Origin of the sequence: Sphaerisporangium perillae, from assembly GCF_023276435.1 — a bacterium.
Lineage (GTDB): Bacteria > Actinomycetota > Actinomycetes > Streptosporangiales > Streptosporangiaceae > Sphaerisporangium > Sphaerisporangium perillae.
The window spans coordinates 1-56,558 of the sequence record NZ_JALLPO010000038.1 but is presented as its reverse complement, the minus strand read 5'-3'; the positions used below and the strand labels follow the sequence as shown (position 1 = coordinate 56,558).

Below are 56,558 nucleotides of genomic sequence, written 5' to 3'. Positions count from 1 at the left end.
AACGGCGTACGGCTGGTGACGGCGCTCCAGCGCATCATGTCGACGAGCGAGCGGCTCGCGGCAGCGGTGGCGGCCGGCGTGTGCGTGCCGAAGGGCATGCTGCTGCGGCTGCGCGGGGTGACGTTCGCCTACGGCCCGGGCGCCGATCCGGTGATCCGCGACCTCGGCCTGGCCGTCCGGGACGGCGACCATCTCGCGGTCGTCGGGCCGAGCGGGATCGGCAAGTCCACGGTGGCGGCGCTGGTGGCCGGCCTGCTGCGGCCGGACGCGGGCCGGATCCTCATCGGCGGCGTCCCGATCGAGGAGCTGGACCGCGCCGCCATGTGCCGCGCCCGGGTGCTGATCCCGCAGGAGGCGTACGTCTTCCGCGGCACGCTCGGCGACAACCTGACCTACCTGGCGGGCGGTCGCTCGCGGGCGGACCTGGACAAGGCGGTCGACGCGGTCGGCCTGACGGACCTGGTCCGCAGGCTCGGCGGCTACGAGGCCGAGGTGGATCCCTCGGAGCTGTCGTCGGGAGAGCGCCAGCTCGTCGCCCTCACCCGGGCCTACCTGTCGCCGGCGCGGCTGGTCCTGCTGGACGAGGCGACCTGCCATCTGGACCCGGCGGCCGAGGCGCGGGCGGAGGAGGCGTTCGCGGCGCGGGACGGGACGCTCATCGTGATCGCCCATCGCCTCACCTCGGCGCTGCGGGCGCGGCGGGTGCTGGTCATGGACGGCACGCGCGCGCTGGTGGGGACGCACGAGGAGATGGTCGCGGCGTCGGGGCTCTACCGGGACTTAATGGGACGCTGGGAGGCGCCGGTCGGCGCGGATACCTGATCCCGCCTGACACGGTCATCAACCTCCTAAAATTAGGACATTCGGTATAAAATAGTCATATATCCCCCCTTCGGGGGTACGTGCATACTTACGCCGGTTGTGCCTTCCTATTCGGCGACGCAGGCCGATCCTGCTGGAACGGAGGCGACAAGGTGAGCACACAGATGAACCAGACGAAGAGCCAGGCGTCCGACGTCACCACCACCCGGACGACGCCGCACCGAGGGGCCGCCGAACTCGTCAGCGAGCACGGCAGGACGACGATCGCCGACACCGTGGTGGCCAAGATCGCCGGAATGGCGGCCCGGGAGGTGTCCGGGGTGTACGCGCTCGGCGCGGGGATGTCGCGAGCCCTCGGGGCGGTACGCGAGCGCCTGACCGGAGGAGCCGGCACGGCCAGCACGCAGGGCGTCGAGGTCGAGGTGGGCGAGCGCCAAGCGGCGGCCGACCTGGACGTGATCGTCGAGTACGGGGTATCGATCCCCGACCTCGCGGCCGGCGTCCGCCGCAACGTGATCGACGCCGTGGAGAACATGTGCGGCCTGGAGGTCACCGAGGTGAACATCAGCGTCGACGACCTCCACCTGCCCGGCGAGGAGGCCGCCGAGCCGCAGGAGGCCCGGGTCCGATGACCCCTCCCGCGGGCACCCGGGAGCGGCCCGAGGTGGAGCAGCTGGTCGACCGCATCGCCCAGGCGGTCGAGCACTGCCCGGATGTCGTCTCCCTGGCCAAGGGACCGGTGGCCACCTACCTCTCCGGCCGCACGGTGCCAGGGGTCGCCGTACGGGACACCGAGGTGGAGGTGGCCGTGGTCGCCCGGTACGGCCGGCCGCTGGCCGGGGTCGCCGCCGAAGTGCGGGCCGCGGTCGAACCTCTGGTACCCGGGCTGCCGATCCACGTCCGCATCGAGGACATCGCGCTGCCCGGAAACGAGACGGAAGGTGAGCGAAATGGATGAATCCCGTTGGTGGCCGGCGGTCGGCCTGCTGTTCGGGGCCGCGCTCGGATTCGCCGTGGTGGTCGGTGGCCTCACCGCGTTCCTCATCGTGCTGGTCCTCGGCATCCTGGGGTTCCTGGTCGGCCGGGCGCTGACCGGCGAGCTCGACATGAGCGGGCTGATGGGCGGCCGGAGGCGGACGTGAACACCGGTACGGCCGCGCCCGCTCCGGGCGGGCCCGGCACGGAGCCGGCGACCCCACGCGGCGCCGGGACGACCACGCCGTCCCAGCGCACCGCCGGGCCGCCGGAGACCCGCGGGCACACCGGCATCTCCGACCGGGTGCTGGAGCAGATCGCCGCCCGCGCGGTGAGCGAGGTGGAGCAGGTCGGCGGCGTCGCGCCCCGGGTGCTGGGCGTACCGCTCGGGCGCGACACCGAGCAGACCGCTCCCCGGGTGAGCGGACACGTGGACGGCCACCTGGCGATCCTGAAGGTGACGCTGTCGGTGGTCTACCCGGCGCCGATCCGGCAGGTCGTCCACCGGGTGCGCGACCACGTCGTGGCCCGCGTCAGGGAGCTGACCGGCCTGGAGGCGCGGCAGGTGGACATCGACGTCACCCGCCTGATCCACCCGGCCGAGGAGGGGAGGCGCGTACAGTGACCGCGACCGAACCCGGCCCCGGCGGCGAGGACCGCGCGACCGAACCCGAACCCGTCGCAGAGGACCGCGGAACCGGTCCCGGGCCGCACGCCGGCGGCAGGGCACAGCGGCGGGCGGCCGCCCGCGCGTTCCGGTCCCACCGGACCCTCCCGGCCACCCTGGCCGCGCTGCTGCTGGCCGCCGCCGCCATGGTGACCATGGTCGGCGCGGTGGCGATGGCCACCCGCGCGCAGACGCACCTGCCCACGGTGGCCTGGCTCGCGCCGCTCGGACGCGCCCGCTGGGACGATCCGGCGGCGCTCACCACCGCGGCCGTCATCTGCGTGATCGGCCTCGCGATGCTCGTGGCGGCGCTGACCCCGGGACGCGCCCGGGTGATCCCGCTGACCTCCGAGGATCCACAGATGGTCACCGGCATCACCCGCACCGGGCTGCGCCGCCACCTCACCGCCGTCGCGACGGCCGTGGACGGCGTCTCGCGGGCGCGGGTGCGGCTGCGGCGGCGCGGCGCGCAGGTGACGGTCGCCACCCCGCTCCGCGACGTCGGAGAGCTGCCCGGCGAGGTCGGCCAGGCCGTGGAGGGCCGTCTCGAGGACCTGCGCCCGCTGAGGCCGATACCGGTGACCGTCACCGTGCGGCGGAGAGAGGAGTGAACGGTGAGCCACCGTAACGCGCGCGTCAACCGCACCGGCCTGGCGATCCTGGGCCTGATCCTGACCCTGGCGGGGGCCCTGGCACTGGCCAAGGGCCTCGGGCTGCTCGGGCCGCGCCACGTACCGGTGATCTCCCCACAGATCGCCGGCTTCGCCGCCCGTACCGCCTGGTTCTGGCCCGCCCTCGCCCTCGTCGCGCTCGTGGTCGAGCTGCTGGCCCTGCGCTGGCTGCTCCTGGAGGCGCGCAGGGACACCGTCCGCTACCTGAACCTGGAGGAGGCCGACCCCGGCCACGGCGCCACCCACCTGTCGGCCCGGGCCGCGGCCGGAGCGCTCGAGGACGACCTCGCGCACAGCATCCACGAGGAGCGGACGCCCGGCGGCGGAGCGGGCGTACACGGCCGAGGGGCCGCGCACGGTGAACGGGTCAGCGCGACCCTGACCGGCGCTCCCACCGCGCCGAGCCTCGCCCTGGCCGTCGTCCTGCCCGACGAGTCCGACCCCGCCGCCGCCAGAAAGGGCATCCAGCACGCGGTGGCCCGGCTCCGCCGGTCCCTGGAGACCGAGCGCCTGCCCGCCACGGTCCGGATGCACACCGTGCGCACCCACCACTGACCCCGCACCCGCCGGGCCGAGGACGGACACGGCGGGTGCGGCCGTGGCGGCCGGTCAGCCGGCGACCACGACCCACAGCAAGACCGACCGAGGAGGCGCCATGAGTGCGCACACGCGCGAAATGACCCGAACACCGCTGCAGACGGCCGCGCTCGTCGTCGGGATCATCTTCCTCGTGGTGGGCGTCCTGGGGTTCGTCCCCGGCATCACGACCAACTACGGCGCCATGACGTTCGCCGGACACCATTCGGGGGCCCACCTGCTGGGCATCTTCCAGGTGTCGATCCTGCACAACATCGTGCACCTGCTGTTCGGCATCGCGGGCGTCACGATGGCCCGCAGCTGGGCGGGGGCGCGCAACTTCCTGATCTGGGGCGGCGCCATCTACCTGGTCCTGTGGATCTACGGCCTGCTGGTGGGCCGTGAGAGCGCGGCGAACTTCATCCCGGTCAACTCGGCGGACAACTGGCTGCACTTCCTGCTGGGCATTGTCATGATCGGCCTCGGCGTCATGCTGTCGCGGCACGCGGCCGGCGCCCGCAAGGGGATGTTCCACACCTGACCGCCCCGCGGCGCACCGGCGCCGAGCCCGAGCGGAAGCCGTACGGGCTGACCGCCGAGTGCACCGACGACCAGGGGATCCGGTTCCACCTCCGCCGAGCTCGTCTGAGCCGGTGCCCCCGCGGGCGGCCCCGGATCTTCTCGGGGCCGCCCGCGATGACGGCCGGGGGAATTGTTTCCGGGTCTTTACCGGGATCTCTAACTGGAGTAAACCCGGAGTGATCGCTCGGAAATTCACGCCCCCGCGAGGTGGTCGCCGTGTACCAGCAAGTCCTCGATCCCGTCGCCCACTCTCTCGCCTGGAGCTCCCTGGTCGCCGCGCTGCCGCTGCTGCTGCTGTTCGTGCTGCTCGGCGTGCTGCGCGTCACCGCCTGGGTCGCCTCGCTGGTGTCCTTGGCCCTCGCCGTGCTGATCGCCATCGTGGTGTACGGCATGCCGGTCGGCCAGGCGCTGCTCGCGGGGACCGAGGGGGCGGCGTTCGGGTTCTTCCCGATCCTGTGGATCGTCATCAACGCGATCTGGGTCTTCCAGATGACGGTGGAGACCGGGCACTTCGACGTGCTGCGGCGCTCCTTCGCCCGTGTGAGCGACGACCAGCGCGTCCAGGCCATCATCATCGCCTTCTCCTTCGGCGCACTGATCGAGGCCCTCGCCGGGTTCGGCACGCCGGTGGCGGTGACCTCGGTCATGCTCATCGCCCTCGGCTTCAAGCCGCTGAAGGCCGCCGTGCTCGCGCTGACCGCCAACACCGCGCCGGTCGCCTTCGGCGCCATGGCGACCCCGATCATCACCCTCGGCAAGGTGACCGGCCTGCCCAGCGACACCCTCGGCGCGATGGTCGGGCGGCAGACGCCCATCCTGGCCGTGTTCGTGCCGCTCGCGCTCGTCGTGATCGTGGACGGGTGGCGCGGGCTGCGCGACACCTGGCCGGTGGCGCTGGCCTGCGGCGTCGTCTTCGCGCTGGCCCAGTACGCCACCTCGAACTTCATCTCGGTGCCGCTGGCCGACGTGGTCGCCTCGCTGCTGTCTGCCGCCGCCGTGGTCGCGCTGGTCCGCGCGCGCCGCCCGCGCGAGCCGCGCACCGCGATCGCGGGCGGCGCCGCCGACGAGCCGACCCCCGAGTTCGCCGAGCGGGTGGCCCGTCCCGACGCCCGCGCCGACGTCGTGCGGGCGTACGCGCCGTACGCGATCATCATCGTGGTGTTCGTGATCTGCCAGCTCCCGCCGGTGAAGAGCCTGCTGGACCGGGCGACGTACGCGGTGAAGTGGCCGGGCCTCGACCTGCGCAACGCCAAGGGCGCTCCGCTGTCGCTGCCGACGTTCACGCTGAACCTGCTCACCACGCCGGGCACCCAGATGCTCGTCGCGGGCCTGCTCACCATGGCCGCGCTGAAGCTCTCGGCCTCCCGGGCGCTGCGGGCCTACAGGGTGACGCTCCACCAGCTCCGCTGGGCCATCCTCACCGTGATGGCCGTGCTGGCGCTGGCGTTCGTGATGAACGCCTCCGGGCAGACGATCACACTCGGCACCTGGATGGCGGGAGCGGGCGCCGCGTTCGCGCTGCTGTCGCCGATCCTCGGCTGGCTCGGCGTGGCGGTCACCGGCTCCGACACCTCCTCCAACTCGCTGTTCGGCGCGCTGCAGGTCACGGCGGCGGGTCAGGCCGGACTGCCTGAGGTGCTGATGGCCGCCGCCAACAGCTCGGGCGGCGTGCTCGGCAAGATGATCTCGCCGCAGAACCTGGCCATCGCCGCGGCGGCGGTCGGCCTGAACGGCAAGGAAGGCGACATCTTCCGCCGCGTCATCGTCTGGAGCCTGGTCTTCCTGGTCGTGCTCTGCGCCCTGTCGGCACTCCAGGCCTCCCCGGTCCTGTCCTGGATGGTCACCTGAGAGCCGGACGGCCTTCGCGGGGGGGCGACTCCGTGCGGGCGGGAACAACCTTCCCGCTCCCGGGGTTACATCTATCGTGACCGGTGTGTCCGGTGTCCCCGGGCCTCACCTATTGCCTTCGCGGATTACCGTTCGGCTGGAGCCGCGTTGAGCCTTTCGCCGAGAGGCGACCCGCACACCGGTTCGCACACGTGAAGACCCCGTCAGGCATTCCCCTGGCGGGGTCTTCCGCGTTCACGCGGCCGCATGCGGGGTCCGATTCCCGCCGGGACTGCTCGTCCGAATCGCGCCGGGGCCCGGCGGCGCGGCGACGTTAGCTTCGACGTCACCGACAAGCGCCCGATCGGCGGGCGCGCGGCCCTCCCCCACCCGGCGGGCGGGCGGGGGACGATGACAAGGACCATCCAATGGATCTGAAGCTTTCCGGCCGCGTGGCGGTGGTCACCGGAGCCTCCAAGGGCATCGGGCTGGCGGTCACCCGCACCCTGCTCGAGGAGGGCGCGCGCGTCGTGGCCGCGTCCCGCAAGCCGAGCGCCGAACTGGACGCGCTGGCGGGCCCGGACCTCGTGCACGTCGCGGTCGATCTCATGGACCCCGCCGCGCCCGCGGAGGTGGTGGCTCGGGCGGTGGAGGCGTTCGGCCGGGTGGACATCCTGGTCAACAACGCCGGTGGGCCGCCGCCCGGGGTGACCCTCCCGCGCCGCTCGTTCCTGGACGCCACCGACGCCGAGTGGCGGGCGATGTTCGAGTTCAACCTGTTCTCCGCCGTCCGGGCCGTCCGGGCCGTCATCCCGGTGATGCTCGAACACGGTGGCGGCGCGATCGTCAACGTGTCCTCGGGCAACGCCCGGCAGCCGTCCCCCATCAACGTGGACTACGGGGCGGCGAAGGCCGCCATGAACAACCTCACCAAGGTGCTGTCGGCGGAGTTCGGCCCGCAGGGCATCCGGGTGAACACCGTGTCCCCGGGGCCCGTGCGGACGGCCTGGTGGACCGACGAGGGCGGCGTCGCCGACATGATCGCCGCGCAGGCGGGCACCGACCGCGACACCGTCATGGACAGCGTCGCGCCCGGCATGATGAACCTGACCACGGGCCGCCTGGTGGACCCGCAGGAGGTGGCCGACGCCGTCGCGCTCCTGGTCTCGCCGCGCTCGGCGAGCACGACCGGCGCGGAGTTCGCCGTCGACTCCGGGTTCCTCAAGGAGCTCTGACCGACCCCCGCGTGGTGGGACCCGCGGCGGGCTCCCACCACGCGGGCCGCCTCAGCGGCCCGCGGCGCTGGAGATGAGGGCGCGGGGGTCGGCGGCGCCGGCGAGCACGCCGTCCGGCCGCACGTCGATCAGGTGGGCGTGCCCGAAGGATCCCCCGTACGGCAACCCCTTCACGTCGTGCCCGCGCTCGCGCAGCCCTTCGGCCCAGGGGGCGCCCTCCTCGAGGTCCACGGAGGCCTCGTCCGGGTCGCTCCAGGCGTCGAAGCCGGTGAGCCCGGGGCCGAGCCGCCAGCGAGGCGCGGCGATGGCCTGCCCCGGCGACTCCCCCGCCACCAGCAGCCGGGCGAGCACCTGCAGCACGATCTGCGGCTGGGAGTCCCCTCCCATCGTTCCGAGCACCGTGCGCAGCGACCCGTCCGGCCGGGTGACCAGGGCCGGGGCGAGGGTGTGCGGCGGGCGGCGTCCCGGCCCGTACTCCGCCGGGTGGCCGGGCTCCAGCGAGAAGCCGATGCCCCGGTTGTGCAGGTTGATCCCGGTCGCCGGCTCGAACAGCATGCTGCCGAACCCCGCCGCGTTCGACTGGATGAGCGACACGCCCATCCCGTCGGCGTCCACCGCGCACAGGTAGGTGGTGTCGCCCGGCGCGACCAGATCGCGGAGCCTGGCCCTGCGCGACGGGTCGATCGCCGCCCGGCGCTCCGCCGCGGAGGCGAGCACGCCGTCCACCGAAGCCCCCTCGAACAGCACGTCGGGACGGTCGTGCCCGGCGGCCCTCGCGGCCTCGGCGAGCAGGTGAGCCCACAGCGGGTCCGCGGGATCGCGCGGCAGGTCGAGCCCGTCGGCGATGGCCGCCGCCAGCAGCACCAGGTAGCCCTGGGAGTTCGGCGGGATCGTCCACAGGTCGTGCCCGAAGGCGCGGGCGCGCAGCGGCTCCACCCAGTCGGCGTTCACGCGGGCCAGGTCCGCCTCGTCGTACTCGCCCTCCGCCGAGCCGCCCACCGTGCCGTCACGGCCGAGCGCGAGCAGGCCCCTGCCGAACTCCCCCAGGTAGAAGCCCTCACGGCCGCCGCCGACCAGCGCCCGCATCGCGCGGGCGACGCCCGGCCGCCGGATCAGGGTGCCCGGCTCCACCGGGGCGCCGACGCCGGGCAGCACCCCGGCCGCCGGGGCGAGCATCGGCGAGGCGGGAAACCCTTCGTCCGCGTACCGGATGGCGGGGGCGAGAAGCTCGTCGAGCGGCAGCCGCCCGTACCTGGCGTGCAGGGCCAGCCAGCCGTCCGCGCAGCCGGGCACCGGCACCGACCGGATGTCGCGCTGGAACGGCATCCGCCCGCGTCCCTCGGCGCGCAGCCGGTGTGGGTCGGCGCCGGACCCCGACCGCCCCGAGGCGTTCAACGCCCGCGGCGAGCCGGTGCCCGCGTGGACGAGCGCGAACAGGTCGCCGCCCAGGCCGCAGGCGTGCGGGGCGGTGACGGCCAGCACCGCGTTGGCGGCGATCACCGCGTCCGCCGCCGAGCCACCCCGGTCGAGCATGACCAACCCCGTCGCCGAGGCCAGATGATCGACGGTGCAGACCATGCCGGACGTAGCGAACCTCGTGCACTCCATGCCGAAACTGTACGGCTCCCCCAAACCGTGCTCCACCTCAGCTATCGCGAAAAGACTGGTCACGAGGGGGGGTCTCCGTCAAGAACCCACCATGACCGGCGCGATCGGCTTGCCTGGGGTGCCGCGCTCTGATGTCGTGATCGGGGGGTGCCATGCTACGGGTGATCGGTGCCGGTCTCGGCCGGACAGGGACGATGACGCTCAAGACCGCGCTGTGCAAGCTCGGTTTCGGGCCGTGCTATCACTTCACCGAGGTGTTCGCCCATCCCGAACACCTCCATCACTGGGCCGCGGCGGCGAACGGCGAACCCGGCGCGTGGCGCGGACCACTCGACGGATACCAGGCCACCACGGACTGGCCCGGCGTGGCGTTCTGGCGGGAGATGGTCCAGGCGTTTCCGGACGCCAAGGTGATCCTCACCACGCGGGACACCGGCGAGTGGTACGAGTCGATGCGGAACACGGTGTTCGCGGCCATCAACGGCAGATTCCCGGAGGCGGCCGCGCGGTTCCGCACGTTCGAGGCCGCCGAGCAGCTCGCCGAGTTCCGTCAGGCGGGGCTGATCGGCCGGTCCTTCCGGGGCCGCATCGACGACCGCGACCACGTGATCGCCTGTTTCGACGAGCACAACGAAGAGGTCCAGCGCACCGTGCCCGCGGAGCGCCTGCTCGTCTTCCGGGTGAACCAGGGCTGGGAGCCGCTCTGCGCCTTCCTCGGCGTGCCGGTGCCTGAAGAGCCGTTTCCGCACTCCAACGACCGCGAGTCCTTCCGCTCCACCGTGCTGCGGAACCCGGCCCTCTGAACGGCCCGCCCGCCGCCCGGCCTACCGGGCGGCGGCGGTGTCCGTGGCGGTGTCAGTGTCAGTGGCGGTGTCAGTGGCGGTGGGTGGCGTCGGCGTGGTGCGGGTCGGCCGGGTGCTCGAAGCCGTGGCGCAGGCGCACCTTCTCGGCGTACCGGCGTTCCAGCCACCCGGCGAAGGCCTGCTCGACGGCCACCGAGGTCAGCTCGGCCGCGATGGCCGCGCGGACCGTCTCGTACGGGCGGCGGCCGCCCGGCTCGACGCGGTCCACCCGCAGCGTCCAGGACCCGCCGGGACCTTCCACGGGGCCGGCGACCTCCCCCTCTCCGGCGGAGAAGACGGCGGTCTCCAGCGGTCCGGGCAGCTCACCGCGCCGCACCGGCCCGAGCGGCGCGGCGGACGCTCCGCGCAGCCGGCTGACGTGGCGCACCTCCGGGTCGGTGAAGCGGTCGAGGTTGCGCTCGTAGTACGCGCGGACCTCCTCCTCCGGCACCCGCACCCCGGCCGTGACCGTGTCGCGCAGGGTGCGGGCCAGCGGCATCGACGCCGTCACCGCCGCGACGACACCGCCGGTGCGGAGCGCGGCGGACAGCGTCAGCGGGGTGGCGGCACGCGCTCCATCAGCGGGCGCGACGAGCCCGAGGGCGGCGGCCTCCACCTCGACCAGGGCCTCGGTCACCAGCACCTGGACCAGCCAGCGGCGCAGGTTGCGGCCTTCGGCGCCGTGCGGGTGCGGCAGCCGCGCCGAGAGCGGCCCCGCCCGCAGCTCCGCCTCGCGGGCGTCGACCAGGGAGACCGGGATGACCCGTTCCCCCACCTCCGCGGCGACCGCGGCGACCGGGGCGAGGTGGCCGGTCACCGTGCTCGCCGCCGCACTCGCGTCCCGGCCGGCGTCGCGCCGATGGACCTCATCCCCGCACCTCGATCTCGATGGCCTCGGTGTAGTGGAGCCGGCCGGCGCAGGCGAGCTTGACCACCGCCCACCAGCGGCCCGGCCGGGTGCCAGGGGGCGCCTGGAGGTCGAAGCGGAGCCGGGCCTCGCCCTCGGCGGGGACGACCACTCCGGTGTTCCATTCGGGGATCAGCTCGAACGTGTGCCAGGGGCTGATGAGCTGCGCCTGGACGGACACCTCCGTGCGGGCCGGGGAGCGGAGCAGGACCTCCACCGCCCCCGAGGCGGCCGCGGTGTCGCCCGGGGCCAGCGGCACACGCGGGGTCTCCACCACGACGTCGAGGCCGGCTTCCTCGCCGTCGCCCACGTGCAGGCGGGCGACGTCCTCGTACGCCTGGCCGCCGTGGGACAGGCGTGCCCGCAGCCAGTACTCGCCGGGGGCCGCGCCGTCCGCGGGGGTCACCCTGACCGGGAAGGAGGCGTGCCCGCCGGGCGGCAGCGCGTACGGCCGCTCGGCCGGCTCGCACGTCCACCCGTCGGGGGCGAGCAGGGTGACCACGCCGGCCGCCTCCCCTTCGGTGAGCCCGGAGGCGACGGACACCCGCAGCTCGACGGCCCCGGAGACGGGCAGGCCGGCCGGCGAGAGGTGGACGGCGACGGGCATGTTGCCCACCGGGGCCGGCCCGGTGTTGTTCAGCCAGTAACGGGTGTAGACGGGCTGGTACGGCTCGCCCGCCGGCCCGAGCCCGGCCCCGGAGGCCTCCGAGGGGGAGGCGACCGCCGCCGTGACGGTGGCGATCTCCATGCCGGTCAGCTCGATCGCCTCGGGCGACAGCGGCGCGAGGGGCCGTTCGAGCAGGTCGGCGCGGCGGGTCTCGCCGAGCGGCAGGGCGGTGCGGACGGTGGCGGTGACCTGCTCGCCCGCCGCCTCGTACAGCCGCAGGGTGATGCCGTCGACCTCCCCGGCCTCGCGGCCGGTGGCGAGCGGGTTGCCCGTGGCCTTGAGCGCCGCGAGCACGACCTTGCCTGCGGGCTCGACCGACAGCAAGGAGGTCGTGGCGGCCAGCCGCCCCTCATGCGCGGGCGCCGCCACGGCGGACAGCGGGTGGTTGACATCGTGGCCGTGGTCCACGAGCCGGGCCTCGCGCCAGTCGCCGGCCCCGGTGACCAGGGAGTACTCGAAGGAGTGCGTCCAGTGCTGCAGCTGGAAGTTCGACCCGTCGGGGGCAGTGCGCCGGGGCGGGTCGATCCACACGCCGGACGGCCAGCCGGTGCAGGAGCGCAGCAGCGACAGGTGGAGCGCGCCGCTCGCGTCGACGGCGAAGCCCGGGATGCCCCGGTTGACCACGCCGACGGTGTAGTCGTCCAGCGCGGGCTCGGTGAGGGCGGCCAGCTCGGCGGGCTGGGTGACTTCGATGACGGCGTCGTCCAGGTCGGCGGCGAGCTCCTCGGTGGCGCCCTCCCCCGCGACGATCAGCACGGGGAGCGCGCGCGGCCCGGTGAGGTCGGCGCTCGGCACCCACACCTTCTCCAGGGGCTCGGCGGCGGGGACCCAGACGCGGGCCCGGCCGCCGGCCGCCAGGCGCGCGCGCAGCAGCGCGGCGTACGCGGGGTCGGCGGCCTCGAGCACCTGGGCCACGAACGGGTTCTCCTCGGGCGTGCCGAGCGCGACCCGGACGTCGGGCAGGTTGGAGTCGACGCTGAGGTCGCCGTACCGGGGGCCGGGGGCGCTGGAGCAGGTGGCGGTGACGCCCTTGCGGACGAGCGCCACGGCCAGCTCGCGCGGCTCGCCTCCGATGATCTCGGCGATGCCGATGGCCCGGGCGCCGATCGGCGTGCCGTCCTCGGCGGTCAGGGCGACCCGCGCGGTGGAGGAGAGCGCGAACCACGCGCCGGCGGGGTTGTCGAGCGTCCAGGGGTGCTCCCCGGAGTCGACGTCGATCAGGCCGAAGCCCCGGCCGACCACGGCGTCGCCGACCTCGCTGACCGGCAGGGCGCCGGGGACGCGGGCGGGCCAGCGCAGCCGGACGAGCTGGTCGGTCCCCTCGAACTCGTCGAGGTGGGTGACGCAGTCGACGCGGTCGAGGCCGTGCCACAGGGTGATCTGCTGGGTGTAGGAGGCCGGGCCGACGCGGCCGGTGACGGTGACGCGCTCGGCGAGGGCGCACGTCTCGGTGGTGACCGACGTGGCGGGCCGCTCGGCCGAGCCGGTGGTGGTGCCCTTGGGCACCAGGTGCCAGGGGCCCTCGTGGAACTCCGGGTGCGCGGAGTACTCGTCGTACACGACCAGCTCGTTGCCGACGCGGCCGGGCTGGAGCAGCTCGCGGTCGCGGGCGACGTCGTAGAACCGGGACACGCAGCCGCCGCGGGCCGGGTCGACCTCGACGAGGTGGGCGGCGGTGGAGATGGCGTGCCCGTCGCGGGCGGTCCAGCCGAGCGGGGCCGCCTCGGCGACCGGCTCGGCCCGCAGGGTGCGGCAGCCCAGGGACGGCACGTCCCGCGCGAGCACGACCACGTCGACGGCGGCGAGCCCGCCGTCCTCGTGGTGCTCGGGGTTCTCCAGCAGCACGGGCAGCTCGCCCGCCTCGGGGTCGCTGACGCGGACGCCGTACGCGCCGGGCGCGGGCAGCTCGAGCCGCACGCGGACCAGGTCGGTGCGCGCCCACGACGAGGGGTTCCACACGACCACGGCGGTGCCCTCGCCCCGGGTGTCGACGCGGGCGGTCAGCTCGCCGAGCGAGGCGGCGAGCACGCCCTGGCCGACGTCGTGGGCCTCGCGCCAGCCGGTGAGCAGATCGAGGTACACCTGGTCGGACTCCGAGCCGGTGATCGCGTCGTGGTGCGCGCCGTAGACCAGCTGCCGCCACGCCTTGTCCAGGGCGGCGTGCGGGTAGCGGGCGCCGGTGGTGACGGCGGCGAGGGTGGCGAACTTCTCGGCGTCGGCGACCAGCGACTCGGCGGACCGCTGGGCCTGCTTGGTGTCGATGAAGGAGACGTCCTTGCCGGTGTAGACCGGGTTCATGTCACGGGTCTGCGGCGAGGCCTCGGTGAGCGACTCGGCGAGCGAGGAGCGCACGGCCGCGAAGAACTCCTTGGGCAGCCCGATGACGAACCTCGGCGAGACGTAGCGGGCGTTCCAGTCGCGGTGGATCTCGGTGACCCACTTGTTCGGCGGCGAGTAGTCGGTGCCCATGGGCAGCAGCAGGTTGCGCGTGGCCGCGACCTTCTTGAGCTGGAGGAACAGCGCGTACACCGCCTCCTCGGCGGTGGCGAGGTCGGCGGAGGAGTCCAGCCACCATCCCGCGCTGTAATGGGCGGGCATGTAGTGGGTGAGCACCCCCTTGCCGGACGGCGACAGCCACTCGAACTCGGCGGGGAACTGCATGGTGGACGGGTCGCCCCAGCCGTCGCGTTCGCGGTCGCGCCCGGTGAGCATCGGGCCCCACTGGTGGTGCGGGCCGCGGGCCCAGGAGCTGGAGGTGAGCCCGGCCTCGGCGATCAGCCCGGGGAACTGCGGGTCGTGCCCGAAGACGTCGAGCTGCCAGGCCGTGGCGGGGTCGCCGCCCACTATGTCGCGCTGGAAGCCGACCCCGTAGACGATGTTGCGGATGGTCGACTCGGCCGAGGTGAGGTTGGTGTTGGGCTCGTTGTAGGTGCCGCCCATCAGCTCGACGCGGCCCTCGGCGAGCAGCCGGCGCAGGTGGTCGCGGTCCTCGGGGTGGGCGTCCCAGTAGGGCTTGAGGTAGTCGACCTCGGCGAGCACGAACTTGTAGTCGGGATCGCGCCGCGCGGTCTCCAGGTGCTCGCGCATCAGGTCGAACCCGGCGTTCTGCCGGTCGCCGCGGAACTCCTGGGCGACCGCGCCGGCGGCGTCCCAGGTGGTGGTGTAGGCGGCCTGGGTGTTCCACCAGACCGGGTCGTAGTGGAAGTGGGGCACCATCCACACCGTCCAGCCGGGCTCGGCCACCACCAGCTCGCCGGCCACGGCTTCCCCGGGGCCGTCCGCGCCGGAGACCGTCACCTCGATGGGGACGCGCGCGCCCGGGGCGGCGTCCGTGGACACTGCGACCTCCGCCGGGCGCCCGCCCGTGCGGGTCACGCCGGCCACGCCGGGGCCGGTGACGCGGACCTCGATCTCACCCGGAGGCCCTTCGACATGGACGCGGACGACCTGCCCGGCCTCGACGAAGAGCTCAGTGGATTCGACGCTGGTGATACGCAAGGGTCAACCCTTCACTGATCCGGCGAAGCTGAACGAACCGGCGAGGTATTTGTTCACGGCGACATAGAGCACCACGGCCGGGGCCGTGTAGATGACAGAGAAGGCGGCGAGCTCCCCGTAGGCGACCTGGCCGTACTGCGAGAAGAAGGTGTAGATGGTGACCGCCGCCGGCTGCTTCTCCGGCGTGTCCAGCAGGACGAAGGGGACGAAGAAGTTCCCCCACTGGCCGACGAACACGAAGATCGCGACGACGGCGATGCCGGGCGCCATGAGCGGCCCGACGACCCGCGCCAGCGACTGCACCCACCCGGCGCCGTCGACCCAGGCGGCCTCCTCCAGGCTGACCGGCACGCTGTCCATGAAGTTCTTCATCATCCAGATGGCGAACGGCAGCGAACTGGCCGTCAGGAACAGCACCATGGCGGGAATCGACCCGTACAGGTTGAACCGGAAGAACATGGAGTAGACCGGAACCATGATCGCCGTCACGGGGAGACCGGTGGTGAACAGCAGCGTCAGCATGAAGTGCCGCTTGAAGCGCAGCTTGTAGCGGGAGAGCGGGTAGGCCGCGAGACCGGAGACCACCACGGTGAGCAGCGCGGTGGCGCCGGAGATGACGATCGAGTTCAGGACCGGCCGGTAGATGATGTCCCAGGTCAGCACGGCGCCGAAGTTCCGCAGCGAGAACTCGAAGGTCGGCTTGGCCGTGAGGTTGGCGTCCGGCTGGAGCGAGGCGAGCAGCACCCAGAGGAACGGGCCGACGAAGGCGATGGTGATCACGGCGAGCGACACCAGCGCCGCCGTGCGGGCTGCCAGGCGGGTCATGGGCGCTCCTGCCGGGCTCGCGGGCGGGCGGGGACGGACACCGGGGCCATCACGCGTCCGCCTTGATCAGGCGCAGGTAGACCATGGAGAACAGGGCGCCGATGACGAGCATCACCAGTGCCATCGCGCTGCCGTACCCGATCTCGAAGTAGCGGAACGCCTGCTCGTACATGTACAGCGGCGTGGTCTGGCTGGCCGTGCCGGGCCCGCCACCGGTGAGGGCGTAGATCAGGCCGAAGCTCGCCAGCGTCTGGAGCGTGATCAGCATGAGGTTCGACATGATCGAGCGGCGGATGAGCGGGAGGGTGATGTGCACCAGCCGGCTCCAGCCGCTCGCGCCGTCCACCGACGCCGCCTCCAGCAGGTCGGCGGGGACGTCGGAGAGCGCCGCCGAGTAGACGAGCATCGAGAACGCGGTGCCGCGCCAGACGTTGGCGAGGATGATGGCGATCATCGGCGCGGAGTACAGCCAGTCCTGCGAGAATCCAAGGCCCGCGAGCACCTCGTTCAGCGTGCCCTCCTCGGCCAGGAACGAGTACCAGCACGCCGCCGCGACCACCTCGGGCACCACCCATGCCGCGATGACGACGCCGTTCACCACGCTCCGGACCGCCCGGGCGCGCCCGCGCTGGAGCAGCGCGATGACCAGGCCGAGCGTGTTCTGCCCGATGACCGCCGAGCCGATCACGAAGATGAACGTGAGCAGGAAAGAGTTGCGGAAGTCCTCGTCGCCGAACATCTTGACGAAGTTGCCCAGACCCACGAATCGCGAGTTCACCGACGCCGCGCCGGTCAGCGTCTCGTTGGTGAAGGCGATGTAGACGCTCCACAGGATGGGCCCGGCCATGAAGACCACCAGCAGGACCAGCGCGGGGAACAACGGCAGCAGCCGGCGCAGGGCCCCGCCGACCGGCCGGTCCGGCTCCCTCCGGTCGAGGGAACCGGCCGGCCGCGGCGACGTCACGGTGGCGGAGGTCATGAGCCGGCGAGCACCTTGTCCGGCCCGCCGACGACGCCGGGCAGCGCGTCGGCGTACTCCTTGGCCGCGGCGTCGGGGGCCTTGGACCCGGTGGTCATCGCCTCCATGGCCTTCTGCACTTCGGCCGACACCTTCGGGTACACCTCGTAGGCCGGGCGGTAGTGGGTGACCGAGGCCAGGTCGGTCCAGAACTTCACGCTCGGGTTGCCGGCGGTGTACTGGGGATCGGCCGCGACGTCCTTGCGGGGAGCGAGGTCGCCGCTCCCGAGCGAGTAGAGGAGCGTGTTCTCCTTGTTGGTGGCGATGGTGATGAAGTCGAACGCGTCCTTCTTGTCCTTGGCGTAGGAGCTCATCGCCATGACCCAGCCGCCGGACATGCTGACCGCACCCGGCGCCTCGCCGTTCTGGGTCGGCATCTTGGTCCAGCCCATCTTCTCGGTCCACTCCGGCCAGGGCTTGACGGCGGTGCCAGGCTTCCAGGAGGCGGAGGCCCACGCCCCGTCGAGGCCGATGCCGAGCTTCCCGGCGGCGAACCAGTTGCCGACCTTATCGCCGAGCTTGGGGTCGAACGCGTCGGCCGGCTTGGGTCCGAGGCCCTCGCGGTAGATGGTGTTGATGAAGGCGAGCGAGTCGGTGAAGGCCTTGCCGCCGGCGACCCACTTCTTCTGCGTCTCGTCGTACAGGGTGCCGCCGGAGGCGCCGTACAGGAGCATCTCGAAGCCCTGCATGGTGGCGGCCTCGCCGAGCGGTTTGGTGGAGTACATGTTGAACGGCTGGACGCCGGGGACCTTCTGCTTGATGGCGCGGGCGGCGGTCAGCACGTCGGCCCACGTCTTGGGCTCCCAGGGCACCTGGATGCCGGCCTTGGCGAAGACGTCCTTGTTGTACCAGAGACCACGGGTGTCGGTGCTGATCGGGACACCGTAGATCTTGCCGTCGGGGCCCTTGGCGGCTTGCTGGACCGCCTCGGAGTACTGCGAGCTCCAGTCGGGCCAGGTCTTCAGGTAGTCATCGAGCGGGGCCAGCTTGCCGGCGGCGACGTCGGCGTTGACCTGGAAGGTGTCGTGGAGGTACACGTCGGGGGCCGAGTCGGCGGAGCGGTTCAGCAGGGCCAGCTTGGTGTAGTAGACCTCGTTGCCGCCCTGCACCGCGGTCAGCTTGATGGTGACGCCCTTGTGCGCGGCCTCGTACTGCGTCTTGGCCTGCTTGAGCATCTTCTCCAGGTGCGGCCAGGTGGGCTCCACCTTGTACAGGACCTCGATCTCCTTGGCCCCGCTTGCACCCTTTTCGGCGCTGTCCCCACCACATGCGCCGGCTGCGGCCGCAACCGCGACCGCCAGTATCGAGGCAACCATCGCTCGTCTCATCGGACTCCTTCTCCGGCCGTGCGGCCGACCACAGGGACGCTGCGCCGGGCCCCGATCCCCGCACCGGAGCGGTCGGCCGACCGTGTTTCGGCCGTGTTTCCTTCGGTGACGAGAACTTAAGTCTTTTTGATTTACTAAGTCAACGGGCTATGCGATATTGCCTGAGGACATCGAGGACGCCGGGAGTCATACATGCGGATGGGCACAAACCTGCCGAAAGTAGGCAGCTACAACCGTGCCGTCGTCCTCGAGGCGATCCAGGTCTCGGACGGCATCAGCCGCGTCCAGATCGCCAAGCACGCCGGGCTCACCGCCCAGACCGTCTCGGTCATCGTCCGCAAGCTCCTGGAGGAAGGGCTGGTGGTCGAGGACGGATCGCTCCCCTCCAGCGGCGGCAAGCCCCGTACCATCCTGCGGGTCGACCCCGCCGCCGGATACGCCGTCGGCATCCACTTCGACCCCGGCGAGATCTCCTACGTCCTGGCCGACCTCGCGGGGCAACCGGTCACCGTGCTCCACACTGACGTACGCCCCGGCCTGTCGCCCGAGGAGGTCATCCGCCAGATGGCCCGCACGGCCCGCGACATGCTGAGGCATGCGGGCGTGCCCGACCACAAGGTCCTCGGCATCGGCCTGGCCTGCCCCGGCCCGCTCGACGCCGACGGCGTCATGAACTTCCCGCCGCGCCTCAGCGGATGGGACCAGGTGCCGATCAAGCGCCTGCTGGAGGAGCACACCGGCTTCCCGGTGACCTTCGACAACGACGCCGCGGCGGCGGCCATCGGCGAGCGGTGGGCCGGCCTCGCCCGCGCCACGGCCAGCTTCGCCTACCTGTACCTCGGCACCGGCATCGGCGGCGGCCTGTTCCTGGACAACCAGATCTACCGCGGCAGATCGCTCAACGCCGCCGAGTTCGGCCACATCACCGTGATGCCCGACGGGCCCGACTGCTACTGCGGCAACCGCGGCTGCGTCGAGGCGATCTGCTGCCCGAGCGCCATCGAGGCGGCCGTGCGCACCCGCCTCGCCGAGGGCGCCGGGAGCATGCTCGCCGCCGGCCCGGGGAACGGTCCCGAGAAGGACCCCGGCGCCGACCCGGCCGGCGGCCCTGGAGGTCCCGACCACGCCGCCATCTGCGCGGCCGCCGCCGAGGGCGATCCCCTCGCCCGCGAGGTGATCGACATGGTCGCCGCCCGGCTCGCCGACGCCGCCGTGAGCATCGTCAACATGCTCGACATCGACCTGCTGGTGCTCGGCGGGCCCGCCATGCACAAGGTCGGCCACATCTACCACCAGGTCATCGCCGAGGCCGTGGCGAGCCGTCCCCTGGCCCGCCGCCTGCACCAGGTGCACGTCGAGACCTCCCCCATCGCCGCCGACGCCGCCGCGATCGGCGCGGCGTCGCTGGTCTTCCACGCCACCTACGCTCCCCGTCTCGGCACCCTGCTCACCTCGTGACGCCCCCGACCTCAGGCACTGTGACGCGCTGTGACATCGTGTTGCCCCGACCCCGTGGCGCCGGTCCCCCGGCGTCGCGAGCCCCGATCTCCCTCCCCCGTGCAACGAGGAGCCCATGTCTTCGCACGTGCTCGCCGCCGACATCGGTGGCACCAAGCTGGCCGCCGCCCTGATCGGCAAGGACGGCTCGGTGCTGCGCCGCCGCGAGGTCCCCACCCCGGCCGCACCGCCGGGCCGGCCGGGCATCGTGAGCGACGCCCTGACCGGCCTGCTCCGGGAGGTGGCCGGCGACGCCCCGCCGCTGGCGGTCGGCGTGGCCTCCGCCGGGCCGCTCGACCTCCTCGCGGGGACGGTCAGCCCGGTTAACATCCCCGCCTGGCGGCAGTTCCCGATCCTCGCGCGCGTGGCCGACGCCGTGCCCGGAGCCCGCTGCCACCTCGTCGGGGACGCCGTGGCGGCGGCCGTGGGCGAGCACTGGCGCGGCGCCGGGCGGGAGGCCGAGACCATGCTGGGCATCGTCGTCTCCACCGGCATCGGCGGCGGGCTCGTCCTGGGCGGCGCCCCGTACATCGGGCCCACCGGGAACGCCGGGCACATCGGTCACATCGTGGTGGACCCCGGCGGCTCGCCCTGCCCCTGCGGCGCCACCGGATGCGTCGAGACCATCGCGAGCGGCCCCTCGATGGTCCGCTGGGCCACCGAGCAGGGATGGCGCGGCGCCGATGCCCGCGACCTCGCGGGGGCCGCCGCCGCGGGCGATCGGGTCGCCCGCGCCGCCTTCGAACGGGCGGCCGGGGCGCTCGCCGGAGCGATCCTCTCCGTGGCCGCCATCTGCGACCTCGACCAGGTCGTCGTCGGGGGCGGGGTCGCCGCCGCGGGCGAGGTGCTGTTCGCGCCGCTGCGCCGCGCGGTCGCCGAGCGGGCCGGCCTCGCGTTCGTCCGGCGGCTGCGGGTCACACCCGCGGCGCTCGGCCGGGACGCCGGCCTGGTCGGCGCCGCCCGCATGGCGCTCCCGGCATCCCCGCGCAGCGCCCTGGACACCCACTGATTCATAGAGTTCTCACGTTCCCCTCACGGCGGCCGTAGCCGGCCCGTCCTAGCTTGACGGTGCAGATCCCCGCACACCCGGCAAAGGACGGCCACGTGACCACCACCCTCAGCGAAGCCGTTCCGCAAGGTTCGACGGCGACGTGGCAGGCGCTGATCAGGAGGAGGCCCGGCGACGCGCGATGGACCCGGCCCGCGTTCCTCGCGCTGCTGGCCGGCACGGCGGTCCTCTATCTGTGGGGCCTCGGGGCCTCCGGCTGGGCCAACCCGTTCTACTCCGCGGCGGTCCAGGCGGGCACCGTGAGCTGGAAGGCCTTCTTCTTCGGCTCCTCGGATGCGGCGAACTTCATCACCGTGGACAAGGCCCCCGCGGCGCTGTGGCCGATGGAGCTGTCGGCCCGGATCTTCGGCCTGAACCCCTGGAGCATCCTGGTGCCGCAGGCGCTGATGGGCGTCGCCACCGTGGCCGTCCTGTACGCGACCGTGCGGCGGCACTTCGGCCCGGGGGCGGGGCTGCTGGCCGGGGCGGTGCTCGCGCTGACGCCGGTGGCGGCGCTGATGTTCCGGTTCGACAATCCCGACGCGCTGCTGGTGCTGCTGCTGACGCTGGCCGCCTACGGGATGGTGCGGGCGCAGGAGCGCGGGCGCACCGGCTGGCTCGTATTCGCCGCGTCCTGCGTCGGCACCGCGTTCCTCGCCAAGATGCTCCAAGCCTTCGTCGTGGTGCCGGGGTTCGCGCTGACCTACCTGGCGACCGCGCCGGTCCCCGTGGGCCGGCGGATCCGGCAGCTCCTCGCCGCCGGCGCGGCCATGGTCGTCGCCGCCGGATGGTGGGTGGCGGCCGTGGCGCTGGTCCCGGCGGGCTCCCGGCCGTACATCGGCGGGTCGCAGACCAACAGCGTGCTCGAACTGGCCCTCGGCTACAACGGTTTCGGCCGGCTCACCGGCGAGGAGACCGGCGGCCTGGGCAACCTCGACCAGGAGGCCGGGTTGGGGCGGCTGCTCGACAGCGAGATGGGCGCCCAGATCTCCTGGCTGCTGCCCGCCGCGCTGCTGATGCTCGCCGCCGGGGTGTGGCTGCGCCGCAGGGCTCCCCGCACCGACCCGGTGCGCGCGGGGTTCGTCCTGTGGGGCGGCTGGCTGCTGGTGACCGGCGTGATCTTCAGCCTCAGCCGGGGCATCATCCACCCGTACTACACCGTGGCGCTCGCCCCGGCCGTGGCCGCCCTCACCGGCATGGGCGCCGCGCTGCTGTGGCGGAACCGTCGCCTGCCGGCCGCCCCGCGGATGCTCACGGCGGCGGTGGCCGTGACCGCGTGCTGGTCGTACGTCCTGCTGGCCCGCGTCCCGGACTGGTATCCGGCCCTCCGGTACGCCGTGCTCATCGGCGGGCTGGTCGCGGCGGCGGCCCTGCTCGGCATCCGGGGGCGCGTGGGCCCCGCCGTCACGCTGGTCCTGGCGCTCGCCGTCGCCGCCTCGATCGCCGGGCCCGCCGCGTACGCGGCGCAGACCGCGAGCACCCCGCACAGCGGCGCGATCCCCTCGGCCGGTCCCGGCGGCGGCTTCGGCCCGGGCGGCGGGGGTCCGGGCGGAATGCGCGGCGGCGGACGGCAACGACCCGCCGGTGTCCCCGGCCAGGCGCGGCCCGGCAACCCGCCCGCCGGCATCGGCCAGGGACAGGGCGGGAACGGGAACGGCGGCGCCGGCCAGGGGCAGACGGGGAACGGGCCGTTCGGCGGGGGGCAGCGGGGGAACGGGCCCGGCGGGGGGATGAGCCTGCTGTTCGGCAGCACCCCGAGCGCCGAGCTCACCGCCCTGCTGACGAGGGACGCCGCCTCCTACACCTGGGTGGCCGCCGCCGTCGGGTCCAACAGCGCCGCCGGATACCAGCTGGCCACGGGGCTGCCCGTGATGGCCGTCGGCGGCTTCAACGGCACCGACCCCGCTCCCACCCTGGAGCAGTTCCAGCGCTACGTCGCCGAAGGAAAGATCCACTACTTCGTCGGCGGCGGCATGATGGGAGGCCGGGGCGGCGGGACCGGCAGCGACCAGGCGCAGAAGATCGTCGCATGGGTCCAGTCCCGCTTCACCTCCACCACGGCCGGCGGCACGACGGTCTACGATCTGACCACGTCATAGGGCTGATCGCCGGGAAGGACGGGACCTTCGGCCCTGATCGGCGCCGCCCGCGCCGGGGCAGCCTGGACGCATGACCCTGGATTCGGCCGGCCTGCAGGTGCTGTCGCGCGAGGAATGCCTCGTGCTGCTCGCCTCGGTCCCGGTCGGCCGGATCGTGTTCACCGACCGGGCGCTGCCGGCGGTCCAGCCGGTCAACTTCGTCCTGGACGGCGAGTCGATCGTGATCAGGACCGCCGCCGGCTCCCGGCTCGCCTCGGCCGCGACGAACGCGGTCGTCGCCTTCGAGGGCGACGAGTTCGACGCCGGGATGCGCTCGGGGTGGTCGGTCACGATGGTCGGCCACGCCCGCGCCGTACAGGACCTCGCGGAGATCGACCGGCTGTCCCGCCTCCCGCTGATGCCATGGGTGCCCGACGGCAGGGAGCAGTTCATCGTCATGTACCCCGAGCACATCTCCGGCCGCCGCATCCACGACTGCGCACCACCGGCCGCACCGGCGTGCGCCTGATCACCCGGGCACGCCCGGACGGGCGGCTCCACCGGTGGTCAGATGAGCGACTTCAGCTCCTCGAGAGCGTCTTGCAGGTAGCCGGCCAGGTTCCAGACGTCGGGCACCATCGTACGGCAGGCCACGATGCCCACGGAGATCTGGCCGTTGTAGGAGAAGGCGGTGATGTTGAGGCCGCCGCTCGCGTCGGTGATGACGGACACGGGGTACTGCGCGAGCAGCCGGCGGCCGCAGACGTACAGCGGGATCTGCGGGCCGGGGATGTTGGAGATGAGCAGGTTGATCGGCGGCGCGGTCTGGGCGACCAGGCCGAAGGCCGCCCGGTCGGCGAGGCCGGTCAGCGCGGCGGGCATGCCCTCGCTCAGGTGGCGCAGCCAGCGTGCCGGCGCCAGGTTGAACCGGTCCTTGATCCGCTGCATGGCCTCGTGCACGGCCCATAGCCGCTCGCGCGGGCCGGGGATCTGCGTGTCCAGCGAGGTGATCATCAGGGTGACCTGGTTGCCGTGCTCGGTGTCGTCGACGCCGCGCAGCGAGAACGGCACGCCGGCCACGAGCGGCTCCTCGGGCAGCGCGTCGTGGTCGATCAGCCAGCGCCGGACCGCCGAGGCGCCCAGCGTCATGACCACGTCGTTGACGGTGACGCCGAAGGCGTTCTTCACCTGTTTGACCTCGTCGAGCGGCAGCTCCACGAAGGCGAACCGCCGGTGCGCGGACACCGGGCCGTTGAAGGGCGTGCGCGGCGCGGCGAGCTTCGGCAGGCCGGGCACCTCCTGCCCGTCCCCGAGCCCCAGGCGCCGGACGAGCCCGCGGGCGGCCCGCGAGACGGTGCCCGCGCCGGGCAGGCCGGAGACGAACGGGATCTGGTCGAGGTAGGGCACCGCCGCGGCGAGGAACCTGACCAGGTGCGCCGGGTTGGCGGCCAGCCGCGCGGCCGTCCTGACCAGCATCTCGGCCGTCTCGGGCGCGAAGTCGGGCTCCACGTCGGGCTCGCGGGCCTGGGGCTTCGGGTTGGGCTCGAGATCCATGAACGCGGCCAGCACGTCCGCGCCGCCGAGGCCGTCGATGGCCGCGTGGTGCAGTTTGGTGTACAGGGCGGTGCGGTCGCCCGCCAGCCCGTGGATGAGGTACATCTCCCACAGCGGGTGGCGCCTGTCGAGCCGGCGCGCGTGCAGCCTGGCCACCTGGGCGGCGAGCTGCCGGTCGCTTCCCGGCGCGGGGAGTGCCAGCTCGCGCACGTGGTAGTCCAGGTCGAACGCCTCGTCCTGCACCCAGTACGGGTGGTCGAGTCCGAACGGCACCGGCAGCATCCGCTGCCGCAGCGGCGCGACCATCGCGGAGCGCTGCCGGACCAGGCTCACCAGCTCGTCCCGGCTGATCTCGCCTTCCAGGATGGACAGGCCCGCGACGTTGGCGACGTTGGTGTCGGTCTCGAAGTTGAGGAACTGCGCGTCGAGCGCGCTGAGCTGCCGCAAGGTCCACCTCCGAGAGCCGGTGCGACCGGATCTTCTCCCGTTCTACCAGCTACCCGGCCCGCCACGATACGTGCCCTGGGCATGGCGCTCGCACGGGCCCGCAGACGGCGCCAGGTCCCCGGAGTGGGCGGGTCCTCGCGGTACGGCCCGCGCGTCCCCGGTGGGCGCGAGCCGTACCGCGCGGTCCGTCAGGGTGCCGGGACGGTGTCCACCCAGCGGGTCGAGGCGGACCGGTAGCCGTTGACCCTGTTCACGACCTCGCCGGGCGCCACGACCTCGTTCTTGGCGTGGTAGAACCAGTCGACCTGCTGGACGTAGGAGCGCTGCGCCGAGCTGCCGACGAGCCCGCCGCTGATGAACCACAGGTTGAAGTTCACCGACTGCACCGTCTCGGGGTAGTAGATGTCACCGTGCTCGGCGAACAGCGCGCCGTCGATGTAGTACCTGATCTTCCCGCCGGACACCTGCAGGACCAGGTCGTGCCAGCCGTCGTAGCTCGCTCTGACCTCGTTGTGGACGTTGACCGCGAGCCACGGGTCGTTGCGGTAGGTCTCCCAGGAGGTGGTGTACATGATGTTGCCGGTCTCGCCCCAGCCGCCGTTCGGCAGGTACTCGAAGTCCTGCTCGCTGTAGTCGGGGTCGAGGTCGGCGGCGAGCGGGGTGATCGTGAAGAAGGTCTCCACGATGTTGTCGCCGTCGGGGCCGCTGACCGGGGCGTCGGCGAACTTCACCCGCGCGGCGTAGGTGCCCTCGAGGAACTTGCGCTGGTGCAGGAACTCGGCCTGCCGCGTCCCGGCGCCGGTGCCGTCGCTGACAGCCTTGAGCTGCAGGGCCTGGTTGCCGGAGCCGATCGCCGGGAAGCTGACGTTGCCCTTCGGCCAGCTCGCCCCGGGCACGCCCGGGCCGCCGGCGTTGGTGCGGACCGTCCACTTGTGCGCGGTGATGTTCGGGTCGTCGGAGTCGCTGTAGTTGAAGTCGTCGAACACCACGCCGGCGTTGCCTCCCGGAGGCGGCGTGACGGTGGGCGTCGGCGTGGGAGAGGGACCGCCCCCTCCGGCCGGGGCGGTGCCCCACACCAGGGCCCCGTTCTGGTGGACGGTCACCTTGGTCCAGTCACCGTAGGAGGTCCGTGAGGGGCCGAAGGAGTAGTCGTCGCTCTGGGTAATGCTCTGCCAGTCGGCCCGGTAGAAGCGCAGCTGAAGGTCCCCGGTCTGCGCGCCGGGCGCCAGGCTGCCCGCGGTGAAGCCCACCTCCAAGTAGCGGTCGGCGGTGGCCGTGCCGGGCGAGATGGCGCCGAACGCGCCGGTGACGGTCGAGCAGGAGATCACGGCCCAGGAGCAGGCGAAGCGGTACTGCTGGGACGCCGAGTCGGCCTTGAAGTAGTAACGGATCTTCACCCCGCTCAGCGCGACCGCCGACGATCCGTCGTTGACGACGTTGAACCACGGTTCCACCTGGTCGGCTGTGGCGCCGGTGGCGCTCGTCCTGTACTACGGCCGCAGCGACTGGGCGGCGCCGGCCGGCGCCGCGGTGGTGAGCCCGATCGTCGCCGCGAGCACGGCGGACACGAGCCCGCCGAGGAGCAGCTTCCTCGGCACTCTGGTCTTCCCGGACATTGCGCTTCCTTTCTGGGGGGGTGGTGAGGAGCGTCTAGGGGATGAGGGGGCCCACGCGGACCCCGCGCGCGGCCAGCCGGGCCAGGTGCGGGTCGAGCCGCCGCAGGAAGTCGGGGTAGTCGCCGGGCGACCCCCACGCCACCTCGGCGAACGCGCACAGCCGCGGGAAGGCCATGTATTCGACCTGCTCGGGCGTCGGCATGTACTCGGTCCAGAGCTGGCACTGCACCCCGCGCACGCCCGGGTCGGGGGTGAAACCGTAGGCGTCGGCCAGCGTCACGATCCCCGGCTGGGCGGGCGGCTGCCCGGGCGCGTCGGAGGAGTAGTAGTCCAGGTACGTCCGGGTGTGCGGGGCGAGGATGATGTCGGTCCTGTCCGGCAGCACGTCCTCGTCGCGCCACACCATGACGGTCGTGCCGGGGGTGGGCTCCCGGTCCGGTTCGTCCCAGCAGATCGGCCGGCGGCCGTGCCGCGACAGGTGCTCGGCCATCCGGCCGATGAACCACCGGCACGCCTCCGAGGGGCCGGACAGGCCGAGCTCCGCCAGCCGCCGCAGCGCGCGGGGGCTGCGCTCCCATTCGGCGGGCGGGCACTCGTCGCCGCCCACGTGGACGTACGGGCCGGGGAACAGCTCCACGACCTCGTCCAGGACGTCCTGGCAGAAGGCGATGGTGGAGTCCTCCAGGTTGAGCACGTGCTCGCTGATCCCCCAGCCGGACCACACCTCCAGCCGGCGGGACGGGTGATTGCCCAGCTCGGGGTAGGCGGCGATGGCGGCCTGGGCGTGACCGGGCATCTCGATCTCCGGGACGACGGTGACGAACCGCTCGGCGGCGTAGGCCACGATCTCGCGGACGTCCTCGCGGGTGTAGAACCGCGGCTCGTCCCCCGCCGCGGAGGACGCGCCGCCCCGGGCGCCCACGCCGGTCAGCCGTGGGTAGCGCTCGATCTCCAGCCGCCAGCCCTGGTCGTCGGTCAGGTGCAGGTGCAGGACGTTCAGCTTGTGCTCGGCGAGCAGGTCGATGAGGCGCAGCACGAACGCCTTGGGCATGAAGTGCCGGGCCACGTCGAGCATGACGCCGCGCCAGCCGAAACGCGGCCTGTCCTCGATCGTCCCGTACGGGACGGCGGCGCCGAACTGGGACAGGGTCCGCAGCCCGTAGAACCGGCCGGCCGGGCCTCCCGCGGTGAGCACGATGCCCGCCGGTCCGACCTGCAGGCGGTAGCCCTCCTCTCCGAGCGAGGCGTCCGGCGGCGCGAGCCGTACCAGATCGGGATGGAAGGCGACGGAGCCCCCGAGGACGGCCAGTTCCCGTGGCCGCGGAATGATCACGTTGTCTCTTCCTTTCGCAGGCAAAGCGCGCTGAAGGGACGTGCGGGCGTGCGGCAGGGCGGGACGGCCGCGCGGCGAGCGCGGCCTCCCGTGTCCCAGGGCCGGTCAGCCCTTCACGGCGCCGGCGATGATGCCGGAGGTGACCCTGCGCTGGAGGACGAGGAAGACCAGCAGCACGGGGAGCATGAACAGCCCGGCGGCGGCCATCGTGGCGCCCCAGTCGGTGCCGAAGATGTTGCTGAAGGACGACAGCCACACCGGCAGGGTCCGGTCGTCCTGGTTCTTGATGATCAGCGGGTTGGCGAAGGAGAACTCGTTCCACGCGGTGATGAAGCCGAACAGCGAGGTGGACATCAGGCCGGGGGCCAGCAGCGGCAGCACGACCCGCCGGAAGGCGACCGCGCGGCCGGCGCCGTCGGTCATGGCGGCCTCCTCCAACTCGGGCGGGATCGCCGCGAGGAAGCCGCGCAGGGTCACGATCGTGAACGGCAGCGTGCACATGAAGTACAGCAGGGTCAGCATGGACAGCCGGTCGAGCATGCCGGTGTCGCGGGCGATGACGAACATCGAGATCAGCAGCGCCTCCCACGGGGCCATCTGGGCGATGAAGACCATCAGGATGAAGGCCCTTCTGCCGCGCCAGCGCATCCGGGCGACGGCGAACGCCGCCAGCAGTGCCACCACGAGCGAGAGCAGCACCGAGGAGACGGTGACGGCCAGGCTGTTGCGCCAGAACAGTCCGAAGCCGTCGGCGTTCACGGCCGTGGCGAAGTGCTCGACCGTGGGGTGCGCGGGCCAGAAGCTCGGCGTCTCCGACTGGATGTCGGCCGTCGGGGTGAAGGCGGTGACGACCATCCAGCACACGGGGAAGACCGAGACGGCCAGCACCGCCAGCGCGGCCAGGTTGAGCGGGACCCGCCTCGCCAGCCGCCGGAACGGCCGGTGGGGGTGCCGGCCTCGATGGCCGGACGCCGCGGATCGCGGCCGGGACGGGCGGGAGGTGGTCACGGGGCCTCTCCTTCGTGCCTGAGCATCCGCCGCAGGTGGGTGATCAGGACGGCGAGCAGGATCAGCACGGTCAGCGTGGAGATCGCCGAGCCGAGGTCGTACTTGTGCAGCGACTGGGCGACCTGGAAGGCGTAGACCGGCAGGGTCGTGGTGGCCCCGTCCGGGCCTCCCTTGCTGATCGCCCAGACCTGCGCGAAGCATTTGAACACCCAGATCGACTGCGGACATCAAGCGGCAGCGACTCGGCGATCGCCCCGCACACCGAACACAGCTTGGAAGAGGGGAACCACCGGTCGACCACGACCAGCTCCCGCCCATACCAGGCGGCCTTGTACGCCAGCATCGAGCGGAACTCCCGCCAGGCGGTGTCGGAGATGGCGCGGGCCAGCGAACGATTCTTCACCATGTTGCGTACGGTCAAATCTTCCACGAGTGTGGCTGTGGCGCGGTGCATGATCGGGATGTCAATGCCGCGAAGAACATTCTCGCTGCCGGGCCGGCAGAGAGGTGAAACGCCTGTGGAGCTGGTGTAAGACCTCAAAGAGAGAGTCCTCTCTGGCGGGCGACCGGCGGTGAAGCAGGAAACCCGACCCGCGAGGGTCGGGATCCCCCTCGTTCACGAGGGGGAGGAGGTCAACTCCTTGGCCATGTCGCACGCGCTGGAACCTCTCACCCGCCAGGGCCTTGACCACCTGGTTCCGCGATGCCTCCGGGATGATCAGGTCCGGGCCGCCAGTGAACACCACCCCCGGCCGGTCCGCCGTCTTGCCCGGGATCGGGAAGAAGCCGAGCTTGCCGGCCAGTTCCGGATCGGCCTTCTCGATGGCGACGGCGCCGCCCGGGGTGGAGATGAACTGGGCGACGTCGCCCTTGGCGAACACGCCAGCCTGCGGGGGCCTGCTCTCGTCGGAGTCCTTGAGACCCCTTGCCGAGGGCCTGGAGCCGCTTGTAGAAGTCCACGCCAGCCAGCGGCCGCGGGTTGTTCAGCACGCCCTTCCACGCGTCGCCGTCCTTGACCGCGAGATCGCCTCCCTCGTTCCAGATGAACCCGGCCAGGGTGTACCAGTTCCGCCCTGCCAGGTAGATGCCCTGGTCGCCCGTCGGGTGCGTCGTTACTGGCGTCACCTTCTGCCCGATGCCGTTTCACTCCTGGATCTGGATATCCAGGGTGACGCCGGGGTTGGTGCGCCGGTAGTCGGCGGTGAAGCGGTCGAGCACCGCATCGGAGAAGCTGTCCCGCATCACCCAGATCGTGAGCTCGACCGGGGAGGCGGCGGCTCCCGCAGAGCCGGGAGAGCCGGTGGCGACTGGAGGCGACCGTCACTGATGAGACCGAGGCCGAGCTGCTGCACGTTCCCCCAGCACTTCCCGGCCCTCGGCGTGGAACGCACCACGCGCGACGCGGACGGCCGGATCGTCGAGTTCGTCCGCTCCATCTACCGAGGCGACCGCTACCGGGTCACCTCGGAACTCCACTTCGACGCCGGCTCCGGCTGACCCGCCTCGCTAGCGGCCTCCCGGTGAGCGGTGGCGTCCTGCCGTAGGTAGACGCACCTGGTGCCGAGGTCCCTGATCTCCGCGTGCGGCAGGAGCTACCCGCGCGCGCCCTTGAGCCGATGCCGTCGGCGCCCACGAGCAGGTCGCCGGTAGCGCTCGTGCCGTCGGCGAACCAGGCGTGCACCCGCCCCTCGTGCTCGCAGCGGGTGGATCGTGGCCCGGCCGGGCGGGGATGGCAGGAAGCTGCAACCGGAGTGCAGCTTGCTGCAGCGGAATCGTCTGTTCCGGGGACTTCCAATCCCGCAGAGTTGGTTGTGCGAGAACAAATGCAGAACCAAACGGAAAAGGACTGGAAATGAACCTCTCGAATGCGTCCCAGGTCGAACTCAGAACCGCTTTCGCGGGCACCGCCTGGGACTCCACCACCGCCACGCCCGGCACCACCTGGGATTAGAGGAAATCAAATGCTGGTCGAATTGACGATTCGCAGGACGGCCGGGGAGCCGTTGCCGGCCTCACCGGTCGACGGTATTCGAATCCTGGCCCTGCTCCCGAATGAATGGCGAAAGGACCTCAAGCACGTGACCGGCGACATCGCCATCCGCGTGCACACCGACGAGGAGACGACCGGCGCGCGGATACGCGCCCGGGTGACGGAGATCCTCACCAATCCCGAAGTCAGCGACTGGGAACTCGTGAACTGCCGCACCCTGACGAACGGCCGCCCAGAAAACAAGGAGGACATGCCATGAACGCCATCGCTCTCCGGACCGTCGACTGCCACATCTGGTGGGCCGACCCGCAGGACCACCCGATCAACGACCTGGTCGGCGTGCTGAACGTCACCGAGCTGAGGCGGGCCGCGGCCTACAAGCGCGAGCAGGACCGGCTCAGGTTCGTCACCGCCGCCTGGCTGCTCCGCACCGCCGCCGGCGCCCAGCTGGACATCTCCCCCGAGAAGGTCCCCGTCGAGCGGCGCTGCCCGAACTGCGACAAGCCGCACGGCAAGCCGCACGTCGTCACCGACGACGGGTTGCACGTCTCGATCTCCCACTCGGGCAACCGGGTCGCCGTGGCCCTGACCACCGCCGGGGCGGTGGGCGTCGACGTGGAGCAGGTGCCGACCGCCCCGGTCAGCGAGCTGGTGGGTTGCGCCCTGTCACGGAACGAGCAGGAGGTGCTGAAGACGCTTCCCGAGCGGCACCAGCAGGCCGGCTTCGCCCGGATGTGGGTGTGCAAGGAGGCGGTGCTGAAGGCCACCGGCCACGGCCTGCGGATCTCCCCGCACAAGGTGGAGGTCAGCGGCCCGCTGGAGGAGCCCGCGCTGCTCGGCTGGCCGCTGGACATCCCCCCGCACACGGTGCAGTTGCGCAACATCTACCCCGGCGACGGGTACGCCGGCGCCGTCGCCGTCCTCGGGGACGACCAGCCGATCAGGGTGTCCGAATGGGACGCCACCGCCCTTCGTCCCCTGTCGTCGCTCGCTGCGGCGCCCCTGGCCGCCTGACCACCGTTGACGCGATCCGGCACGAGACTGTTCAATAACTACGGAAATTCGTTCGACACGGCCCGCATACATAAAAAGCACCCCCAGGCCCGAATTCCGTACCGTTCAGGCAGTCCAGCCGTAAAGGAGAGGAAGCTGACCTGCCGTGAAAAATCATTTCATCCTGATTCCGGGCCCCTGGATGGGCGCCTGGGTGTGGGAGCCGGTGACCTGCGGGCTGCGCGCGCTCGGCCATCACGTCCGCCCGATCACCCTTTCGGGCCTTGCCAGTCCGGAGGCGGACGTCTCCGCCGTCGGCCTGGCCACCCATGTCGACGACGTGCTGGCGATACTGGAGAAAGACGACCTGCGTGATGTGATCGTCGTCGGCCACAGTTATTCGGGCATCGTCGCCGGCCAGGTGGCCGACCGCGCGCCCGACCGCGTGACGCGCACCGTGTTCGTCGAGGGATTCCTGCCGCACGACGGCAAATCGATGTTGCACGCCTTCCCCGAGCGCCAGCGGGCCGGGGAGCTGGAGCTGATCGCCGAGAACCGCGGCCGCTGGCCGATCCCCGATGTCACGATCGTGGCCGAGGGCCAAGATCTGTCGACCCAGCAGGCGCAGTGGCTGGTGGAGCGCTTCGTCGGGCATCCCGGGCACACCCTGTCGGAGCCGGCGGTCCTGACCCGCCCGCTGGCGCACCAGCGGGCGAGCTACATCGTCTGCTCGAAGGAGCACTTCGGCGGGCGCGTCTCGGAGGACGTCGCCGCCATGCGCGCCGAGCCCAACTGGACCTTCCACACCCTCGACACCGGCCACTGGCCGATGGTGTCGGCCCCCGACCAGCTCGTCACGCTGCTCACCTCGATCGCCTCCGAGCGCGTCTGACGCCGCCACCCCGGCGCGTGCGGCACCGCTCACGGCGGTCCCCGGCGGGGTCCTGACCGCACCGCCCGGCTCCTCAGCCGAGGGCGGGGATCCGGTCCCGGACGCCGGCCCGGCCGAACTCCGCGGTGAAGACGCCGGCGAACGCCAGAGCTATCTTGATCTCCCCCGCGTCGTTCGGGTGGACGCCGTCATAGGTGTCGTGGCGGGGATCGTAGACCTCGTTCAGATCGACCAGGACCGCTCTCGACCGGTCCGTCGACAGCGCCGCCAGCCTCGAAGGCAGCTCCCGGTTGCAGGAAATGATGTCGTCCGGAAGGCGCGGGTGCTCGCTCAGCGGCGTGCGGTGCACGACGTTTCCCACCAAGAACTGAATATCCGGATTTGCCGCACGGGCTCGGTGGACGAAGGCCTCCATGTCGGCGAGCACCCGTCCCGGGCCCGAGACGCCCCACGCCAGATCGTTGAACCCGAGCGCGACCATGAGACACCCGGGGCTGTGGGCGGCGACGGCCTCCCCGATGTTGTCCTTGGCCTCGTGGAGCAGGCGCCCCCAGCTCGCGTAATGCCTGCTGCCGGGGAAGTGGATCCCTTGCCGGTAGGCGCCGGCGTGGGCGAGGCCCGCCGGATCGGCCGGCCGGTCGTCCTGCCCGCCTGCGGACGGCACCCAGGTGCCCTCCCACGGTCCGACGAAGCGCACGGCGGTACCCCGCTCGAGGAGGATCCGCCACAGCCGGTAGCGCCAGGTGCAGTCCCCCTCCCTGCCCTGGCTGATCGAGTCACCGACGATCATGACGTCCCGGACCGCCCCGGCGCCGGCCTGGAACCGGCCGGCGGTGGCGGGGAAGGGGCCGGGAAGGGGTGGGAGCGGGCCTGGGACGGCCGGGAAGGGGCCCGGCACGAGCGGGGCGCTCATGCTCCGGACGCGCCACGCGCGGCCGCCGCCCCCGCCGCCGGGACGCCGGCCGGGCGGCGCAGGGACCCGGCGTACGGGAAGACCAGGATGGCCAGGCCGGCCAGGAGCAGCAGGGCGGTGAACACCCATTCGCGGGAGCCGCCCGGCCCATAGACCCGGCTGGGCCGCCCGACGTCGACGGCCCTGGTCGGCATCCCGGCCCGCAGGGCGTCGCGGTCGGCGCCGTAGAGCACGATGCCCGTCCGGCTGATCGTGCCGTCGTCGGAGCGGAAGTCCCCGCTCCACGAGCAGCTCTCGTGCCCGGGGTGCTGGATGCAGTCGAGGCCGCGGGCGGTGAAGACGCCGGGAACGCCGTCGGCCCGGGCCGCGCGGACGGCCGGGCCGATGTTGGGGATGGCGAGGTACAGCAGGAACGCCCCGATGAGCGTCAGGGCCACGGTGAAGACCGGCGACCGCCGGCGCCTCGCACGTCCGTCCGCCATCCTCTTACCGGCCGTACGCGGGAGCGCAGGCACAGGCCATCAGGACACGCTCGGACGGGGTCGGGCGCAGGTGGCGCACCATCGCCACCACCATGGGGATGAAGACGATCGCGTTGTAGAACAGGTGGAGCTCCACGCGGGGCGCGAATAGCTGCAGGATGCTGGTCGGCACCGGCCGGTTCGCCAGGTGCCAGCCCGTGAGCGCCTGGACCAGCAGGAGCAGGTGCTCGAAGTGGTGCCAGACCTGGATGCCGAGCGAGATGTTCCACCACGTGCGGGCGGTGCCGGTGAAGCCCTTCCTCAGCATGATGAGCCCGGCCAGCATGAGCAGCGCGTAGCCGTAGTGCATCCACTCGGAGGTGAACAGCCAGGGGTTGAGCACGCCGATGACCCCGAGCGCCTGGCGGGGCGGCCAGCCGAGCACCCACAGCTGGATCGCCTGCGCGACGTGCTCGGCCCAGTGGGCCACCACGATGAATCCGAAAACGTACAGCGCGATCCTGTGATAGCGGCCGTTCAGAGTGGAGATCTTGACGGGAGTCGCCGGAAGTGCCTCGGACGCCATGCGCAAACCTCGATCCAGGAATATGACCGTGTATCCGTCGCGCGTCTGGTCGCGTACGGGGTGCTTTCCCGGCCTCGCGTTCTGCGCGAAATGCTCCGGGAAACGCCAAGTCAATTGTTCCGGGCAGGTCCGCGGCGATTCTTCTTCACGTTTGCTGTCTTTCCCCGCGCGTCACAGGGGCACGTTGCCGTGCTTGCGCTGCGGCGACTGCTTGCGCTTATTACGCAGCATCGCGAGCCCGCGGGCGACCGCCGCGCGGGTGTCCACCGGGTCGATGACGTCGTCGACCAGCCCGCGCTCGGCCGCGTAGTGCGGATGCATGAGCTGCTCGGAGTACTCGCCGACGAGCTCCGAGCGGAGCCCCGCGGGGTCCACGGCGGCGGCCAGCTCCTTGCGGAAGATGACGTTCACCGCGCCTTCCGCGCCCATGACGGCGACCTCGTTGGTCGGCCAGGCGAGCGACAGGTCGGTGCCGATGGTGCGCGAGTCCATGACGATGTAAGCGCCGCCGTAGGCCTTGCGCACGATGACGTGGATGCGCGGCACCGTCGCCTCGCAGTAGGCGTACAGCAGCTTGGCGCCGTGCCGGATGATCCCGGCGTACTCCTGGTCGGCGCCGGGCAGGAAGCCGGGGACGTCGATGAGCGTCACGAGCGGGATGCCGAACGCGTCGCAGAACCGCACGAACCGCGCGGCCTTCTGCGAGGCGGAGACGTCGAGCACGCCGGCGAGCACCATGGGCTGGTTGCCGACGATGCCGACCACCTCCCCGTCGATCCGGGCCAGCACGCAGATCACGTTCTGCGCCCAGTCCTCGTGCAGCTCCAGGTAGTCGCCGTCGTCCACCAGCTCGGCGACGATCAGCCGCATGTCGTAGGGCTTGTTCGGCTCGACCGGGACGATCTCGGCGAGCCGGGGCCGCACGTCGGTGGCCGCGTCGCAGGACGGCGCGCCCGGCGGGAACTCCAGGTTGTTGGCGGGGAGCATCGAGACCAGGTAGCGCACCTCCGCGAGGCAGCTCTCCTCGTCGTCGTGCACGAACGTCGCGACGCCCGACCGCTTGCCGTGCACGTCGGCCCCGCCGAGCTCGGCGTGGGTGAACCGCCGGCCGGTCACCGCCTCGACCACGTCCGGGCCGGTGAGGTACATCTGCGCGGTGTCGCGGACCATGAAGGCGAAGTCGGCGAGCGCGACGGTGTAGGCGGCTCCGCCCGCGCACGGCCCGAGCACCACGCTGATCTGGGGGATGACGCCGGAGGCCTGGACGCTGCGCTGGAAGATCCCGCCGTACCCGCTGAGCGCCACCACGCCCTCCTGGATCCGGGCTCCTCCGCTGTCGATCAGGCCGATGAGCGGCGAGCCGGTGGAGATCGCGAGGTCCATCACCTTGTGGATCTTGGCCGCGTGTCCCGCGCCGAGCGAGCCGCCGAAGATCGTGAAGTCCTGGGCGTAGACGAACACCCGCCGGCCGTCGATCGTGCCGGATCCGGTGACCACGCCGTCGGTGTGCGGGCGATTCTCCTCCATCCGCAGGCCGTGCGCCTGGTGGCGGCGGTACATGTCCAGCTCGATGAAGGAGTCCTCGTCCAGCAGCATCGCGATGCGCTCGCGGGCCGTGCCCTTGCCGAGGGCGTGCTGGCGCTCGACCGCGGCGGCCCGGCCGGCGACGATGCCGTCGCGCAGCCCTCCGTGCCGCTCGCGCAGCGCCTCCATGGACTTGGCCTGCGGGCTCTCCGTCCCGCCCTCCCCGCTCTGCTGCCCGCCGGGACGCTCTCCCGCGTCCTTGTGCCGCCGCGGCACGGCGACCGGGACGAAATCGAGCTCGACGGTGCCCACCGGCGCCGGCGGCGGCGGGTAGTCCAGACTCGGGCTGGTCGCGATCCGCTCGGTCATGGCGGCCTCTCCCCTCATTGCGCACCTACGGACGACAGGCTCGGCCGTTCCAGTCCCGCCTGCCGGGCCGACAGGTGGCCGCTCTCGTGCAGCCAGCGCACCGTGTCACGGAAGGTCTCGGCGACGGGCGAGCCGGCGTCGGCGACGCCTCCGGGGCGGGGCCGGCCTTCGCGGTGTCGCGGACCAGCATGCGGACCCGGTGGCCTTTCCGTACGATCGCCGCGACCGAATGGGCGCCGACGAATCCGGTGCCCCCGGTAACGCTCACCAGCATCAGACCATCTCCTCTGATCCACACCAGTCAAAAGCCTGTGACTCCTCCCTGTCATCTCCGAGTGTGCGCCGCGCGTATTACCGTCAGATCCAGTTCTCTTCCTTGGCGCGCAAAGCCGCCTGGAAACGGTTCACGGCGCCGAGCCGGGCCATGAGATCGGCGACATAACGGCGGTAAGTGCGAACGGACACATCGATCTCGCGCGCCGCGATCTCGTCCTTGTCGGCCGTCGCCATGACCGCGAGGACTTTACGTTCCAGCTCGGAAAGGAGTGGCGCGTCGCTGCTCGGCTCGGTGAACTCCCGGAAATCGGTGGCCGCGTCCCATACGCCGTCGAAATAGGTGACCAGCTGCGAGACCAGGCCGGGTTCCTTCACCAGCAGCGCGCCGCGCGCGCTCTCCTTTGGGTGGATCGGGACCACCGCCACGCTGCGGTCGAATATCAGCATGCGGTCCATGGGGTCTTCTGTGATGTGAATCTGGCCGCCGAGACTGACGATCTCCCGCAGATATGTCACCATATTCTGGTCGTCCAGCGCCTTCGGGTGGTAAACGGCTTTCACCGCCAGCCCGCGGCGCAGCGATCGGGTGTCCAGCGGCAGCGCCGTCTCGATGGCGCCCAGCGAGAGCGGCCCGCCCGGGTGCAGGCACAGCGTCTCCTTGTAGGAGAAGAACCCGAGGTCGTCGAGCCGCTGGCGCACGCGGTCGAGCCCTTCCACGCGCTCGATGTCGAGCGCGGAGTTGGCGTTCTCACCGTGCTGCTGGTCCTCCACGAGCGGGGCGATGGCGTCGCGCGCGGTCAGGACGCGGCGGATCTCCGAGTTGAGCTCGTTGAGGCGCTGCTCGATGAGGCGCTCGATGCCGATCCTGGGCTCGGTGGCCACCACGCGATGCCGGTCGGTGAGATCGAGCAGGGACAGCCGGTCCAGCGTGTCGACGGCGGCCTCGATCGCGTCGGGGTCCAGGTCCAGCGCCTGCCTGATCGAGCCGATCCCGTCACCACGATGCCGAAGGAAGTACCGATAGATCTCGACCGCCTCAGCGGGGACACCGATGACGGAAATGTCCATGGCACGCCTCCAGGCCATGTACTTCACCCAGGGGAGCCTCAGGGCCTGTCTTCGACCCTTGCCAGGCTCCAGAGATATGTATGTTTACAAACTATCAGAGCAGTAGATGATTAGCGTGCTCGCATATTGCTCTGCTCAGCCTCCGCCGGCGAGCCGCGCGAGGATCCGGTCGAGGTGGGCGCGGTCCTCGGGCGCCAGCCCGCCGACCACCCGCTCGTGCACCTCGGCGGTCAGCGGGTGGAGCACCTCCACCAGCAGCGCGCGACCGGCGTCGGTCAGCTCGATGGCGTAGGCGCGGCGGTCGGCCCGGTCGCGGCCACGCGCCACCAGGCCCCGCTGCTCGAGGAGGTCGATGATGTGGACCATCGTCGACCGGTCGACGGCGAGCCGCCGGCCGATCTCCTGCTGGGAGAGCGGCCCGGCCGACTCCAGCACGACGAGCACGCCGTAGTCCCGCCAGCGGAGGTCGTCGCCTTTCAGCGCCTCCTCCAGCCGCAGCGTGACCTCGCGCGCCACGTCGTTGAGCAGCCAGCCGGTGGACTCGGCAAGCATCCGCGCCGTCGGCACGGACTCGTGCCCGTTCCCGCTCATAGCCCCAACCTCCCAGCGGGCCGCCCATCAGCCTTCCGGCTCATCGGCCGCCTGCGAGTCAGCCCACGCCGTCACGATCTCACGGACCTCGTCCCAGATCTCGGAGACTTGATCCCACGTGGTCCCTGCGTCAGGGACGGCCGGCCTGTCAGACATGAGGACCTCCTCACCACCAACGGTGGAACCCCGGCCGAGCCTCCCTCGCCCGCCTCGCCCCCACGCAATAAGTAGCTTCGCAGATCATCAGCTTTCATGTCAATCAGTGATGCTGATGATTTCGACCGTGACGGTCGGTTGCGCCGCCCATCTCACCGTGTGACACTCGTGCCAGGCGGAGGCGTGCTCCATATGCGGCATGCCGCACATTTCGGGACAGGTGACCACGGAAGGTACGTCTGTGAGCGCTGATTCTCCGAGTACCGACGTTCCCCTGCCGGACTTCTTGTCCAGCTCCACCAGCATCCTGCTCGGTAAGGCCAACGATCTGTTCGACGAGATCCTGGAAGCGGCCGTGGAGCCCTTCGGGCTCCGGTCGAAGGACTTCATCGTGCTCACGGCCATCGACTCCATCGGGCCCCAGTCACAGCAGCAGCTCGCCCGCACCCACGGCATCGACAGGACCACCATGGTCAGCGTCGTGGACGGGCTGGAGCGCCTCGGGCTCGTCCAGCGCGCACGCAACCCCGACGACCGGCGCAAGTACGCGATCGGTCTCACGAGCGAAGGTCAGGCGCTGCTGCGGCACAAGCTCGGCCCCGCCATGCTGAACGCCCTCGACACCTTCCTCGCCCCCTTCACCCATGACGAGCGCGAGATCTTCAACAAGTTCCTGTGGCGCCTGGTGCACGAACGCGGCCAGGCTCCTGATCAGGGCACCGGGCAGGGAAGGGTCGTGCCCGGCGGCACCGTGCGGTAGCAGGCCGCGCCCGGGCAGACCACCTTCACCGCGTCGCCGAACTCCCCCAGCGTGACCAGGATCGGCTCGTGCCCGAACCGGCGGCAGGCGATGTCGGCCCAGCCGGGCGTCCCCTCCCGCATCTCGGGCTGGTCGAGCGCCGACGCGTCGGCGTCGAGCGCGGACCACTCCAGGTAGGCCAGGTAGTCCACCTCGCGGTGCCACACCGTGAGCCGGCGCAGCGAGTCGGCGGTCGACAGGGTGTTCCACGGCTGCGCCCGCGCGGCGATCGCCCGCAGGAACGCCTCGGCGACCGCCTCCCGCGCCGAGCGCGCGGCGGCCGTGGCGATCGTGGTGCCCTCGCCGCTGACGCCGACGACGGCGATCTGGAAGTCCGGGCCGGGCAGCACGAACGCCGACACCCGCAGCCCGAGGGCGGGGATCGCCGCCGCCGCGCCTTCGGGGATCATCATGGACAGGTGCTGGGAGACCCTCAGGAGCGGCATGCGCGGGCTCGTCCACCAGCGCGTGACCATGTCGTGGGCCAGCAGGTCGGCGATGGCCCCGGAGACGCCGCCGGCGTCGTCGTCGATCACGCCGACCGCGGTGGGCTCGACCCGGCAGTCCCGGTCACCCATCCACACGACCTCGGCAGGGAGCATGTACCGCTCCCGGCTCAGCAGGCCGGTGCCCGCGACGCGGGAGTGGTTGTCCGACGGCGCCTCTGGCATGAAGTCCGACAGACACAGTTCCCTGCCGTCGTCCTGGTCGCAGGGCTCCGCCACGCCGTCCGGCAGCCGGTACAGCGCGTCCAGCGCCGCGGCCCGCACCTTCGCCCTGCCCCGCGCGACCTCCGGGGAGAAACCCGCCGCGACGGTGAGGACACCGGTCTCGGGACGGTGCGCGTAGGCCAGGTACACCTCCCCGCCGAGGCACTCGGCGAACTCCTCCTGCAGGCGCACCGGAGGTGGCGAGGCCGAGATGGCCGTCCGCGCGCTGTCGGGTGTGGGCGCCATCAGTCACTCCTCGCGACGGATCCCGGACCTCCGAAGATCCCATGGGGAATCCCCTCGGCCGGATGCCGCCGGTGGAAGGGCCTTGCCACTGACCGGACCGCGAGCCGGGCGTCCCCGGCGTCGAGCACCCCGATTCGTGTCGCGGACCGCACAAGATGCGGACACGACTTCAATGGAACAGGCCCGGTAAAGGACGCGTCAACGCGAAAGGCCCTATTCAGCAACGTGGAAGAAGAGATATGCGGCCGACGGCCGGACACCACATGTGGTGTCCGGCCGGAGGATATGTTCGTCCCTTCGAATTCTCGCTGGGCGGCCGACGCGGGCGGGAAACCCTCGCGGCGCATATGTGAATTCACTCCCTGTCCGGGAGCGTCGGGCGGGAGCGCGATCAGGCGGTCCCGCGAGGGCTGTTCTGGTAGGCCGCGAGCTTCCACTCCCCCTCGTGCCTGGCGACGACCCAGGTGGCCCTGATGGCGCGCTCGGCGGGCACCTCGGTCTCCCCGGCGGCCAGCACACCGCCCTGGGTGATCACCAGAGCCGCGTCCGCGCCGAGGAACCGCAGGTCGAGCGGCTGGCCGGTCACCTGGGTGCCCTTGTAGGGGCCCTCGAAGGCGCCCGCCATGAAGGCCTCGATGTCCGCGGTGCCCTTGCGGTACGAACCGGGAAGGATCATGGTGCCGTCCGGGGTGAAGACCTCGGCGAAGGCCTTGGCGTCATGGCGTGCCCACGCCGCGACGATGCGTCCGGGGACTGCGACGACGGCGGCCTTGTCCGCGTCGGACACGACCTGGTCGATGGTCGCTGAGGGATTGGATGTGGCCATGGGTGAACCCTTCGGAAGGAGAGGCGGTACTGGGAGACGATCGCGGCCCGGGCGCGGGCTCCGGGCTCAGATGTAGAGGGTGTTGGGCTCCAGACCGCAGAGGATCCGCCCGTACAGCTCGGCGTTGGTGTCCGGGTGCATCAGGGCGTGCAGGTTGACGGCCTGGATGTCGCGCGCGATCCGCTGGATCGGCACGTGGCTGTAGATGGACGAACCGCCGCTGGCCGTGTTGAGCACGTCCACGGCCTCCTTCGCGAGCCGGCACACCGCGCCCATGTCGGCGCGGGCCCTCGCGCGCTCCTCCAGCGTCCAGGACGCGCCCTCGGCGCCCTTGCCGTCCACCAGCGCCGCCAGGCGGTGGGCGTGGAACTCGGCCTCGTCGATCTTCATGGCGGCGTCGGCGACCTGCAGGTGGGTCAGCGGGGCCTCGGCCTGGCTGGAGTAGGCGGTATAGGTGATCTTGCGCTCGGGAAGGCGCTCGAGGAAGGTCTCCAAGGCCCCCTTGGCCAGGCCGATCGTGGTCCCGACCGAGGACGCCGAGGCGACCGGCAGCAGCGGAGCCCGGTAGATCGGGCGGCCCGCGTTGGCCGGCGAGGCCGACTGGCCCTGCAGCACCGCGGGCAGGGGAAGCCAGCGCTCGGCCGGGACGAACACGTCCTGCGCGATGGTGCTGACGCTGCCGGTGCCCTTGAGGCCGGAGGTGTGCCAGTCGTCGACGACCTGAAGGTCGGAGATCGGGACCACCGCGATGATCGGCAAGGGCTCCCCCTCCCCGCCGACCAGGACCGCCACGACGACCTGCCAGTGACTGTGCAGCGCGCCGCTGATGAAGCCCCACTTGCCGTTGACCACGATGCCGCCGTCGACCGGAGCGGCCATCGCCGTCGGGCTCAGCGTCCCGCACACCCGCACGTCGGGGGTGGAGAACACCTCGTCCTGGACCTCGTCGGGGAACATGCAGGTCATCCAGGTCGGGATCCAGTACACCGACGCCACCCAGGAGGTGGAGCCGTCGGCCCTGCCGAGCTCCGACGCCACGTCGACCAGCGTGCGGGTGTCGGACTCGTAGCCGCCGTAGCGCACGGGCACCCGCAACTTGAAGATCCCGGCGTCGGCGAGGGCCTCGATGCTCTCCTCGTGGATGCGCCGGTTCTCCTCCGCCCACGCCGCGTTCTTGCGCAGCAGCGGCACCAATTCGGCCGCCCGGCGGACGAGCTGTTCCCGGGTCGGAACATCGGTCGTCAGCACCATATCCTCCTAGAAAGTCCGGCGAGAAAATGCGGAGCCGGCAAGATACGCCGGATGGCCCGAATTCGAACGTGACCGGATGGCCGTCCGCCGATGCTCACCATCCGACGGTCGCACCGGCCACGTGGAACACGCATCTTCTGAATTGCGAAACGCCCACGCCGGAGGCGGGACACCGCAACGTCAGAGATGTGCCGGTGAAATGCCCGATGTGATGATTAAGGTCCGCTACAGGCTTCCGGTGTGCCCGCTCATCACCGTCGCCGAGCGGAACGTGTCGTCGGCGACACTCCGGCCCCGGCCCTTTCCCGATCCTTTCTGCCGGCGCGCGCGACAGCGGACCTTTCTTCGGGCGCGTCCCATGGACGGCGAGCTCGACGGCTACCGATTCACCTGAGGAGTTGAGGTGCGAGAAGAGGAAAGAAGTCCGGCAGCCGGCGACGCGGCCCCCCCGCACGGCGCGGCCGACAACAGGCCGAAGACGCGCCCGTTGACCGGCGAGGAGTACATCGAGAGCCTGCGCGACGACCGCGAGATCTACCTGTACGGCGAGCGTGTCAAGGACGTCACCTCCCATCCCGCGTTCCACAACCCCATCCGGATGACCGCGCGGCTGTACGACGCGCTGCACGACCCGGACCAGCGCGACGTCCTGACCAAGCCGACCGACACGGGTAGCGACGGCTACACCCACCGGTTCTTCACCACGCCGCACAGCGTCGAGGACCTGGTCGCCGACCAGCGGGCCATCGCCGCCTGGGCGCGCATGAGCTACGGCTGGATGGGGCGCAGCCCCGACTACAAGGCCTCCTTCCTCGGCACGCTCGGCGCCAACGCCGACTTCTACGAGCCGTTCGCCGACAACGCCCGGCGCTGGTACAAGGAGTCGCAGGAGAAGGTCCTGTACTGGAACCACGCCATCGTGCACCCCCCGGTCGACCGCAACCGGCCGCCGGACGAGGTCGCCGACGTCTTCGTCCACGTGGAGAAGGAGACCGACGCGGGGCTCGTCGTCAGCGGGGCCAAGGTCGTGGCCACCGGGTCCGCGCTCACCCACTACAACTTCATCGCGCACTACGGCCTGCCCATCAAGGACAAGAAGTTCGCGCTGGTCGCCACGATCCCCATGGGCGCGCAGGGCATGAAGCTCATCTGCCGGCCGTCCTACTCGACCGCCTCCACGGTGATGGGGACGCCGTTCGACTATCCGCTCTCCTCACGCCTGGACGAGAACGACACGATCCTCGTCCTGGACAAGGTGCTCATCCCGTGGGAGAACGTCTTCGTCTACGGCAACCTCGGCAAGGCGCTGCTGTTCACCGGGCGCTCGGGGTTCTTCGAGCGCTTCACCTTCCACGGCTGCACGCGCCTGGCGGTGAAGCTGGAGTTCCTCGCCGGCCTGCTGATCAAGGCCACGGAGATGACCGGCACCAAGGACTTCCGCGGCGTGCAGACCCGCATCGGCGAGGTCCTCGCCTGGCGCAACCTGTTCTGGGCGTTCTCCGACGCCGCCGCGCGCAACCCCGTGGAGTGGAAGGACGGCGCCCTGCTGCCCAACCCCGCGTACGGGCTGGCCTACCGGTGGTTCATGCAGATCGGTTACCCGAGGATCAAGGAGATCATCCAGCAGGACATCGCCAGCGGGCTGATCTACATCAACTCCAGCTCCGAGGACTTCAAGAACCCCGACATCCGGCCCTACCTGGACAAGTACGTCCGCGGCTCGGACGGCAGCGACGCCGTCGAGCGCATCAAGGTCATGAAACTGCTCTGGGACGCCGTAGGCACCGAGTTCGGCGGGCGGCACGAGCTCTACGAGCGCAACTACGCCGGCAACCACGAGAACACCCGGGTCGAGCTGCTGAACGCGCAACTGGTGGGCGGCGAGGTGGACGGCTACAAGGCCTTCGTGGACCAGTGCCTCAGCGAGTACGACCTGGACGGCTGGACCGTCCCGGACCTGTCCTCGTTCGACCACCTGCGCCGCATCGGCAACGGCAGCACCCTCAACGGCTGACCGTCCCCTACCCCGCCGCGCACACGAGACCACCGATCCTCGCATCGGTGGTCTCGTCGCGTTCGCCGCCTCACCCGCCGTACGACGGCGCCGACTTCGCCGTACCCCTCCTCGCCGACCCGGCGCCGGGATGGAGGGCACGCGGGGCGGGGAGAAGAAGAGGGCCGCCTGGGTAAGGAGTCACCGCACGGGGCCCGGACGGCGTCCTTAGGCAGGAGTCACCGCACGGGCCCCGACGGCGTTCTTAGGCAGGAGTCACCGCACGGGCCCCGACGGCATCACCGGGCAATGAGAATCGGCGGAGGTCGTGGGACCTCCGCCGATCTGCCGTGCCGTGATGGAGCCGCCGGTGTCAGACCTTGGCCGGCGTGACAGGCACGCCGGGCGCCTCGTCGTTCTCGAGGACGAGGTACGGGTCCTCCATCTCGTACCAGCCGAGGCCGGGCGGGCAGCGGTCGTAGCCGAGAAGGCGGCGCACCTCCTCCGGGTAGGCCAGCACGGCCTCCTTGGGCACCGCGAGGTACTGGTTCTCCTCCTGGCGCAGGTTCCCGAGGTCCAGCGCGATGGTCATGCCGGTGCGCGGGGTGTCGGTGTCGTTGCGACCGCCGCCGTGGTAGACGCCGCCCAGCCAGATCAGGCCCGACCCGGCGGCCATCTCGGTGGGGAAGGCCTCCGCGGCCTCCGGGGCGCGCTCGTCGTCCCAGTGGTGGCTGCCGGGGATCACCATGGTGCCGCCGTTCGCCGCGGTGAACTCGCTCATGGCCAGCATGAGCTGCACCCGGCTCGTGGGGCCGGGGTGGCGGCGCAGGTGCAGCGCGTCGTCCCGGTGCAGGGGCTGCTTGCCCTGCCCGGCGTGGAGCTGGATCAGCTGGGTGCCGCTGATCTGGATGGTCGGGGTCATCTCGACCCGCGACTTGCCGACCCACATGGGCACCGGCCGCTGCATGATCGCGCGCGCGGCCCCCAGATACAGGCGCTGCGTCACCACGGGCGTCAGGTGCGTCGTGCGCGCGAACAGCGACGACACCCGCCGGGTCCGCTTGCCGTTGTACCAGTCCTGGCTGTAGGCGCAGGCGTCGAGGGCCGGCCCGAAGTCGTCCCACAGCGCCGCGAGCGTGGCGTCGTCGACGAAGTCCTCGACGATCACACCTCCGTCTCGCTCCAGGATCTCGACGACCTCATCGAGGTCGGCATCGGGTCGCACCCGGGTCAGGCCCGCCATCGCAGACCACCTTTCCTCATGAGAGTTGTCCCCGCGGGCGCGCGGCGGTCCCACGCGGGAGCCGCGGATGAGCGGGCCACCGACTTCACACCCGGGTGGGGTCGCCGGCCTTGCCGACGACGGTGCGGACGAACCCGGCGAGGTCGGGGTCCTCCTCGAAGATGTCGCCGACCTCGATGAAGATGCCGAGCTCTCCCTCGACGCGCGACACGAGCCGGTTCGCCGCCATGGACTCCCCGTTCAGCTCGAAGAAGGTCTCATCCTCGTGGCCTTCGGGCACCTGGAGGACGGCCCTCCAGATCTCCTCGACCCTCTTCTCGATCTCCGGAACGGTGAACTTCCCGGTGCCCTCTGTACTCATTGGCTGTCCTCTCGCCTGGCAGGCTTTCTCGATCGCTCGACGGGCTGGTGCGGCCGGTCAGGCCCACCGCAGCGGTGCGTCGGGAGCGGTGACCGCTCCCGCCACCACCTGGTGGAACTCCGACGCCATGTGCGTGATCGTGCTCTTGTCGAACAGGTTGCTGTTGAACCCCAGGGTTCCGACGATGTCGCCCGAGGAGTCGATCTCCAGGTGCCACATCGCGCCGTCCGGGATGTCACCGCCCACGGGCTGCGAGAGCAGCCGCCGGCGGATCTCTGCGTAGGTGAGGCCGCCGGCCGTCTCGCCGTCGGTGGCCAGCGGGGACCGGAAGACCTGGAAGGCGCACACGGCGCGGTCGTCCTCGATCGAGGGCAGCATGAGCTCGGGCGCCTCTTCCAGCACCTCGGCGAACGGGATGTCGTTGGTGTAGGCCTCGATGCAGGTGGCGCGGGTCCGCTCGACGACCTGGCGGAACGTGTCGCATCCGGCCAGGTCGATCCTGAGGGGGACGAAGTTGAAGAAGGAGCCGACCGTGTCCTGGAAGCGGGGCTGGCCGCGTCCGGAGGTGAAGGTCGGGACGACGATGTCGGTGCTGCCCGTCAGCTGGCGCAGGAGCGTGGCGTAGGCGGCGAGCAGCACCATGAAGGGCGAGCTGCGCGTGCTCCTGCCGATCTCCGACACCGAGGAGGTCAGCTCGGCCGGGATCCAGAAACGGTGCCAGGCGGTCGCCTTGGGCAGGTTCGCCGAGCGCGGGTGGTCGGTGGGCGTGGCCAGGATGCGCGCGTCCCGCAGCTTCTCGCGCCAGTACTCCCTTGCCCTGCCCGACGCCGCCTCGGCGGTGCTCTCGTGCTGCCAGCGCGCGTACTCCTGGTACTGGCACACCTCCGGCAGTTCGACCGCGTACCCGGCGCGCAGCGCGTAGCAGACGGCGAGGTCACGCATGATCAGGCGCATGGACCACTCGTCGGCGGCGGTGTGGTGCGCGATGAGCACGAGGACCGCGTCGTCGTCGCCGAAGCGGCCGAGGACGGCCCGCAGGAGGGGCAGCTCCCCGATGCCGTAGGCGCCGGCCTCGATCTCGATGAGCAGTTCCTCGGCGCGAAGCTCGCGCGCGCCGGGCTCGACGCCGGTGAAGTCGTGCACCAGCAACGCCGTCGGGGTCGGCGGCAGGACCTCCTGGTACCTGTCCGCGGCCGCCCTGACGATCAGCGTGCGGAGCGACTCGTGGCGCGTCACCACGTCGTCTAGGGCGTCCTGCAGAGTCTCGGTGTCCACCTCTCCGCTGAGCCGCCAGCCGCAGACGATGTTGTACTTGGGACCGAACGGCCCCTCCTCATCGCCCTTGTCGAAATTGCAGAGGAATTCCTGGTTGAAGGAGAGCGGAATTCTCTTCGCCACGTCGATCGACGCGTGCGGTGCCGCAGAAATGGTCATGACGCTCCAGATCCTCCTTCAGGTCTGCGCGAGGTGACGTCGGCGCCGCCGGGTACGCGCGGAATTCCTCGATGCACAGGAGAAATCGCCCGGCCGCCCGGCCCGGGGCGGGGAGAATGGTCCGCGCGGCCATATCGATTAACTGTATCCATCCCGAGCCGGGTCCCTGTTCTTCTAAATTGCTGTGTGCCGGCGCCTCCGTGACCGGGGCGGGCGCCGGCGGGTGACCGAAGGTTCAGCGCAGCTCGACGTCCACGCTTCCGGCGGCCTCGAGGAACTCCCCGCGGGACACCGCGGCGGCCACCAGCTCGATGTCGTCGGACATGTACCGGTCGCGGTCCAGCGTCGGCACCAGCGAGCGCACGAGGCCGTACGTCGCCTTCCCGGCCGGGCTGAGGTCGTCGTACCGTCCCGACACGTCGACCGCCTGCGCGGCGGCGAGGAACTCCACGGCGAGGATGCGGTTGTTGTTCGACAGCACCCTGCGCGCGTTGCGCGCCGCGATGAGGCCCATGCTGACGACGTCCTGGTTGTCGCCGTTGGACGGGACGCTCTGGGTGCTGGCCGGGCCGATGGTCCTGTTCTCGGCGACCAGCGCGGTCGCCGGGTACTGCGCGCCGGCGAACCCGCTGTTGAGCCCGGGGTCGCCCGCCACGAGGAACTCCGGCAGCCCGTCGCTGAGGTGCCGGTTCAGCAGCCGGTTGGTGCGGCGCTCGGAGAACACCCCGAGCTGGGTGAGCGCGATCGTGACGTAGTCCATCGCGAACGCGATCGGCTGGCCGTGGAAGTTGGCGCCGTGGAAGATCTCCTGGCCTTCGAAGAACAGCGGGTTGTCGTTGGAGGAGTTCAGCTCGATGCGCAGCTTCTCGGCCGCGTGGTACAGGGTGTCGCGGACCGCGCCGACGACCTGCGGGATGGCGCGCAGCGTGTACGCCTTCTGGATGTAGACCTCGGTGCGGTCCACGCCGTTGCCGGCCCGCTGCTCCTGCGCCTGCCGCCGCAGCTCGGCGTGCTCCAGCGTCAGGCCGCTCCCCCGCATCAGCGCCCGCATGTTGGCCGCCGTGTCCATCTGCCCCTGGTGGGGGCGGGCGATGTCGTGGCCTTCGGCGAGGAACGGGCTGGTCGAGCCGCGCAGTGTCTCGACCACCAGGGCCGTGACGATCTCGGCCTGCCGCACCTGCTCCACCGCGCGCCCGACGACCAGCGACCCGAGACCGGTCATCCCGGAGGTGCCGTTGATCAGCGAGAGGCCCTCCTTGAAGCGCAGCTGCAGCGGCTCGATGCCGTGCTCGCGCAGGACCGTCGCCGTCTCCACCCGCTTGCCCTCGCGCAGCACGTACCCCTCGCCGATGAGCGTGGTGGCGATGTGCGCCAGGGTCGCCAGGTCGCCGCTGGCCCCGAGCGAGCCGATCTCGGGGATGGCCGGGGTGATGCCCAAGTTGAGGTACAGCGCCAGGCGCTCGAGCAGCTCGGGCCGCACCGCCGAGTAGCCCCTGGCCAAGGCGTTCAACCGGGCGGCGAGGATGGCCCTGGCCTCGTCCTCGGCGAACAGGGGGCCGACCCCGGCGCTGTGGCTGCGGACCAGATTGGTCTGGAGCTCCACCTCCTTGGAGGTGTCCACCAGCATGTAGATCATCTCGCCGTAGCCCGTGGTCACGCCGTAGACGGGGATGCCCTGCCGTACGGTCTCCTCGAACATCTGCCGGCTGGTGGCGGCTCTCGCCAGCGCCGCGGGGGCCACGGTGACCGTCGCCCAGTCCTCGGCCACCCGCCGGACATCGGCGATCTCCAGGTTCTCACCGTCGAAATCAACGGACAGTTCGGTTTCCAGCAGAGTCACGATTCTCACCCCATCATGGTTTGGGTAACAGCTTTTTCCGGTATGGATCGCGCCTCGATGAGAGCGGCCAGACCGGCCGGCGTCGGGTCGGCGAAGAACTGCGGGAGAGAGACCGCCGTTCCGAAACGCATGCGAATCCGATCGAGCAGTGAAGGGATCAAAAGGGAATTCCCGCCCGCCGCGAAGAATGAGACCTCCGCGTCGACGCGGTCCGCGCCGAGCAGTTCCGACCAGACGGCGGCCACCTCGCGTTCCACGGCGGTCGGCGACGTCTTCGCGGCGCGGCCGGCCGTGGAGGGGGCGGGACGCGGCAGCGCGTTCCGGTCGACCTTGCCGCCGACGTTGCGAGGGAGCGCGTCCAGGGTCCTGAACGACACCGGCGGCATCGCCTTCCCGAACCGCCGCCGCAACGCCGCACGCCACACATCGGGCGTGGCCTCGGCCGTTTCGTCCGGCGCGGTGCGCGGCACGACGTAGGCCACCAGGCGGCTCACCAGGCCGTCGGGGCCGGGCACCGCCACCACGGCGCACCCGGCCACCGACTGGTGGGCGGCCAGCGCCGCCTCGATGTCGGTCAGCTCCATGCGGACGCCGTTGAACTTGACCTGGAAGTCCCCGCGCCCGCCGAACTCCAGCGTCCCGTCCCACCGCCTGCGGCCGAGGTCGCCGGTCCGGTAGGCGCGGTGTGCCGGGTCGAAGCCGCGGAGCGGCAGGAATGGCGAGCGCTCGCCGGACGCGGCGCCGGCGTACCCGGGGGTGACGTGCGGGCTCCGGATGACCAGGTGCCCGGTGACGCCCGCCGGGCAGGGCCGGTCCTGGTCGTCCAGCACCAGGACCTGCCGTCCGGGAATGGACCTGCCGATCGGCGCCACCCCGTACACCGGGCCGGTGATCTCGTGCCAGGTCGCCAGGATCGCCTCGGTCGGACCGTACAGGTTGACCAGCCGGGCACCCGGCAGGGCCGTGCGCAGCCCGTTCGCCAGTTCCCCTGCCAGCGGCTCCCCCGCGAGCAGCAGATGCGTCAGCTCGGGGAGCGGCCCGGCGTTCCGCACGGGGTTCTGTGCGGGGTCCTGTTCGGCGAGCGCGCCGAGGAGTTGCCGGGCGAAGCTGGGGACGGTCTGGAAGTGCGTGATGCGTTCCGCCGCCAGCCAGCCGGCCATCCTGTCCGGGTTCGCCCGGATCCGGTCGGGAACCGGGCACAGCGTCGCGCCCGCCGCCAGCGTGGCGAAGATCTCGACGAGGCTCGCGTCGTACCCCGGCGCGGCCCACTGCGCCACCCGCGCCCCGGGCCCGATGCCGAACTCCCCGGCGAACCAGGTGACGAAATGCGCGAGGGCGGCGTGCGACTGCGGGATGCCCTTCGGCCGCCCGGTCGAGCCCGAGGTGTAGGCGACGTAGGCACGCGTCTCCGGCCCCGCGGACGGTGGGGCGGCCGACGCCGACGAAAGAGCGCCGGTCAGGGGTGGCGGGGACGCCAGGTTCAGGATCCATCCGCCCAGCTCGCGGTGGTGCCAACCGGCGAGCTCATCGCCGGCCGGCTCACCGTCCAGCACCAGGCAGGCCGGGACGAGGTCGGCGAGCACCGCCTTACCCCGTTCACCGGTGTCGCCGGTGCCCAGGCACACCAGGTGGGCGCCGGCGTCGAGCACGCCGAGCAGCGCCGCGGCCTGCCGCGGCCCCTGGGGCATCCGGACCGCCACCGGCAGCCCCTCGACGCCATCGCCCGCCCGCAGCGCGGCGGTCACCGGCGCGGCGAGCTCCTCGATCTCGCGGTAGGAGACCTCGGCCCCATCCCAGGCCACCGCCACCGCGTCCTGGCGGCCCCGCGCCCGCAGGTGGACCAGCTCGTGGACCGGCGGGCCGTCCTCGACGGCGGCGCCGGTCAGGTCGGCCTCGCGCACCGCCGCACCGATCCGGATGGCGTCCTCCATGGGCAGCTCGTCGATCGGAAGGTCCGGCTCGCGGAGCGCGGCCGCCAGCAGGGTGCGCAACTGCCGGAGCATGTGCCGCGCGGACATCCGGTCGAACAGGCTGTCGCGGTATTCCAGGCATCCGGTGACCGAGGGCGCGGCGCGGTCCACGACCAGGGCCAGATCGGTCCTGGCCGAGCCGTTGCCGACCGGCACCGGCCGGACCACCGCGCCGGGCAGTTCGAACTCGGGCTCCGGCAGGTCGCGGTGGACGAGCATCACGTCGCACATGGGGACGCGGTAAGGATCCCGGCCGGGGTTCACGGCGCGCACCAGCTCGCCGAAAGGGAGACCCCTGTGCTCGTGGGCCGCGTCCGCCAGCCGGGCCGCCCTGCGGAGCACCTCCCGGAAGGCGGGACGGCCGGACAGGTCGCCGCGCAGCACCAGGAGGTCGTCGAACGGGCCGATGGCGTCCTCGAAGCCCGGTGGGCGGAAGGCCGCCGTGGCGCCCACCACGGGCCGGTCCTCGCGGCCGTACCGGCCCAGCAGGCACTGCACGGCCGCGAGCAGGACGGCGAACGGCGTCGTGCCTTCGGCGCGGGCCAGCGCGGCCAGATCGCGCGCGAGGTCCCGTCCCCAGTCGAACCGCACCTGGTCGCCGTGGAAGGACGGCCCGGCGGGACGGGCGCGGTCCACCGGAAGCGCCGGGGAGGCCGGGGCCGGCGCCAGCGCGGAGATCCACCAGTCCCGAAGGCGGCGGAGCTCCGCCGCACCGGCCGGCTCGCGCTGCCACCGCGCGAACTCGGCGTACTGCGGCGGAAGCGCCTCTCCCACCGGCAGCCCCGTCTGCGCGCCTCCGGACGGCGCGCCTCCCACGGGGCGCGCGGCCGGCGCGCCTTCTTCAGGCCCGCCGGTCAGCGCGGCCGCGTAATGGGCGGCGAGCTCGTGCGCCAGGATCGACAGGGAACGGTCATCGGCGGCGGCCCGGTGCAGCACCAGCGCGACGGCGTGCTCGCCGTCCCCGAGCCGGGCGACGGCCAGCCGGGCCGGCGGGCCCTCCGCGAGGTCGAACGGTGTCGCGGCCTGCTCCGCGCACCATCGCAGGGCGGCCGCCTCGTCAACGGCCGGAGACACGCCCTCGCCCGCCGTGCCCGTCAATGAGCGCGGATCCGCCACGTGGCCGGCGACCAGGGACGCGCCGTCGCCGGTCGGCGGCGTCGCCGCGCGCAGGTCGGTGAACGACGGGGCCGCCGCGCGCAGGTCGGTGAAGGACGGGGCCGCCGGAGGTCCGGCGGCGATCGACCGCACCGGCCGGCCGCCGGCCTCGGCGAGGGTGGTCCTGAGGGTCTCGTGCCGGCCGGCCACCTCGCGCCAGGCCGCGCCCAGGGCGGCGAGGTCGAGGTCGCCGCTCACTCGGTACGCCCTGTGCAGGTGATGCGCAGGCGACCCGGGGACCAGCCTGTCGAGGAACCACCAGCCATCCTGCGCGTGCGATGTCACGGCTCGCCGGGGACCGGCCTCACAGGGAGGAGATGCCTCAGTCAACATGTTCCCTTCGAGGTGCGGCCGCCGCGCGGAACTCCTCGGCGGCCGGTCTCATCGCGTCATCCCGGTGGCGGGCCATCTCCTTCTAGGAGGTCGGGACCTTGCTCTTGTCGGGGGCCGGGATCGGGCGGGTCTTGACCGGCGGGGTGGCCGACTTCGACAGGCCCGTCGCGGCCAGCAGCACGCGGAGCAGGAACTTGGGGCTCATCAGGGTCTTCGGGTGCTCGACCTGGCCGGCCACGCGCATGTAGCCGGCGGTGACCCGGCTGTCGCGGGCGGCGGCGGTCTGCACCAGCGTCATGAACGCCTGCTCCAGCTTGAGGCTCAGGGGCCGCTTGCCCTCGACGCCGGGGAAGCTGAGGTCGACGTTGTGGGTCACCTGCCACGGCGGGTCGATGACGTTGCGGGCGAGGTCGCGGAAGTAGTCCAGCGGTTGCGGGGCGGCCCCGCTGTGCAGGTGCTCGCGTATGGTGAGCGCCGACAGCGCGGCGACGGTCATGCCGCCCGCGTAGACCGGGTTGAACGTGGTGACGGCGTCGCCGACCACGAGCAGGCCGTCGGGGAAGCGGTCCATGTCCTCGTAGCGGCGCCGCAGGGTCGTCGGGAAGCGGAACGCGACCGGCTCCTCCAGCGGCTCGGCCTGGATCACCGCGTCGTAGATCTCCTGGATGCCGAGCGACCTGATGAACTCGAACAGGCCCTCCTGGTCGGTCGGCGGGTGGTCGCCGAGGATCCCGTAGGTGGTCATCTCGGCCCGGTCGCCGTCGGTCTTGGCGAACAGGATGCCGCGCGGCAGCTTGGGGTAGGCCACGCCGTTGATCGACAGGTCGCCCTTGTAGGGGTCGTCGCGCAGCTTGTAGTGCTGGGTCACGTAGCCGAGACCGATCTTCTTTCGGTCCTCCTTGACCCGGGCGTAGCCGAGGTCCTCCAGCCAGATGGGGGTGCGCGAGCCCCGGCCGGTGGCGTCGACGACGAGGTCGGCCTCGATGACCTCCACGCCCTTGTCACCGTCGAGGTTCTGCACCCGCACGCCGGTGATCTTGCGGCGGTCCGAGGTCGCCTCCAGGCCGAGGATGTCGTGCCGCTCGGCGAAGCTCACGTTCCCCAGCGCCTCCGTCCGCCTGCGCACGTGGAACTCCAGCATCGGCCGGCTGGCGCCGACGCACAGCATGTCGGCCTTCTGCTGCTTGAGCCGCTTGCCCCTGACGTACCAGCGCACGGTCCCGGCCAGGTCGCCCTGGGGGACGCCGTCGGCGAACAGCTCCTCGGTGATCCCCGGGTACATGCTCTCGATGGCCCGCTGGCCGCGGGTCAGCAGGCCGCTGATGTGGCGTCCCTGCGGGCAGCCGCGTCGCGGCTCGCTCACGCCGACCAGCAGGTCGCGGTCGACTACGACGACCTCGTCGTAGGCGTCGGCGAGCACTCTGGCAGCGAACAGTCCCCCAAGGCTTCCGCCGAGCACCACCGCGCGGGTATTGGCGTCGTTGCCCATCGTGGTCATCTCCTCGAATTTCCGTATTCTGATCCGGCATCGTCTGTGCGGCCGCCGGCCGGCCGGCGAAGGACCGGCCTTTTCCTGCATGGCGACCACCCGCGCCGCCTGGATTTCCACGCCGGCCGTGACCGGGGCCGTGGTGAATCGTCGCGTTGAACGTGAGAACCCGAGAACTCCGCCGCCGTGCGGGCGAATGGATCCGGCTTCGGAGAAAGACGCCGAGGAGCTCGGAAATGAACACCCGGCGAGCGTGCCGGTGTCGCCGCCGGCCCGATCCGCCGGCATCACCCGCCGATCAGCACCGCTACATCGTCACGCCGGATCACGCCATGACGCATCTCCGGAAATGCTGTCCCGGCGGCCCGACCGGCGCTGGAGTTACCCGTGAGAAGGCCGGTAAGGGTTTATCGGGCACCGTACGCGCGCTCGCGTCATTTCCGTTCACCTTAAATGAAGAGCGCAATTCCGGAGATGTACGGGAAGACGGGCGGATGTGACGCTGGCCGCATGGCCGAGTTCACAGGTAAGACGGTACTGATCACCGGTGGCGGCAGCGGCATGGGCCTGGCCACCGCACAGCGGCTGCTGGACGCCGAGGCCCGCGTGGTGCTCGCCGGACGCGGCGAGGACCGCCTCGAGGCGGCGGCGAAGGACCTCGACGCGGGCGACCGCGTCCTGGCGGTCCCCACGGACGTCGCCCGCGCCGGCGATCTCGACCGGCTCTTCTCGCGGATCCAGGAGCGCTTCGGCGGACTTGACGGCGTCTTCGCCAACGCCGGCATCGCCGGGTTCGCCCGCAGCGGGGACGTCACCGAGGAGGACTTCGACACCATCGTCGGTACCAACTTCAAGGGCGTCTACTTCACCGTCCAGAAGTCGCTGCCGATCCTCCGCGACGGCGGCTCGGTGGTCGTCAACGGGTCCTGGCTGACCCACCGCGGTCTCGCCTTCACCTCGGTGTACGCGGCGAGCAAGGCCGCCGTCGTCAACCTGGCCCGCACCCTGGCCCCCGACCTCGGCACCCGCGGCATCCGGGTGAACGCCATCAGCCCCGGCTACATCGTGACCGAGATGTTCGAGGCCATCTCCACCACCGAGGAGGCCCAGGAGGAGTGCCGCGGCCACGTGGCGCTCGGCCGGCTCGGCATGGCCGCCGACATCGCCGACGCCGCGTACTTCCTGCTGTCCTCCCGGGCCTCCTACATCACCGGCCAGGAGCTCGTCGTCGACGGCGGCCTGACCACTTCCGTCCCCCTCTGACCGGGCCCGGAGAAGGCCGCCGGGCTCCCCCCGCCCGGGCGGCCTTCTCCAGGCCCTCTTTGATGTGACGCCGCACGAGGAGGGCCATTCGTCAGTGGAAGCGGCGCAGGCGGAGGCTGTTGGTGACGACGAAGACCGAGGAGAACGCCATGGCGGCTCCGGCGATCATGGGGTTGAGCAGGCCCGCGGCGGCCAGTGGCAGGGCGGCCACGTTGTAGGCGAAGGCCCAGAACAGGTTGCCCTTGATGGTGGCCAGCGTGCGGCGGGACAGGCGGAGGGCGTCGGCCGCGACCCGCAGGTCGCCGCGGACCAGGGTCAGATCGGAGGCCTCGATGGCCGCGTCGGTGCCCGTGCCCATCGCCAGCCCCAGATCGGCCTGGGCCAGCGCCGCGGCGTCGTTGACCCCGTCGCCGACCATGGCGACGGTACGGCCTTCGGACTGCAGCCGCTTGACCACCTCCACCTTGTCGGCGGGCAGCACCTCGGCGATGACCTCCTCGATGCCGACCTCGGCGGCGACCGTCCGGGCGACCGCCTCGTTGTCGCCGGTGAGCAGCACCGGGGTCAGCCCGAGCGCCCGCAGCTCGCGGATCGCCCGAGCCGAGGTGGGCTTCACGGTGTCGGCGACGACCAGGACCGCGCGGGCCTGGCCGTCCCAGCCGACCGCGACGGCGGTACGGCCGGCCACCTGGGCTGCGTGCACCGCCCGCTCCAGGCCGGCGGGCAGGTGCTGGGACCACTCGGCCAGCAGCCGGGGACGGCCGACCAGCACGGCATGCCCGTCCACGACGCCCTGGACGCCGAGCCCTTCGACGTTGGCGAAGTCCTCGGCCGCCGGCAGTTCCCCTGCGCGCTCGGCCGCTCCGCGGGCGATGGCCTGGGCGATCGGATGTTCGGAGGCGTGCTCCAGCGCGCCCGCCAGGCGCAGCACCTCGGTCTCGTCCTGGCCGTCGGCCAGGTGGACCTCGGCCAGGGTCATCTTGCCCTCGGTGACCGTGCCGGTCTTGTCCAGCACGACCGTGTCGATCGCGCGGGTGGACTCCAGCACCTCCGGCCCCTTGATCAGGATACCGAGCTGGGCGCCCCGGCCGGTGCCGACCAGCAGCGCGGTCGGGGTGGCCAGGCCCAGGGCGCACGGGCAGGCGATGATCAGCACCGCCACGGCCGCGGTGAAGGCGGCGCCCGCGCCGCTCCCGG

At 71.7% G+C, this 56,558-nt stretch carries 52 protein-coding genes and 3 pseudogenes (1 of these 55 running past the window's edge); 24 read left to right on the top strand and 31 right to left on the bottom strand.

Annotated features, from left to right (window positions below; genetic code table 11):
* From MYF83_RS31635 to MYF83_RS31590, 10 genes are all read left to right on the top strand, one after another.
* Positions 1–822 carry the 3' end of an ATP-binding cassette domain-containing protein gene (locus MYF83_RS31635; RefSeq protein ID WP_248964416.1) on the top strand. It extends 891 nt beyond the left edge of the window, so only the last 822 of its 1,713 coding nucleotides appear in the window; its start codon lies beyond the left edge, outside the window; its stop codon occupies positions 820–822.
* Between the two features lie 164 nt (positions 823–986).
* Complete coding sequence (locus MYF83_RS31630; RefSeq protein ID WP_248964415.1) at positions 987–1,454, top strand: Asp23/Gls24 family envelope stress response protein; 468 nt, start codon at positions 987–989, stop codon at positions 1,452–1,454.
* Positions 1,451–1,780: a hypothetical protein gene (locus MYF83_RS31625; RefSeq protein WP_248964414.1), complete on the top strand. Its 330-nt coding sequence runs from the start codon at positions 1,451–1,453 to the stop codon at positions 1,778–1,780. The genes MYF83_RS31630 and MYF83_RS31625 overlap by 4 nt, the downstream gene beginning before the upstream one ends.
* Positions 1,773–1,964 carry a hypothetical protein gene (locus tag MYF83_RS31620; protein WP_248964413.1) on the top strand — a complete coding sequence of 64 codons (192 nt, stop codon included), beginning with the start codon at positions 1,773–1,775 and terminating at the stop codon, positions 1,962–1,964. Before MYF83_RS31625 ends, MYF83_RS31620 begins: the two co-directional genes overlap by 8 nt.
* Positions 1,961–2,422: an Asp23/Gls24 family envelope stress response protein gene (locus MYF83_RS31615; protein ID WP_248964412.1), complete on the top strand. Its 462-nt coding sequence runs from the start codon at positions 1,961–1,963 to the stop codon at positions 2,420–2,422. The genes MYF83_RS31620 and MYF83_RS31615 overlap by 4 nt, the downstream gene beginning before the upstream one ends.
* The gene (locus MYF83_RS31610) at positions 2,419–3,075 is read left to right on the top strand and encodes a DUF6286 domain-containing protein (RefSeq protein WP_248964411.1); all 657 of its coding nucleotides are present in this window, start codon (positions 2,419–2,421) and stop codon (positions 3,073–3,075) included. The genes MYF83_RS31615 and MYF83_RS31610 overlap by 4 nt, the downstream gene beginning before the upstream one ends.
* 3 nt (positions 3,076–3,078) lie before the next feature.
* Complete coding sequence (locus MYF83_RS31605) at positions 3,079–3,690, top strand: alkaline shock response membrane anchor protein AmaP (RefSeq protein WP_248964410.1); 612 nt, start codon at positions 3,079–3,081, stop codon at positions 3,688–3,690.
* Positions 3,691–3,790: 100 nt separating this feature from the next.
* Positions 3,791–4,252, top strand: a complete 462-nt coding sequence (locus MYF83_RS31600; RefSeq protein WP_248964409.1) for a DUF4383 domain-containing protein — start codon at positions 3,791–3,793, stop codon at positions 4,250–4,252.
* Between the two features lie 257 nt (positions 4,253–4,509).
* The gene (locus MYF83_RS31595; RefSeq protein WP_248964408.1) at positions 4,510–6,141 is read left to right on the top strand and encodes an L-lactate permease; all 1,632 of its coding nucleotides are present in this window, start codon (positions 4,510–4,512) and stop codon (positions 6,139–6,141) included.
* Between the two features lie 407 nt (positions 6,142–6,548).
* Positions 6,549–7,355, top strand: a complete 807-nt coding sequence (locus MYF83_RS31590; protein WP_248964407.1) for an SDR family NAD(P)-dependent oxidoreductase — start codon at positions 6,549–6,551, stop codon at positions 7,353–7,355.
* 51 nt (positions 7,356–7,406) lie between these two features.
* Here the strand turns inward: MYF83_RS31590 and MYF83_RS31585 are convergent, their stop codons facing one another.
* Positions 7,407–9,026, bottom strand: a complete 1,620-nt coding sequence (locus MYF83_RS31585; RefSeq protein ID WP_248964406.1) for a gamma-glutamyltransferase family protein — start codon at positions 9,024–9,026, stop codon at positions 7,407–7,409.
* An 89-nt stretch (positions 9,027–9,115) separates the two neighbouring features.
* Between MYF83_RS31585 and MYF83_RS31580 the strand changes: the two genes are divergently transcribed.
* Entirely contained in the window at positions 9,116–9,766 is a 651-nt protein-coding gene (locus MYF83_RS31580; protein WP_279340329.1) for a sulfotransferase family protein, read from the top strand.
* A 70-nt stretch (positions 9,767–9,836) separates the two neighbouring features.
* Here the strand turns inward: MYF83_RS31580 and MYF83_RS43990 are convergent, their stop codons facing one another.
* Genes MYF83_RS43990 through MYF83_RS31555 form a run of 5 tightly spaced genes read right to left on the bottom strand, consistent with a single transcriptional unit; the run spans position 9,837 to position 18,048 of the window.
* Positions 9,837–10,622 carry a peptidylprolyl isomerase gene (locus MYF83_RS43990; protein WP_248964404.1) on the bottom strand — a complete coding sequence of 262 codons (786 nt, stop codon included), beginning with the start codon at positions 10,620–10,622 and terminating at the stop codon, positions 9,837–9,839.
* Between the two features lie 49 nt (positions 10,623–10,671).
* Positions 10,672–14,877 carry a glycoside hydrolase family 38 N-terminal domain-containing protein gene (locus MYF83_RS31570; protein WP_248964403.1) on the bottom strand — a complete coding sequence of 1,402 codons (4,206 nt, stop codon included), beginning with the start codon at positions 14,875–14,877 and terminating at the stop codon, positions 10,672–10,674.
* A gap of 3 nt (positions 14,878–14,880) precedes the next feature.
* The gene (locus MYF83_RS31565; RefSeq protein WP_248964402.1) at positions 14,881–15,702 is read right to left on the bottom strand and encodes a carbohydrate ABC transporter permease; all 822 of its coding nucleotides are present in this window, start codon (positions 15,700–15,702) and stop codon (positions 14,881–14,883) included.
* A 49-nt stretch (positions 15,703–15,751) separates the two neighbouring features.
* On the bottom strand, positions 15,752–16,681 hold the full coding sequence (locus tag MYF83_RS31560; RefSeq protein WP_248964401.1) for a carbohydrate ABC transporter permease: 930 nt from the start codon (positions 16,679–16,681) through the stop codon (positions 15,752–15,754).
* Positions 16,678–18,048: an extracellular solute-binding protein gene (locus tag MYF83_RS31555; RefSeq protein ID WP_248964400.1), complete on the bottom strand. Its 1,371-nt coding sequence runs from the start codon at positions 18,046–18,048 to the stop codon at positions 16,678–16,680. Before MYF83_RS31555 ends, MYF83_RS31560 begins: the two co-directional genes overlap by 4 nt.
* A gap of 192 nt (positions 18,049–18,240) precedes the next feature.
* On the opposite strand from MYF83_RS31555, the gene MYF83_RS31550 reads away from it, so the two are divergent.
* From MYF83_RS31550 to MYF83_RS31535, 4 genes are all read left to right on the top strand, one after another.
* A complete protein-coding gene (locus tag MYF83_RS31550) occupies positions 18,241–19,506 on the top strand; it encodes an ROK family transcriptional regulator (protein WP_248964399.1) in 1,266 nt (421 codons plus the stop codon).
* A 115-nt stretch (positions 19,507–19,621) separates the two neighbouring features.
* On the top strand, positions 19,622–20,554 hold the full coding sequence (locus tag MYF83_RS31545) for an ROK family protein (RefSeq protein WP_248964398.1): 933 nt from the start codon (positions 19,622–19,624) through the stop codon (positions 20,552–20,554).
* A gap of 95 nt (positions 20,555–20,649) precedes the next feature.
* A complete protein-coding gene (locus MYF83_RS31540) occupies positions 20,650–22,692 on the top strand; it encodes an ArnT family glycosyltransferase (RefSeq protein ID WP_248964397.1) in 2,043 nt (680 codons plus the stop codon).
* A 70-nt stretch (positions 22,693–22,762) separates the two neighbouring features.
* On the top strand, positions 22,763–23,200 hold the full coding sequence (locus tag MYF83_RS31535; protein ID WP_248964396.1) for a pyridoxamine 5'-phosphate oxidase family protein: 438 nt from the start codon (positions 22,763–22,765) through the stop codon (positions 23,198–23,200).
* Between the two features lie 38 nt (positions 23,201–23,238).
* Here the strand turns inward: MYF83_RS31535 and MYF83_RS31530 are convergent, their stop codons facing one another.
* The 7 genes and pseudogenes from MYF83_RS31530 to MYF83_RS44550 form a co-directional block, all read right to left on the bottom strand.
* A complete protein-coding gene (locus tag MYF83_RS31530) occupies positions 23,239–24,672 on the bottom strand; it encodes a WS/DGAT/MGAT family O-acyltransferase (RefSeq protein ID WP_248964395.1) in 1,434 nt (477 codons plus the stop codon).
* 188 nt (positions 24,673–24,860) lie between these two features.
* A pseudogene (locus MYF83_RS31525) lies at positions 24,861–26,144 on the bottom strand (cellulose binding domain-containing protein); the annotation flags it as partial.
* 18 nt (positions 26,145–26,162) lie between these two features.
* A complete protein-coding gene (locus MYF83_RS43200; RefSeq protein ID WP_279340328.1) occupies positions 26,163–26,288 on the bottom strand; it encodes a hypothetical protein in 126 nt (41 codons plus the stop codon).
* A 34-nt stretch (positions 26,289–26,322) separates the two neighbouring features.
* Complete coding sequence (locus MYF83_RS31520; protein WP_248964393.1) at positions 26,323–27,621, bottom strand: beta-N-acetylhexosaminidase; 1,299 nt, start codon at positions 27,619–27,621, stop codon at positions 26,323–26,325.
* 105 nt (positions 27,622–27,726) lie between these two features.
* A complete protein-coding gene (locus MYF83_RS31515) occupies positions 27,727–28,629 on the bottom strand; it encodes a carbohydrate ABC transporter permease (RefSeq protein WP_248964392.1) in 903 nt (300 codons plus the stop codon).
* Positions 28,626–28,838: an ABC transporter permease family protein gene (locus MYF83_RS31510; RefSeq protein ID WP_248964451.1), complete on the bottom strand. Its 213-nt coding sequence runs from the start codon at positions 28,836–28,838 to the stop codon at positions 28,626–28,628. Before MYF83_RS31510 ends, MYF83_RS31515 begins: the two co-directional genes overlap by 4 nt.
* Before the next feature lie 71 nt (positions 28,839–28,909).
* A pseudogene (locus tag MYF83_RS44550) lies at positions 28,910–29,035 on the bottom strand (IS200/IS605 family accessory protein TnpB-related protein); the annotation flags it as partial.
* Between the two features lie 27 nt (positions 29,036–29,062).
* On the opposite strand from MYF83_RS44550, the pseudogene MYF83_RS44805 reads away from it, so the two are divergent.
* From MYF83_RS44805 to MYF83_RS31480, 5 genes and pseudogenes are all read left to right on the top strand, one after another.
* Positions 29,063–29,137: pseudogene (locus MYF83_RS44805) on the top strand (hypothetical protein); the annotation flags it as partial.
* Between the two features lie 818 nt (positions 29,138–29,955).
* A complete protein-coding gene (locus MYF83_RS31495) occupies positions 29,956–30,126 on the top strand; it encodes a UTRA domain-containing protein (RefSeq protein WP_248964391.1) in 171 nt (56 codons plus the stop codon).
* Positions 30,127–30,590: 464 nt separating this feature from the next.
* Complete coding sequence (locus MYF83_RS31490; protein ID WP_248964390.1) at positions 30,591–30,878, top strand: hypothetical protein; 288 nt, start codon at positions 30,591–30,593, stop codon at positions 30,876–30,878.
* Positions 30,875–31,633 (top strand): 4'-phosphopantetheinyl transferase family protein, encoded by a 759-nt coding sequence (locus MYF83_RS31485; protein WP_248964389.1) that lies wholly within the window; start codon positions 30,875–30,877, stop codon positions 31,631–31,633. Before MYF83_RS31490 ends, MYF83_RS31485 begins: the two co-directional genes overlap by 4 nt.
* A gap of 145 nt (positions 31,634–31,778) precedes the next feature.
* A complete protein-coding gene (locus MYF83_RS31480) occupies positions 31,779–32,504 on the top strand; it encodes an alpha/beta fold hydrolase (RefSeq protein WP_248964388.1) in 726 nt (241 codons plus the stop codon).
* Positions 32,505–32,577: 73 nt separating this feature from the next.
* Here the strand turns inward: MYF83_RS31480 and MYF83_RS31475 are convergent, their stop codons facing one another.
* The 8 genes from MYF83_RS31475 to MYF83_RS43190 form a co-directional block, all read right to left on the bottom strand.
* Positions 32,578–33,417, bottom strand: a complete 840-nt coding sequence (locus MYF83_RS31475) for a GDSL-type esterase/lipase family protein (RefSeq protein WP_248964387.1) — start codon at positions 33,415–33,417, stop codon at positions 32,578–32,580.
* Positions 33,414–33,899, bottom strand: a complete 486-nt coding sequence (locus MYF83_RS31470; RefSeq protein WP_248964386.1) for a hypothetical protein — start codon at positions 33,897–33,899, stop codon at positions 33,414–33,416. Before MYF83_RS31470 ends, MYF83_RS31475 begins: the two co-directional genes overlap by 4 nt.
* Positions 33,900–33,903: 4 nt before the next feature.
* Entirely contained in the window at positions 33,904–34,464 is a 561-nt protein-coding gene (locus MYF83_RS31465) for a hypothetical protein (protein WP_248964385.1), read from the bottom strand.
* 171 nt (positions 34,465–34,635) lie between these two features.
* A complete protein-coding gene (locus tag MYF83_RS31460) occupies positions 34,636–36,177 on the bottom strand; it encodes an acyl-CoA carboxylase subunit beta (RefSeq protein WP_372500301.1) in 1,542 nt (513 codons plus the stop codon).
* A gap of 205 nt (positions 36,178–36,382) precedes the next feature.
* Positions 36,383–36,631 (bottom strand): NAD-dependent epimerase/dehydratase family protein, encoded by a 249-nt coding sequence (locus tag MYF83_RS31455; RefSeq protein ID WP_248964383.1) that lies wholly within the window; start codon positions 36,629–36,631, stop codon positions 36,383–36,385.
* 83 nt (positions 36,632–36,714) lie between these two features.
* Positions 36,715–37,701 carry a helix-turn-helix domain-containing protein gene (locus MYF83_RS31450; protein WP_248964382.1) on the bottom strand — a complete coding sequence of 329 codons (987 nt, stop codon included), beginning with the start codon at positions 37,699–37,701 and terminating at the stop codon, positions 36,715–36,717.
* A 135-nt stretch (positions 37,702–37,836) separates the two neighbouring features.
* On the bottom strand, positions 37,837–38,292 hold the full coding sequence (locus tag MYF83_RS31445) for a MarR family winged helix-turn-helix transcriptional regulator (RefSeq protein WP_248964381.1): 456 nt from the start codon (positions 38,290–38,292) through the stop codon (positions 37,837–37,839).
* Between the two features lie 27 nt (positions 38,293–38,319).
* Positions 38,320–38,448, bottom strand: a complete 129-nt coding sequence (locus MYF83_RS43190; RefSeq protein ID WP_279340326.1) for a hypothetical protein — start codon at positions 38,446–38,448, stop codon at positions 38,320–38,322.
* A gap of 241 nt (positions 38,449–38,689) precedes the next feature.
* Here MYF83_RS43190 and MYF83_RS31440 point away from each other — a divergent pair, with 241 nt between their 5' ends.
* A complete protein-coding gene (locus MYF83_RS31440; RefSeq protein ID WP_248964380.1) occupies positions 38,690–39,208 on the top strand; it encodes a MarR family winged helix-turn-helix transcriptional regulator in 519 nt (172 codons plus the stop codon).
* On the opposite strand, the gene MYF83_RS31435 is transcribed toward MYF83_RS31440, so the two are convergent.
* The 3 genes from MYF83_RS31435 to MYF83_RS31425 form a co-directional block, all read right to left on the bottom strand.
* Positions 39,160–40,203 carry a hypothetical protein gene (locus MYF83_RS31435; protein ID WP_248964379.1) on the bottom strand — a complete coding sequence of 348 codons (1,044 nt, stop codon included), beginning with the start codon at positions 40,201–40,203 and terminating at the stop codon, positions 39,160–39,162. The genes MYF83_RS31440 and MYF83_RS31435 overlap by 49 nt on opposite strands.
* 391 nt (positions 40,204–40,594) lie before the next feature.
* Positions 40,595–41,029, bottom strand: coding sequence for an SgcJ/EcaC family oxidoreductase (locus tag MYF83_RS31430; RefSeq protein ID WP_248964378.1), 435 nt, complete (start codon positions 41,027–41,029; stop codon positions 40,595–40,597).
* Between the two features lie 66 nt (positions 41,030–41,095).
* Entirely contained in the window at positions 41,096–42,280 is a 1,185-nt protein-coding gene (locus MYF83_RS31425; RefSeq protein ID WP_248964377.1) for an acyl-CoA dehydrogenase family protein, read from the bottom strand.
* A 403-nt stretch (positions 42,281–42,683) separates the two neighbouring features.
* On the opposite strand from MYF83_RS31425, the gene MYF83_RS31420 reads away from it, so the two are divergent.
* Positions 42,684–44,294, top strand: coding sequence for a 4-hydroxyphenylacetate 3-hydroxylase family protein (locus MYF83_RS31420; RefSeq protein ID WP_248964376.1), 1,611 nt, complete (start codon positions 42,684–42,686; stop codon positions 44,292–44,294).
* Between the two features lie 352 nt (positions 44,295–44,646).
* Here MYF83_RS31420 and MYF83_RS31415 read toward each other — a convergent pair whose 3' ends face one another.
* From MYF83_RS31415 to MYF83_RS31390, 6 genes are all read right to left on the bottom strand, one after another.
* On the bottom strand, positions 44,647–45,516 hold the full coding sequence (locus MYF83_RS31415; protein ID WP_248964375.1) for a phytanoyl-CoA dioxygenase family protein: 870 nt from the start codon (positions 45,514–45,516) through the stop codon (positions 44,647–44,649).
* A gap of 85 nt (positions 45,517–45,601) precedes the next feature.
* Positions 45,602–45,877 carry a phosphopantetheine-binding protein gene (locus MYF83_RS31410; RefSeq protein WP_248964374.1) on the bottom strand — a complete coding sequence of 92 codons (276 nt, stop codon included), beginning with the start codon at positions 45,875–45,877 and terminating at the stop codon, positions 45,602–45,604.
* Positions 45,878–45,934: 57 nt separating this feature from the next.
* Positions 45,935–47,311, bottom strand: a complete 1,377-nt coding sequence (locus MYF83_RS31405; RefSeq protein WP_248964373.1) for a condensation domain-containing protein — start codon at positions 47,309–47,311, stop codon at positions 45,935–45,937.
* 235 nt (positions 47,312–47,546) lie between these two features.
* On the bottom strand, positions 47,547–49,151 hold the full coding sequence (cmdF, locus tag MYF83_RS31400) for a tyrosine 2,3-aminomutase (protein WP_248964372.1): 1,605 nt from the start codon (positions 49,149–49,151) through the stop codon (positions 47,547–47,549).
* A 5-nt stretch (positions 49,152–49,156) separates the two neighbouring features.
* Positions 49,157–52,474 (bottom strand): non-ribosomal peptide synthetase, encoded by a 3,318-nt coding sequence (locus MYF83_RS31395; protein ID WP_248964371.1) that lies wholly within the window; start codon positions 52,472–52,474, stop codon positions 49,157–49,159.
* A gap of 217 nt (positions 52,475–52,691) precedes the next feature.
* Positions 52,692–54,098, bottom strand: coding sequence for an FAD-dependent oxidoreductase (locus MYF83_RS31390; RefSeq protein WP_248964370.1), 1,407 nt, complete (start codon positions 54,096–54,098; stop codon positions 52,692–52,694).
* On the opposite strand from MYF83_RS31390, the gene MYF83_RS31385 reads away from it, so the two are divergent.
* The gene (locus MYF83_RS31385) at positions 54,091–54,489 is read left to right on the top strand and encodes a hypothetical protein (protein ID WP_248964369.1); all 399 of its coding nucleotides are present in this window, start codon (positions 54,091–54,093) and stop codon (positions 54,487–54,489) included. The two genes, MYF83_RS31390 and MYF83_RS31385, sit on opposite strands and share 8 nt — an antisense overlap.
* 119 nt (positions 54,490–54,608) lie before the next feature.
* Complete coding sequence (locus MYF83_RS31380; RefSeq protein WP_248964368.1) at positions 54,609–55,361, top strand: SDR family NAD(P)-dependent oxidoreductase; 753 nt, start codon at positions 54,609–54,611, stop codon at positions 55,359–55,361.
* Between the two features lie 91 nt (positions 55,362–55,452).
* Here the strand turns inward: MYF83_RS31380 and MYF83_RS31375 are convergent.
* A partial coding sequence (locus MYF83_RS31375) for a heavy metal translocating P-type ATPase (RefSeq protein WP_248964367.1) occupies positions 55,453–56,558 on the bottom strand: 1,106 nt, incomplete at its 5' end.

What these genes read in the sequence shown, in the direction of transcription:
- MYF83_RS31630 (WP_248964415.1), top strand. Translation starts at nt 987, where the DNA reads ATGAACCAGACGAAGAGCCAGGCGTCCGACGTCACCACCACCCGGACG.
- MYF83_RS31625 (WP_248964414.1), top strand. Translation starts at nt 1,451, where the DNA reads ATGACCCCTCCCGCGGGCACCCGGGAGCGGCCCGAGGTGGAGCAGCTG.
- MYF83_RS31620 (WP_248964413.1), top strand. Translation starts at nt 1,773, where the DNA reads ATGGATGAATCCCGTTGGTGGCCGGCGGTCGGCCTGCTGTTCGGGGCC.
- MYF83_RS31600 (WP_248964409.1), top strand. Translation starts at nt 3,791, where the DNA reads ATGAGTGCGCACACGCGCGAAATGACCCGAACACCGCTGCAGACGGCC.
- MYF83_RS31590 (WP_248964407.1), top strand. Translation starts at nt 6,549, where the DNA reads ATGGATCTGAAGCTTTCCGGCCGCGTGGCGGTGGTCACCGGAGCCTCC.
- MYF83_RS31580 (WP_279340329.1), top strand. Translation starts at nt 9,116, where the DNA reads ATGCTACGGGTGATCGGTGCCGGTCTCGGCCGGACAGGGACGATGACG.
- MYF83_RS31565 (WP_248964402.1), bottom strand. Translation starts at nt 15,702, where the DNA reads ATGACCCGCCTGGCAGCCCGCACGGCGGCGCTGGTGTCGCTCGCCGTG.
- MYF83_RS31560 (WP_248964401.1), bottom strand. Translation starts at nt 16,681, where the DNA reads ATGACCTCCGCCACCGTGACGTCGCCGCGGCCGGCCGGTTCCCTCGAC.
- MYF83_RS31555 (WP_248964400.1), bottom strand. Translation starts at nt 18,048, where the DNA reads ATGAGACGAGCGATGGTTGCCTCGATACTGGCGGTCGCGGTTGCGGCC.
- MYF83_RS31550 (WP_248964399.1), top strand. Translation starts at nt 18,241, where the DNA reads ATGCGGATGGGCACAAACCTGCCGAAAGTAGGCAGCTACAACCGTGCC.
- MYF83_RS31545 (WP_248964398.1), top strand. Translation starts at nt 19,622, where the DNA reads ATGTCTTCGCACGTGCTCGCCGCCGACATCGGTGGCACCAAGCTGGCC.
- MYF83_RS31535 (WP_248964396.1), top strand. Translation starts at nt 22,763, where the DNA reads ATGACCCTGGATTCGGCCGGCCTGCAGGTGCTGTCGCGCGAGGAATGC.
- MYF83_RS43200 (WP_279340328.1), bottom strand. Translation starts at nt 26,288, where the DNA reads ATGTCCGGGAAGACCAGAGTGCCGAGGAAGCTGCTCCTCGGCGGGCTC.
- MYF83_RS31495 (WP_248964391.1), top strand. Translation starts at nt 29,956, where the DNA reads ATGAGACCGAGGCCGAGCTGCTGCACGTTCCCCCAGCACTTCCCGGCC.
- MYF83_RS31490 (WP_248964390.1), top strand. Translation starts at nt 30,591, where the DNA reads ATGCTGGTCGAATTGACGATTCGCAGGACGGCCGGGGAGCCGTTGCCG.
- MYF83_RS31485 (WP_248964389.1), top strand. Translation starts at nt 30,875, where the DNA reads ATGAACGCCATCGCTCTCCGGACCGTCGACTGCCACATCTGGTGGGCC.
- MYF83_RS31475 (WP_248964387.1), bottom strand. Translation starts at nt 33,417, where the DNA reads ATGAGCGCCCCGCTCGTGCCGGGCCCCTTCCCGGCCGTCCCAGGCCCG.
- MYF83_RS31470 (WP_248964386.1), bottom strand. Translation starts at nt 33,899, where the DNA reads ATGGCGGACGGACGTGCGAGGCGCCGGCGGTCGCCGGTCTTCACCGTG.
- MYF83_RS31465 (WP_248964385.1), bottom strand. Translation starts at nt 34,464, where the DNA reads ATGGCGTCCGAGGCACTTCCGGCGACTCCCGTCAAGATCTCCACTCTG.
- MYF83_RS31460 (WP_372500301.1), bottom strand. Translation starts at nt 36,177, where the DNA reads ATGGAGGCGCTGCGCGAGCGGCACGGAGGGCTGCGCGACGGCATCGTC.
- MYF83_RS31455 (WP_248964383.1), bottom strand. Translation starts at nt 36,631, where the DNA reads ATGCTGGTGAGCGTTACCGGGGGCACCGGATTCGTCGGCGCCCATTCG.
- MYF83_RS31450 (WP_248964382.1), bottom strand. Translation starts at nt 37,701, where the DNA reads ATGGACATTTCCGTCATCGGTGTCCCCGCTGAGGCGGTCGAGATCTAT.
- MYF83_RS31445 (WP_248964381.1), bottom strand. Translation starts at nt 38,292, where the DNA reads ATGAGCGGGAACGGGCACGAGTCCGTGCCGACGGCGCGGATGCTTGCC.
- MYF83_RS43190 (WP_279340326.1), bottom strand. Translation starts at nt 38,448, where the DNA reads ATGTCTGACAGGCCGGCCGTCCCTGACGCAGGGACCACGTGGGATCAA.
- MYF83_RS31435 (WP_248964379.1), bottom strand. Translation starts at nt 40,203, where the DNA reads ATGGCGCCCACACCCGACAGCGCGCGGACGGCCATCTCGGCCTCGCCA.
- MYF83_RS31430 (WP_248964378.1), bottom strand. Translation starts at nt 41,029, where the DNA reads ATGGCCACATCCAATCCCTCAGCGACCATCGACCAGGTCGTGTCCGAC.
- MYF83_RS31425 (WP_248964377.1), bottom strand. Translation starts at nt 42,280, where the DNA reads ATGGTGCTGACGACCGATGTTCCGACCCGGGAACAGCTCGTCCGCCGG.
- MYF83_RS31415 (WP_248964375.1), bottom strand. Translation starts at nt 45,516, where the DNA reads ATGGCGGGCCTGACCCGGGTGCGACCCGATGCCGACCTCGATGAGGTC.
- MYF83_RS31410 (WP_248964374.1), bottom strand. Translation starts at nt 45,877, where the DNA reads ATGAGTACAGAGGGCACCGGGAAGTTCACCGTTCCGGAGATCGAGAAG.
- MYF83_RS31405 (WP_248964373.1), bottom strand. Translation starts at nt 47,311, where the DNA reads ATGACCATTTCTGCGGCACCGCACGCGTCGATCGACGTGGCGAAGAGA.
- MYF83_RS31390 (WP_248964370.1), bottom strand. Translation starts at nt 54,098, where the DNA reads ATGGGCAACGACGCCAATACCCGCGCGGTGGTGCTCGGCGGAAGCCTT.
- MYF83_RS31380 (WP_248964368.1), top strand. Translation starts at nt 54,609, where the DNA reads ATGGCCGAGTTCACAGGTAAGACGGTACTGATCACCGGTGGCGGCAGC.